This is a genomic window from Glycomyces algeriensis (genome assembly GCF_027622855.1).
GTDB classification, from domain to species: Bacteria; Actinomycetota; Actinomycetes; order Mycobacteriales; family Micromonosporaceae; genus Glycomyces; species Glycomyces algeriensis.
The window spans coordinates 215,405-272,163 of sequence record NZ_JAPZVR010000003.1 but is presented as its reverse complement, the minus strand read 5'-3'; the positions used below and the strand labels follow the sequence as shown (position 1 = coordinate 272,163).

Below are 56,759 nucleotides of genomic sequence, written 5' to 3'. Positions count from 1 at the left end.
CCCCGCCTCCCCCGCCCTCACGCGCCCGCCCCGCCGGGGCCGCCGTCCCCCCGGCCCCCCCCGGCCACTGCCTTCGGCAGCCGTTCAGGCGACGTCGAGGACCGTCTTCAGCCAGCCGTCCTCGCGGCGGTCGAACGTCTCGTACGCCTCGATGGCGTCGACGGGCGGCTCGTGCCGCGTGATGAACGCGGTCGGATCGACCGTGCCCTCGACGACCAGGTCGAGCAGGCCGGGCAAATACCGGCGGTGGTTGCAGTTGCCCATCTTGACGGTGAGGTTCTTGTTCATCGCCGCGCCGATCGGGAAGCTGCGGAAGCCCGCCGGGTAGACCCCGATGACGCCGATGCTGCCCGCCTTTGCCGCCGCGTCGACGGCCCACTGCAGCGCGAGGCTCGGCGCGTCGCCGGGCACCCACTGCCCGCCCCCGGGATCGCCGCTCGGCGCGGCTGCGGTCCGCTCCTGCTCGAACCGCTCGGCGTCCTGCTCGATCGCCTCGACGGCCGGGCCGGCCTTGGGCCGCTCGGCGTCCACGCCGACCGCTTCGATGACGCGGTCGACGCCGATCCCGCCGGTGAGCTCCTTGACCACGGCGACCGGGTCTTCGCGGTTGAAGTCGATCGTCTCGGCGTTCTGCTCGCGCGCCTTGTCGAGCCTGGAGGCGATGCCGTCCACGACCAGCACGCGTCCGGCGCCCTGCCGCTTGGCCGCGGCGACGGCGAACTGGCCCACCGCCCCCGCGCCCAGCACCAGGACGCTGTCGCCGGGCCCGACTTCGGCGAGTTCCGCACCGAACCAGGCGGTGGGGAACATGTCGGACAAGAGGATCGCCTGGTCGTCGCTCACCGCGTCCGGGATGCGGACCAGGCTCGTCGCCGCATACGGCACGCGCGCGTACTCGGCCTGCAGCCCGTCCACCGGCCCGGTGGACTTCGGACCCCCGAAGAAGCACGTGCCCGCCGAAGGGCCGTTCGGGTTGGCGGTGTCGCACTGGGCGTAGTAGCCGGCCCTGCAGTAGGAACAGGTGCCGCACCCGATCGTGGAGGTCACCACGACCCGGTCACCGGGGCTGAAACCGCGCACGTCGGGCCCGGTCTCCTCAACCACGCCGACGGCTTCGTGCCCGAGAACGGTGCCCTCGGCCATGTCCGGGATCGTTCCGCGGACCATGTGCAGGTCCGTGCCGCAGATCGCGCTGCGGGTGATTCGGACGGTCGCGTCGGTCGGTTCCTGAATGCTGGGATCGGGCACCTCGTCGAGCCGGATGTCACCGGTCCCGTGCCATACCACGGCCTTCATCGCGTTCCCCCTCGCGGAATTGCGCCGCATCGCCAAGGCCCGGCTAGGTGCAGCCGGACCGTGCGGCAAGCGGCTTTGATCAGTGGCCAGGGGGAGTACCCGCCGCCTCCGGCGCGACACGTCGCGTGAGGCGGCGGCTCGGCAAGAGACCGCGAGAGGCCTGCACCGGCCTCGCGGTCTCACGCCGGTCGCCGTCGGCGCCGTAACCGCAGGTCTGCAGTCCTCTGTGTCCCGTCTGGTGGACGGCGCCGAGAATCTGAGCCGCTCGGGCGCGCCGGTGATAGCATCCTCTCCACGGCGGATCGGCCCGCGCCCCGCAAGGGTCCGACCTCGGATGGAATCTGTTTTGATCGACCTCATCACTGCTTCGCGAGAGGTGGACCATGTGGCGAGCGCGGAGCGGCGGCTCCCGTGAGATGCACCGGTTTGCAATGACCCCTTGGGAGGTGTCGTGACGGCGGAACCTGCGGATGGCAAGTCCGCCGAGTCGCATTCCTCGCCGAAGGCGAATCCGCGTGCACCGCTTACCGATCAGGACGATTCGTCCGGACAGCTCCAGATCGCCGACTGCGACTGCCACGAGGTCGGACTGCTGGTGGCCGGTGAGATAGATTTGAACGGGCACGACGACTGGGAAAAGGCGCTGCGTCGGGCCACGGGCGAGGGCGCTGAGGTCCATGTGCACCTCGCCGGACTCCGATTCATCGACGTCCGAGGAGTCACCTTGCTCGTGAACATCGCAGACGGCCTTGACGACGGACAGCTGATCGTCGCCCACGGAGCACCCCCTGGCTTCGACCGCGTCATGCGGGTGCTGTGGCCGGACTGCGCGGCCGGGATACTGATCGAGGGAGATCAATGACCGTCGCGACAACCCCAGACGCCCGCGATCAGGAGAACCCGGACGGGTTCGAGCACCCCGTCTTCTTCTACTCCTCGCCCGACGAGTTCCTCGCCGGCACCGTCCCGTTCATCGAAGCCGCCCTGAGCGCCGACGAACCCGCGGCCGCCGCCGTCCCCAGGCACAACCTGGACTCGCTCAGGAAGGCGCTGGGGGCCTCCGCCGAGCGCGTCATGCTCATCGACATGACCGACGCCGGCGCCAACCCCGGCCGGATCATCCCCGGCGTGCTGCGCTCGTTCGTCGACGCCCACAAGGGCCGCAACCGGGTGCGCATCATCGGCGAGCCGATCTGGCCCGGCCGCAGCGAACTGGAGTACCCGGCCTGCGTCCAGCACGAGGCGCTGCTCAACCTGGCCTTCAACGGCCGCCCGGTCACCAAGCTCTGCCCTTACGACGCCGAAGGGCTCAGCCCGCAGGCCATCGCGGACGCGCGCGCCACCCACCCGCTGGTCATCGACAGCACCGGCCGGCACCCGAGCGAGCATTACGATCCGGGCCGCATCCTGACCGACTACAACCAGCCGCTGGCCCCCGCCCCGCGGACGGCCATCGAGCGCGTCGCCGACAAGCCGACGCTCGACAACGCGCGCTGGTTCGTCACCTCGTTCGGGCGCTCGGCCGGCCTGTCCAGCATGCAGCTCGTCGACCTCGAGATCGCCGTCACCGAACTGCTGACCAACAGCATCCAGCACGGCGGCGGCACCGGCACCTTCCGCGTCTGGACCGAGGGCGCGCACTTCGTCTGCGAGGTCAGCGACGTCGGGCACATCACCGACCCCCTCGCCGGACGCATGCCGAAGGACGAGTCCCAGGCGCACGGACGGGGACTGGTGCTCGTCAACCAGGTCGTCGACCTGTTCCTCGCGCACACCAGTCCCCGCGGGACGACCATCCGGATCTACCTTCGCCTGCCCGGCGCGTAGACCCGGGGCACCGGCTCAGGCGAGTTCCTCGCGGAGCTCGTTGAGCGTGCGGTTGAGCAGCCGGGAGACGTGCATCTGGGAGATGCCCACCTCCTCGGCGATCTGCGTCTGCGTCATGTCGCCGAAGTAGCGCAGGCCGAGGATCTTGCGCTCGCGCTCCGGCAGCTCCTGGAGCAGCGGGGCGAGCGTCTCGTGGTTCTCGACGAGCTCGAGCGCGCCGTCCTCGCCGCCGATCGTCTCGACCAGGGAGAGCCGGTTCTCGTCCTCGAACGGCGGCTCGTCGAGCGAGACCGCCCGGAAGGCCTGGCGGGCCTCGTAGCCCTCCTGGACCTCGCGCACGGTGATGCCGAGGTGCTCGGCGAGTTCTTCCTCGGTCGGCGGGCGGCCGAGGTCCTGGGCGAGCTCGGCGCCGGCCCGGTTGAGGGAGAGGCGCAGCTCCTGGAGCCGGCGGGGCACCCGCATCGGCCAGGTGGTGTCGCGGAAGTGGCGCCGCACCTCGCCCATGACGGTCGGGACGGCGAAGGAGAGGAAGTCCGCGCCCTTGCTGGAGTCGAACCGGTCGACCGCGTGGATCAGGCCGACCGAGGCGACCTGGACCAGGTCGTCCTTTGCGATGCCCTTGCCGGAGAACCGCTGCGCGATGTGCTCTGCCAGCGGCAGGTAGCCGGTGACCAGGCGGTCCCTGACCTCGGACCACTGGGGATCGTCCGGATCGAGCCGCTCCAGCTCGTCGAACAGCGGCTCGAGGTGGCCGTACTCGTCCGACTTGCGTCGCTGCTGCTGTCGTGTGTCGGTCATGATTGTCGCCTCCAGTCTCGGTTCAGGGGGGTGGTGCCTGGAGTTCCAGCGATTCCGCTCGTAGCAAGGCCATGGATGGCGGCCATCCGACCATTCTGGTCGGGAGTGGCAATGTCCTTGCGAGACATCATCGCTATGAACTCCCATCGACTGCTACGTTTTCATCAGCATACGAGAATGCCGTTGCGATGTCACCAGGAGACTCCCGCCGCAATTATTAAACGCGATTGCGATGGAGATCACAGGTTTCCGGCGACCTGATCATTTGGGCGGATAACCAGCAAATCAGCCGCCGCAGTCGCTGCGCACCTGCCCCTGCGGTGCACTCGCACCTCCCTGGAATCAGCGGTCGACCCGTTTCCCCTGCTTCTGGCGAACGAACGGCAGGCCATTGCGCGCACCGATCTGCGCAATTACGTTTGGTCGCTTCACGTATACTCAAGCGCAACTCGGCGAAAACATATCGGCGACCGTCTGCAGCGTTCGGCAGCACAGGCGCCGTTCCGGTCGAAGGAGGCGAGCGATGAGCTCAGTGCCCGAACACCGGGCCGAAGAGCCGTTCGAACATCCCGCCCTGCACTACCGCGGTCCCCAGGAGTACCTGGAGGGCACGATGCCGTTCATCGACGGGGCGCTCACCGCCGGCGAACCCGTCGCCGTCGCCGTGCCGCCCCGCAACCTGGATCTCCTGCAGGACGCGTTGGGCGCCTCGGCGGCACGCGTGCAGATGCTCGACATGACCCGGGCCGGCGCCAACCCCGGCCGCATCATCCCCGGCGTCCTGCGCGAGTTCGCGGACAGGCATCCCGACCGCCGCGTCAAGATCATCGGGGAGCCGATCTGGCCCGACCGCAGCGACCTGGAGTACCCGGCCTGCGCCCAGCACGAGGCACTGATCAACCCCGCCTTCGCGGGCAGGGACGTCGCGATCCTGTGCCCGTACGACATCGACGGCCTCGACCGGCGGGCGATCGCGGACTCGCTTGCGACGCATCCGGTCATCATCGACGGCAAGGGGCGCCGCACCAGCGCCGCGTTCGACCACGAGGACGTCGTCGCCCGCTACAACCGGCCGCTCCCGCCGCCGCCCAGGACGGCCATCGAACGCTCGGTCGACCGCGGCACCATCGACAACGCCCGCTGGTTCGTGACCTCCTTCGGGCGCAAGGTCGGCCTCCCCGCCGACCGGCTCATCGACCTCGAGATCGCCGTCACCGAACTGGCCACCAACAGCATCCGCCACGGCGGAGGGACGGGCACGCTGCGCGTCTGGACCGAGGGCGACCTGCTCGTCTGCGAACTGGCCGACGCCGGGCACCTCACCGATCCGCTCGCGGGCCGCCGCCCGAGCGACGGTGGCGAGGAGGGCCACGGCCTGCTGCTGGTCAACCATGTCGTGGACCTGCTCCGCACCCACACCGAACCGGCCGGCACCACCATGAGGATCTACATAGGACTGGATTAGGCCCGGGGCCGCGGTCGGAGCGATCGCTCCGGATCGGCTCAGCCGACCCAGAGGAGGAGCACGGCGAGACTCGCGGCGGCTCCTGCGAAGCAGGCCACCGCGGCCTTCGGGCTCGGCCCGGCGGTTCCAGAGGAGTGGCTGCTCAGCATCGATTGGAGCTGCTCGCGCAGCTTCTCGTTGAACGCGAGGCCGGCTGCGAGGATCAGTGCCGAAGGCAGCGCGTAGACCAGGGTGTAGCCGATCAGGACGACGACCGCCGTCGGGGACGCGACGTCGGCGTCGATGAGGCGTTCGACGGCCAGGACCATCGGGAACGCGTTGGGGAGGTCCCCGATGGTGGCGAGCACCCCGAACGGCAGCGCGCTCCAGGCGTTCACCCACGGCGGCAGCGTGTAACCCTTGCGCTCGCGGGGCTTGAGCCTGCGCACGCCCATCACGACCAGCGCCAGCGCGAGGCCGGCGAACAGCAGGCGGCGAAGCCACAGTGTGAACCCCTCCAGCACCGAGTCCGCGAATGTCAGTCCGAAGTAGAACATCAGGGCGAAGGCCAGGAACGACACCGCGACGCCGAGCATGAACGCCCAGCCGGTCGGCGCGGGGCGCTTGGCGCCCAGCAGGATCACGATGACGAGCCACGTCGTGGCGGCGTTGATCGAGTCGAGCAGTGCCAGCCCCGTCAGGCTCCACAGCAGTCCACCTGTCAACGGACACACTCCATTTCGCGGCTCACCCGACTAGGGCCCCTGGTTGTGGACCGTGCGTGATCCCGCTCGGCCCGCGGCACGACACGCGGGCCGCCCGACCGCACAGTACCCGCCCGGTCAGCCCTGACGACCCGGCGATCGGGCCTCGAGCGTCAGGCAGGGGTCTTCTGGCTGAAGGCGCACTTCCAGGTGTCGCCGCTGCGGATCCAGAGGTCGGTGATCCACTCGTCGGCCGTGTACGGGTCGCCTTCCCAGGCGCCGGTGCTCGTGCGCCGACAAGTCACCAGGAGGGCGTCTCGCGTGGTGACGGTGTGCTCGGGTCCGGGCGCCTCCATGGCGTGGTGGGCGAGGCGGCCCGTGGCGATCCATTCGATCAGGTCGGCCTTGGCGACCATGCCGTCGGGGCCGACGTACACCCAGTCGTCGGTGAAGTGCTCGGCGATCCGGGCCGCGTCGTTGGCGAGCAGCGCCCGGGTGAAGACCTCGGCCACGGCCTGGACTTCGCTTTGGATCGACATGCCGCCTCCAGCGGGTCGGGGACCACCCGAGTCTTGCACTGCCATGTGACAGCCGATGAACACCGGCGAGCGCCGGGCCGAGGGGCCGGTGAGCCCCAACCGTGCCCTGGTTCAGGTTCGCGATGCTCGAATGCGGCGGTTCGCCGCACGGCGCCGGCGGCTTCGGGAGGCATGGCCGATACGTGGTCGGCGGGCACGGGTTCGACTACGGTGGACCCCGACCAAGGGAGTCGCGGTGTTCGGTCTCGAGTTCGTGGTGGTGCTCGGCATCACGGTCGTGGCCTGCGGCGCCGCCTCCGGCCGGCTCCGCGTCGCCGCGCCGGTGCTGCTGCTGGCCGCGGGCCTCCTGCTCGGATTCGTGCCGGTCCTGCGCGAGGTGGAACTGCCCTCCGAGGTCATGCTCCTGCTGTTCCTGCCGCCACTGCTGTACTGGGAGAGCCTGACGACCTCGCTGCGGCAGATCCGCCGCGACTTCCGCAGCGTCATGCTCAACAGCACCGTCCTGGTCGTGGCGACCGCGGGCGCCGTCGCGGTCACCGCGCACTGGCTCGGCATGCCGTGGGGGCCGGCCTGGGTGCTCGGTGCGGCCGTCGCCCCGACCGACGCGACCGCTGTTGCGGCCCTGGCGAAGTCGCTGCCGCGCCGCACCATGACGATGCTGCGCGCGGAGAGCCTGATCAACGACGGCACCGCACTGGTGGTCTACGGTATCGCCGTCGCAGTCACCGTGGGCGAGCTCAATCTGAGCTTCGCCGCCGTCTCCGGACGCTTCCTGCTGTCCTATCTCGGCGGCGCCGCCGCCGGGGCCCTGGTCGCCTGGCTCGGTGTCCTGGTGCGCCGCCGCATCGACGACCCCGTCCTGGGAAACGTCGCCGCGCTCGTCATCCCCTTCACCGCATACCTGCTCGCCGAATTCATGGAGGCCTCGGGCGTGCTGGCGGTGGTCGTCTGCGGGCTCATCATGAGCCAGGTGTCGATCCGCCGGTCGAGCCCGACCGCCCGGATCCAGGGCGCCGCGTTCTGGACGATCGCCACGTTCGTGCTCAACAGCGCCCTGTTCGTCCTGGTCGGCATCCAGGCGCAGGACGCGGTCCGGTCTCTCGACGCCGGCGAGCTCGCCGTCTCGCTCTGGCGCGCATTGGTGGTGACCGGGGTCGTGGTGGCTGCGCGTTTCGCGTTCTTCTTCACCATGCCGTACCTGATCCGGCTGCTCGACCGTCGGCCCGAGCAGCGGGCGCGGCGCGTCGGCGCCCGGCCGCGGGTCCTTTCCTCGCTGTGCGGCTTCCGCGGCGCGGTCTCGATCGCCGCGGCTCTGGGCGTGCCGCTTCTCCTCGACAGCGGCGAGCCGTTCCCCGTCCGCGACCAGATCGTGTTCACGACCGCGGTCGTCGTCGTGCTGACCGTGGTCGTCCAGGGCCTCATGCTCCCCGGGGTGCTGCGCTGGGCGCGGCTGCCCGCCGACGCCGACGTGGAGGCCGAGCGCCGCCTGGCCCTGGTGACCACGACCGAGGCGGCGCTCGGTGTCCTCGACGCGACCGCCGAGCGGCTCGGCACCGATCCCGACGTCGCCGACCGGATGCGCCGCGACTACGAGCAGCACCTGGAAGTCCTGCTCGCCGAGCAGTCCGAGGCCGACGAGGAGCACCCGGCCCGTCGCTACGACCGGCACGACACGGAACTGCGCCTCGAACTCCTGGCGGTGAAGCGGACCGCAGTAGTGCGCCTGCGCGACGAGCAGCGCATCGACGACAACGTCCTGCGCTACATGCAGGGCCGCATCGACATTGAAGAGATCCGACTCACCGGACGCGACGACATGCCCGAATAGGCGGCCAACGCGGGCGCATCGGCGGCGCGGGTCGATGCAGACCGAGCCGGTGGACCATTCGACCGGCCGATGGCCGCTTGCCGGTGCGCTCCACGGCGTCCGCCTCGCTCAGGCTTCGGGGATGTCGCGGCCGAAGTCCTCGAGCGTGACGTCCGCCGGATCGGGCCCGCCGCGCACGCCCGTGTCCAGGCCGTCGATGGCCGCGGTCTGCTCGGCGGTGAGCGCGAAGTCGAAGACGTCGAAGTTCTCGGCGATCCGGTGCGGTTTGACGGACTTCGGGATCGCTGAGCGCCCGGCCTCGAGGTGCCAGCGGAGCATGACCTGCGCCGGGCTCTTGCCGTGCGCTTCGGCGATCTCGACGATGACCGGGTCCTCGAACACCGACCCGGTGCCGGTGTCGCGGTAGGCGGTGATGCCGCCGATCGGCGACCACGCCTGGGTGAGGATGGCGCGGTCGGCGTTCGCCCGCTGGACTTCGGGCTGGGCGAAGTAGGGGTGGACCTCGACCTGGTTCACGGCCGGCACGACGCTCGCGCGCTCCATGAGCCGGGCGAGGTGGTCGGGCATGAAGTTGGAGACGCCGATCGCGCGGACCTTCCCGTCCTCGAGCAACGTCTCCAGGGCCCGGTACGCGTCGATGGTCCGGGCGAAGGCGCTCGGCAGGGCCTGGTGGAGGATGAACAGGTCGATCACCTCGACGCCGAGCTTGCCGGCGGACTTGTCGAAGGCGTGGAGGGTGTCGTCGTACCCGTAGTCGGAGATCCAGACCTTCGTCTCGATGAACACCTCGTCCCGGCCGAGCCCGGAGCTCGCGAGGGCCTGGCCGACTTCGCGTTCGTTGCCGTACGCGGCGGCGGTGTCGATGAGCCGGTAGCCCGTCTCCAGTGCCTCGGTGACCGAGTCGCGGGTCTCCTCCGGCGGTGTCTGGAAGACGCCGAAGCCCAGCAGGGGCATCTTCACGCCGTTGTTCAACGCGGTATGCGTGTCGATCTCGCTCATGGCCTCGACGCTACGGGCGAATCGAGGCGTGCGGAAGGGACATGCGCGAATGGAGGCGCCGGCATTACCGGAAGCGCGCTCGCCGCCGCTGCCGAACTGTTTGAATTCCTCTTGTGACTGAACGCGACGACGGGGCCCTGTTCGGCAACCGGTTCTTGACCACGCCCGCTCCCTCGGAGAAATTCCCTGAGCGGGGCATGGCCGCGACCGACGCCATGCGGCTGCTGGACGTGGACCTCGCCATGGAGGGCGATCCGCAGCGCAACCTCGCCACGTTCGTCACCACGTGGATGGAGCCGGAGGCGCAGCGGATCATCGCCGAGAACCTCCACCGCAACTTCATCGACCACGCGGAGTACCCGATCTCCGCCGAGATCGAGCAGCGCTGCGTGCGCATGCTCGCCGACCTCTTCAACGCGCCGGGCAAGACGACCGGCTGCCGGACCCAGGGCTCGTCCGAGGCGATCATGCTCGGGGCGCTGTCGCTGAAGTGGAAGTGGCGCGAGCGCCGCCAGGCGGCCGGCCTGTCGGTCGAACGGCCCAACCTGGTCTTCGGCGGGGACGTCCACGTCGTCTGGGAGAAGTTCTGCCGCTATTTCGACGTCGAACCGCGGATCGTGCCGCTCGCCGAGGGCAAGTACACGATCGGCCCCGAGGACGTCGAACCCCACCTCGACGAGCACACGATCGGCGTCGTCGCCGTTCTCGGCACCACGTTCACCGGCCACAAGGACGACGTGGTCGGCATCGACGAGCTCCTGCGGGACATCCGCAAGAAGCGGGACCTCGACATCCCGATCCACGTTGACGGCGCCAGCGGCGCGTTCGTGTGGCCCTTCCTCTACCCGGACTCGAAGTGGGACTTCCGGCTCGAGCAGGTCCGCTCGATCAACGTCTCCGGGCACAAGTACGGCCTGGTCTACCCGGGCATCGGCTGGCTGGTCTTCCGCGAGGAGTCGGACCTGCCCGAGGACCTCGTGTTCTACGAGAACTACCTGGGCAAGACCGACGCGACGTTCACGCTGAACTTCTCCACCGGCGCCTCGATGGTGCTCGCGCAGTACTACAACTTCGTGCGGCTGGGCCGCCAGGGCTACACCTACGTCATGAAGATGATGCAGGAGAACGCGCGCGTGCTGGCGGACAACCTGCGCAGCGGCGGCCGCTTCGAGGTGATCGGGGGCGACGCCGAGCAGCTGCCGCTGGTCGCGTTCCGCCTCACCGGCGAGCAGGACTACGACGAGTCCGACGTCGCCTGGCAGCTCTCTGCCGAGCGCGGCTGGATGGTGCCCGCGTACACGCTCCCGCCCGACGCTCAGGGGATCAAGATCATGCGCGCCCTGGTCAAGGAGACCCTGAGCCGCGAGCAGATCGACCGCCTGAGCGAGGACATCGCCGACGCGTGCCGCACCCTGGACGCCAAGGGCGCGGCCCACGATGTCGAACGGGCCCAGGTCAAGCGCGGCACCGGCTACTGACGAGCCGCGGCCCGGTGCCGAGCCCGCCGGGGTCGGTCAGCCGAAGAGGTCGTCCCTGATGTGGACCGCGTGGCCGACGACGTCGGCGCCGAGCGTCAGGGCGTCCTTCCCGGCCGTGCGGAAGTGGATGCCGGTCAGCACGCGCGCCGAGACGGCCTCGGGCCCCAGCGCGGTCCAACCCGCGTAGGAGCGCGGCGTGTCGGGGAAGTCGGGGCTCGTGAGCCGGAATCCGCGGCCGGGCCCCTGCGGCACGAGCTCATGCAGCACCGCCTGGCCCACACCGGCATAGAGACTGGTCCCGCTGATGTAGTCGGGGTGGCTCGGGGTCGTCTCGAACGGCGTCCAGCCCGGCTCGGGGGCTTCCGGGTCCTCCCGGACGGCGCTGACCGGCCTCCAGTGCCAGTAGTGGTACTTCGTCTCGGCGCCGGCGATCTGGGAGTCGACCTGTCCGATGTAGAAGAGGGCGACGAGTTCCACGCGGTCGGCGAGGGCGTCCGTCCGCTCGAGGCCCCGCCGCAGCGACTGCTGGAGCAGCGGGACCGCCGAGGTGAACCAGAACTGCGCGATGAACGACTGCTCTGCGGTGCGTGCGGTGGAGTCGATCCGGCCCAGGGACCTGACCTCGTCGAGTTCGGCGCGGTAGGCCTCGCTGCCGACGGGGGGCGGGCCCGCGGGGCGGAACTGCTCGGCCGATTCGAGCGCGAACGGCCGGGCGTAGGCGATCCCGGCGGTCGTCGGGCGCGCAAGGGCCGGCGGGGTGGGCCGCCAGATTCCGGGTGCCGGTGCGGGCACTTCGATCTGGGGGCTGATCGAGGCCGGGTCGAGGCCGTCGCCCTCGCGATCGGCGAGCAGGGCCTGGGCCTCTCGGGTACCGGCGGCGACGCCGTCGGTCCTGGTTCTGCCCTTGGGGATCCGGGCGAGCGCGTCTGCCAGCGCTGCGTCGAGCGCCTCCTGCTGACCGCTGGTGAGCGCCGACAGGCCGGTGTGGAGCGCCGAAGCGAGGGCGGCTCGGGAGAACTGCTCGCGGCCTTTGCGCGGCGCCGTCCGCAGGGCCCGCGCGGCGGCGGTCCAGGAGATCGCCCAGGAGCGGTCGTTGATGACCCGGACGGACGAGCCGCCGGCGGCGGTGGCGGCGACCGTGGTGTCGAACCAGGTCAGGGCGTCGTCTGCGCTGCAGTCCGGTCTGGCCCCGGAGGCGGGGTCGGCGAGTCCCGCGCCGACGCCCGCGGCGACCGAGGCCGCGGCGATGGCGGCGAGGAGACTGCGGCGGCGGGGGTGCGAGAACTTGAAGTCGTGGTCGGGCCGGCTGAGCATGTGGCGTTCACTCTCCTGAGAAGGATGGTCCGATGGGGGATCGGGCGTGATGCTCGTGGTGGGGCGGTGAAGGGGCGACAAGGTCGCTTCTCGTTGCAGTGCAACGGGGTCGCTCGCATAGAGGCGACGGTTGTGGCGTCGCGGGCGGGGTGCTCCCCGCCTTCGGCGTTGCGGCGCTCGCTCGCGCCCATGGGTCCATGATGGCCCCTCGCGCGGCGCCGCACCTCCACTGAACGGCTGAGTTCTCGGGCGTCGCCAATTCACCGCCCTTGCGGTTAGGGTGGGCGCCATGGGTTCATGGGGAGTCAAGGCACTTCAGAGCGACGAGGGTCTTGAGGTGCTCGCGATGGTGGAGGCGATCGTTCGCGGTCGGGACCGGGTGACGGCCGATGAGCTGGTGAACGCCGCCCGTGATGAGGGCCTGCTTGGCGACGACCCCGCCGCTGACGAGTACTTGTACGACATGACCGCATTGGCGCTCGCCGAGATCATCACCGGTGACACCGCGCAGCTTGCGGACCCGGGCTTCGGCGGGACGGTCTTCGTTGCGACTCCCGAGGGCACCGCCGCGCTCCTCGCATGGGTGGCGCAGCTGCGCGACGGCGATCCGGACCGTGAGTTCCGGGACCTGCGGATGGATGATCCGCGTCAGGTCGAACACGTGACCTCAGTGCTCGAGATGTTGAGCCGCATGCAACTCGGCTCGTAGCGGTAGCGACCCTCCAGTAGTCGGCGAGATCCAGTGCGGACGTTCCTCAGCCTGCCGGCGGGATGTTCTGGTTGGCGTGGAAGAAGTTCTCGGGATCGTAGGCCTGCTTGACCGAAGTGAGCCGGTCGTAGTTGCCGCGGTACGTCGATTGGACGCGTTCCGGCCCTTCCTTGGCGCCCAGGAAGTTGACATAGGAACCGCCCATGGAGTGCGGGTGCAGGTCCGTGGAGTAGTCGACGCACCATTGGCGGATGAGATCGGCGTTGGCGGGGTCGGCGTCGATGCCGCCGATCACCGCGGACCATACGGCGTCCCGGTACGCCCAGGCGGTCTCGTCCGCGCCCACCCGGTGGGCGGCCCCGTCCACGGGGTAGAGGTGCATGGTCGACGACTCGGTCGGCAGGGCCTGGCCGTACCGCTCGTGCACTTCGATCGCCGCGTCGGAGATCGCGTCGAAGAAGGCGCCGCGCCAGTACCATTGCAGCCCTTTTGGAATCAGCCCGTCGAACATGCTCTGCAGCGCGGGGTACGGCATCGGCGCGGTGAAGTGGAACGCCGGCGGCGCCGGGTCGTTCGCGACGGCGAGGACCTCTTCGAGGCGGCCCTCTTCCAGGTCGCCGGTGTAGCACCAGACCACCGCGCACATCTTCTGGCCGTGGATCGGCTCGGGGAACGGCGGGCCGGGCGGCACCGTGAGGAGGGCGAAGAACCCGTTGAGGTCTTCCGGTGCGGAGGGGAGGAACTCCCGGTACCACCGCAGGATCTCGCCGGTGCGGTCGATGGGCCAGACGGTCAGGCCGACGCCGACGTTGCTGACCTTGTTCATCCGGAAGGTGAACGACGTGACGACGCCGAAGTTCCCGCCGCCGCCTCGCAGTGCCCAGAACAGGTCCGGATGGTCCTGCTCTGACGCCGTGACGAAGGTGCCGTCGGCGAGGACGACGTCGGCGGAGACCAGGCTGTCGATGGTGAGGCCGTACTTGCGGGTCAGGTGGCCGTGCCCGCCGCCCAGGGTGAGGCCGCCGATGCCGGTCGTGGACATGATGCCGGCGGGTATGCCGAGGCCGAAGGTGTGGGCGGCGTGGTCGAGAGCGCCGAGCTGCGCGCCACCGCCGACCTGCGCGATGCCCGCGCCGGGGTCCACCCGCACCCAGTCCATGGGGGAGAGGTCCAGCGTGAGCCCGTCGTCCACCAGGCACAGGCCCGGTCCGCTGTGGCCGCCGCCGCGGACTGCGAGTTCGATCCCGACCTCCTGCGCGAAGGCGATGGTGGCCCGCACGTCGGCGACGTCGGCGCACTGCGCGAACGCGGCAGGGTGCCGGTCGATCATGGCGTTGTAGATGCTGCGGGTGTCGTCGTAGCCGGGATCCCCTGGGGCGACGACAGGTCCGCGCAGACCCTCGCGCAGTTTCTCGAGATTCGTTCCGCTGATGCTGCCCATGGTCGAACGCCTCCATTGGGAGTCCAGATGACGAACGGCGGTCCGATTGCGCCGCGTACGCCTTGACTCAGGGCGGGGCGGGAACGTATTCGCTCCTCGAATGCGGGACCTGAACAGGTCGAGGCCCCCGGCCTGGCAATCTTGACGCTACTTCACGTTCGTGGGTCCGGTCGCGTTTCTGCGCAATGCGCAACCCGCGGGCACGCGATCGCGCACTCCGGGCTCGCTCGACGACAATCGAGGCCCGCGCCTGTCGGCGCGGGCCCTGGCTTCGATTCAGGCTTTTCTGGCGATACCGGCCATCTGGGTCCGCTCATACGGTTGCAGGTCCTCCGCCGCAGCGACCTCAGTGCGGCTTGGACTCCCGACATTTCGCGGGCGACTCGACGCAAGCGGGTCGGTGTCGGCGATGGTGACCTCGGCCCCGAACCCGCCCGGCGTTGCGCTCCCGTCCGGCGCCCCACGGGGCGGTGATCGGCCTCACGGCTGCGGATCGGCGTTCCGGCTTGACCCTCACGCGGCGTGAGGCCCGACGATCGGGACATGACCGAGTACATCAGCCCAGTGCCCATGCCGTCCCCGACCGCCGTCGCGCCCGAGATCTACAAGGGCGTCTACGGCATGCCCATGTTCGCCTCGATCCCCACGAACGACTTCGAGGCCTCGAAGCACTTCTGGACCGAGGGGCTCGGCTTCATCGACTTCTTCACGACCCCGGGCCAGGTGACCCACCTGCGGCGCTGGGCGTTCCAGGACGTCCTGCTCCTGCCGGGGGAGCCGGACGAGCAGACGCCCGGGATGACCGTCACCTTCACGTGCGTGCTCAGCCAGTTCGACGAGATCAAGGAGCGCTGCGAGGCGATCGTCCCCGGCTGCACGGAGGGGCCGATCGAGCGTCCCTGGAACATGGTCGACCTCATCGTCACCACGCCCGAGAACGTCAAGGTCGTCATGGCCAGCGGCAAGCCCCTCGACTTGAACGGACCGATCGCCGATTACCTGCGGGAGAGCGGATGGGACCTGCCGACCGAGTGATACTGGGTCGGTGAACGACCGACAACACCACCCGCACCGCGCCCCCGGCGGCCTCACCGTCGGGGGCGCGGCCGCGCTCGTCGGGGTCAGCGTGCGGACGCTGCACCACTGGGACGAGATCGGCCTGGCGCGCCCGAGCCACCGCACCGGCGCCGGGTACCGCCTCTACACCGACGACGACATCGCCCGGGTCCACCGCGTCCTGGTCTACCGCGAGATCGGCATGGCGCTGAGCGAGATCAAGCGGCTCCTCGACGACCCCGCCGTCGACGCCCGCGAGCACCTGCGCAGGCAGAAGGCGCAGCTCCAGGACGGCATCGCCCGCATGGAGCGCATGGCCGGCGCGGTCGATCGGATGCTCGACGCCCTGAGCGAAGGCATCCGGCTCACGGCCGAGGAGCAGGTGGCGATCTTCGGCGAATCCTGGGACCCCGACTGGCAGGCAGGGGCCGAGAAGCGTTGGGGCGACACACCGCAATGGCGGCAGTACGCCGAACGCGCCGCGCACCTGGATGCGGAGGGCTGGAAGGCGATCGCGGCGCGCACCGAGGCATTGAACGCCGATCTCGTCGACGCGAAGCGCGCGGGCGCCGTGCCCGGTTCGGCCGCGGCGAACGCGCTGGCGGAGCGGCACCGGGAGCTCATGTCCACATACTTCGACTGCTCCCACGCGATGCACGTGTGCATCGGCCGCACCTTCGTGGACGACGCCGCGTTCACCGCGAACGTGGACGCCGCCGAGCCGGGACTTGCGGCGTGGCTGCGCGAGGTCATCGACGCGAACGCCGAGGCGAACGGCACCGACCCCGAGACGGCGACCTGGAACTGATCTGCAAGGCCTGGGCGTCGGGCGGGGAAGGGGCGCGCGCAGGACCGGGCCGGTCGCGCGGGGTCGCCGCGTGACCGGCCCGGTCATTCTGGGTGGCAAGGCTCAGGAGAGGTAGGGCCCGTCGGCGCCGATCTGGCCGGGCGCGTCGGTGAGGGCGGTGTCGAGGACCCACACGGCCATGTCGCCCTTCCCGGAGACGGTGGCGGTCAGCGTCCCGTTCGTGACGGTCCTGACCTCGCCGGTGACGGCGTCCGTGTAGGTGCCGTTGGGGATCGAGGTGAACGTCGCCGAACTCGTGATCGCGACCAGGGCGAAGCTGTCGGTCGTGGCGTCGGTGTAGCGGCGTTTGAAGGCGATGCCGCCGCTGATGCCCTCGGTCGAGTACTGGCCCATGGTGAGTGCGGGGACGGCGCGGCGGATCTCGTTGAGGCGCTGGAGGTGCTGGACCAGCGGCTGCTCCATGGTGGTGGCGATGGCGCCGGTGGCGGATTCGACCTGGCTGAAATCGCTCACCTCCAGGGTGCCTTCGAGGTTGTCGCCGTAGTAGGCGCGGCCGGTCTCCGCGAGCGGGCAGGTGGGGCCGCAGTCGATCTTCACGCCGGCCTGGAACTCGACCTCCGATCCGTAGTAGAGGGTGGGAATGCCGCGGAAGGTCCACATGAGGTTCATGTTCTCGGCCCAGGCGTCGGTGCCGCCGGCGTAGCGGGTGCTCGACTTGTTGGGGCCGTAGTCGTGCGAGTCGACGTAGACGGCGTTGTACGTGGCGTCGTTCACCCACGCGTCGGAGTCCTTGCCGTTGTAGAACGCGTTGCCCGCCTCCCCGAAGTTCATGTGCATGCGCATGTCGATGATGTTCATGCCGGAGAACCGCGAGTGGTCGGGCTCGTGGTAGGCGTTGCCGTCGAGGAACGCGTTGTCGCTGGTGGGCTGGTTCTCGGTGCCCTGGGCGTTCTCCCAGTCGTACTGCTCGAGGGCGGCGGCGACGTCGTCCGCGGCGTATTCGCGGCGCTCCTGCCAGGTGTAGAACTGGGCGGAGTGGTTGACCGAGCCGCGGTTCCAGCGGTCGTGGACGAACGCGGCGACCTCGCCGAAGATGTAGAAGTCCTGCGCCTTCTCCTCGCCGTACTTGGCCACCAGGTGCTCCTGGAGGGCGGGCAGGAAGACGCGGTTCCAGGTGACGCGGGGGATGTGGACGGCGGTGTCGACGCGGAAGCCGTCAACGCCCATGTCGATGTACTGCTCGTACGCGCCGATCAGGTACTCCTGGACCGCTTCGTTCTCGGTGTTGAAGTCGGCGAGGTCCTCGTGGATCCAGCAGGAGCGGGCGTCCTCGCCCTCCCAGTTGCCGATCCAGCACTGGTGGAAGTGCTCGGCGGAGAACATGCCGGAGGTCGGACTGGGCCACTGGCAGTGGTAGACCTTCCAGCCCTCGGCGCTGTAGTTGCCGGTGAACCGGCCCCAGTTGCGGCAGGTGTTGCCGGCGGGCTCGGAAGTGGACCACAGGTCGCCGTTGTAGTGGGAGCGCCCGGAGTTCGGTTCGACCGCGAGGCCGTCGTAGGTGAAACCGGGGTTCGGCGTGTCGTAGAAGTCGCCCCACTGCGCGTCCTGGACGCCGTAGACCTTCGGGGTCTCCAGGCCGACCGCGCCCCAGCGGGAGGAGTGGTTGAGGACGACGTCCTGGTAGATCTTCATGCCCTTGGCGTGCGCGGTGTCGATGAGGTCCTGATAGGACGCGCCCTCGGACTCCAGGCGCGCGTCGATCTCGTAGAAGTCGTATCCGTGGTAACCGTGGTAGTCGTAGTCCGAGCGGTTGAGCACGACCGGGGTGATCCACACGGCCGAGAAGCCGAGGCCCTTGATGTAGTCGAGCCGCTCGATGAGCCCGGAGAAGTCGCCGCGGAACATCGGGTCGTCGTATTCGGCGTTCCCGGAGGTCTCGTGCTTGGCGCCGCCGCGGTTGTTCGACTCGTCGCCGTCGTAGAAGCGGGCGGTCATGGCGAAGTAGATCGGGTCCTGGCGGGGGTCGCCGCCGAGCATCTCGCCGCCGGCCGAGGTCGGCGGGGCCTCGCCGGTGGTGGCCGCGACCGAGGCGGAGGCCGCCGAGACGTTCCCGACCGCGTCGTAGGCCGTGACGGCGTAGGTGTACTCGGTCTCGGGGTCGAGGTTCGCGTCGGCGAACTGGGTGGCGGTCGTGGTGCGGGTGACGGTGCCTTCAGCGGAGGTGCGGGTCAGGCGGTACCCGGCGACGCCGACGTCGTCAGTGGACGCGGTCCAGCCCAGGATCACGGTGGTGGCGTTGACCGTTGCGGTCAGGTCCCGCGGCGCGGTCGGGGCGGCGGTGTCGGGTTCGGCGCTCGCGCATGGGTCGGGCGCGTTCGCCGTCGCCTCGCTGTCGGACACGACGGTGACGCCCGAGCCGATGGCGTAGTCGGCGGCGCCGTTGTTGTCCCAGATGCCGCCGCCGTTGTTGAACGCGGCGGTGAGACCGGTGGCGGTGCCGAGGTCGATGGTGCGGGCGTACCAGCCGGGGCAGGCGGCGGTCATGGGGACCCCGGGCACGGTGGTCCACGCGCCGCCGGTCAGTGCGTAGTGGATGTTGACGCTGCTCCAGGCCGAGGCGGCGCGGTAGTAGATCGTGGCGGTGCCGGCGGCCGCGGCGGAGGCGGGCACGGCCAGCAGCGCCAAGAGCACTGCCGCCGTGGCGAGGACGGCGGCGAGCAGCCGGGAACGGGGGCGGGGTCCGCGTGTCATGTTGAAGCTCCTGCGAGGGCATGGTGATTGATCGCGTTGCACCTTGCCGTTGCCCAGACTGTTCTTGCAGGTCTTGCAAGAAACAGTCAGACCATAGCACAGTATCCGTACATATAGCCATGTCTGGATGTCGCTTGACTGCGGCGCAGGAGAAGCTGACACCGGGTTTCCCTCGTTGGACCCAGGTCCGCGCCCCGCGAACCCGGGCAATGAATTGCCAAGATGTTGTAAGGAAATTTCATCAGTGGTATGTTCTTGCGCACACGGGGTGCGCGTCCCGCCACCGGACACGCCGCGCCCCGTACCCCCGTTCAACCCCGGAGGAAGAAGCGCAATGCCGCGTACCGCCCGCATCGCGGCGGGAGTGCTGGGCTCCGCCCTGGTACTGACCGCCTGCACCACCCCCGACCGGCCGCCCGGCGACGGCTCGTGGAGCGACGAGCCCACCGATGCCCAGCTGGCCGCGCTGGCCCAGGCCGGCTTCGACGACGCCGCCGAGCACGCCGAGCAGTTCTACTTCGTCATGACCGACCGCTTCGCCGACGGCGACCCGTCGAACAACACCGGCGGGCTCGAGGGCGACGCCCCCGCCCACGGCTACGACCCCACGAAGCGCATGTTCTACCAGGGCGGCGACCTCGCCGGGGTCGAGCAGCGGCTCGACTACATCGAAGGGCTCGGCACCACCGCGATCTGGCTGACCCCGGTCGTCGTGAACCAGCCCGTGCAGGTCACCGACAACTGGACCGGCGCCGGATACCACGGCTACTGGGGCACCGACTTCACCGCCGTGGACCCGCATCTGGGCGACGACGCCGAACTCCAGAGCCTCATCGGCGCCGCCCACGACCGCGGCATCGAGGTCTACCTGGACATCGTCGTGAACCACACCGCCGACGCGGTGGAGTACGCCGAGGGCTCGAACGCCTATGTGGAGAAGGCCGACTCGCCTTACGCCGACGCCGATGGGCGACCGTTCGAGGATGCCGACTACGCCGAGTCCGACGAGTTCCCCGCGGTCACGGCCGACTCCTCGGCCTACACCCCGGTGCTCGAGGACGACGAGGCCGAGCTGAAATCCCCGGCCTGGCTGAACGACCCGACGATGTACCACAACCGGGGCGACTCGACCTACACCGGCGAGTCCTCGACGTACGGCGACTTCTCGGGCCTGGACGACCTGTGGACCGAGCGCCCGGAGGTCGTGGACGGCTGGATCGACGTCTACTCGGACTGGATCGCCGAGTCCGGGGTCGACGGGTTCCGGCTCGACACCGTGAAGCACGTGAACCTCGAGTTCTGGCCGCAGTTCCTCACGGGGATCCGCGAGGCGGCCGACGCGAAGGGGATCGACTTCTTCGCGTTCGGCGAGGTCTACTCCGGCGACCCGAACCTGGCCAGCTCCTATGTGCGCCAAGGCGGGCTGGACGCCGTGCTCGACTTCGGGTTCCACGGCGCCGCAGGCGGTTTCGCGACCGGAGCCGCCGGGGCCGAAGGGCTCTCCCAGCTGTACGCCTCCGACGCGCTGTTCACTTCGGACGGCACTGACGCGCTGGCGATGCCCACGTTCGTCTCGAACCACGACATCGGCCGGGTCGGCCGCACCATCGTGGAGTCGACGGACGAGGCCACCTGGACCGACCGCGCGATCCTCGCGCAGCAGCTCATGTTCCTCACCCGCGGCCAGCCGGTCGTCTACTACGGCGACGAGCAGGGCTTCACCGGATCGGGCGGCGACGACTACTCGCGCCAGACCATGTTCGCCTCCCAGGTCGAGGAGTACCTGGACGACGAGCTCATCGGCACCGACGCGACCCACGCCGTCGACAACTTCGACACCGGGCACCCGATCTACCAGGCCATCGCGGAACTCTCCCAGCTGCGCGAAGCGCACCCGGCCCTCGCGAGCGGCGTCCAGGTGACCCGCGCGGCCGAGAACGGCGTCTTCGCCTTCTCGCGCATCGCCTCCGGCGCGGGCACCGAGTACCTGGTGGCCGTGTCGAACTCGACCGAAGCGCAGACCGTCGCGCTCGAAACCTACTCCGACACGTTCACTCCGGTGTACGGCGACGGCTCGATCGAGGCCGCCGACGGCGCCGCCCAGATCACCGTGCCGCCGCTCTCGGCCGTGGTCTTCAAGGCGGACAGCACGATCGACACCGGTGACGCGCCCTCGGTGAGCCTCACCGTGGAGGCCGAATCGGCCACCACCGCTTACGTCTCCGCAGGCGTCTCGGGCGATCCGCTCGCTCGCGTCGCCTTCGCGGCCTCCGTGGACGGCGGCGACTGGGTCTACGCCGGCACCTCGCCCGGCCCCGACCACCGCATCGCCTACGACCTCGCGGGCCTCGCCGGCGGCGCGTCAGTCGAGTTCAAGGCCGTGATCCTCGACCGCGAGGGCCGCACCGCCTCCGCCGAGGCGGCCACGACCGTCGCCACGCCCGAGCAGGCGGGCGGTTCGCTGAGCTGGGCCAACGTCCACTATGACGGCGACCCGGCCCAGTGGGGCCTGTACGCCTGGGGCGACATCGCCGAGGAGTCGCAGACCACCTGGCCCGAGTCGAACGCCTTCGCCGGCGAGGACTCCTACGGGTCGTTCGCGCCGCTCAAGCTCGCCGAGGACGCCGGCTCCGTCGGCTACCTCGTCATCGACGGGGCCGGCAACAAGGACTACGCCTCGGACCGGACCTTCGATCCGAGCGCCACGCCCGAGATCTGGCTCAGCGCCGGGTCCGGCGACGTCGCGCACTCGCTCGCCGAGGCCAACGGGTACGTCACCGTCCATGCTCCGGAGGACGGCACCGACTGGGGCCTGCACCTGTGGGGCGACGCGCTCGCCGACGGCGTTGCGACCGAATGGGACGCACCGCGCCCGCCCGACGGGACCGACGACTGGGGCCGCTACTGGCACGTGCCCGTCGACGACGTCGGCGCCGACCTCGGCATGATCGTCCACTCAGGGGACACGAAGCTCTACGGCTCCGACATCGTGCTGCGGCCCTCCGCGCTCGGCGAGACCTGGGTGACCGCGGCCGGGGCGCACGCCTCGCAGGCCGCCGCCGACGGCAAGGCCGTCATCCACTACCAGCGCCCCGATGGCGACCTCGACGGCTGGACCCTCCACACCTGGGAGGGCGCGGCCGACCCGACCGACTGGAACGCCGGGATCGAACCCGCGCGCATCGACTCGTTCGGTGCCGTGTACGAAGTGGACCTCGCCGAGGGCGCCGAGGCGCTCTCCTACATCCTCCACCGCGGCGACGAGAAGGACCTCCCCGCCGACCAGCGGCTCGACTTCGCCGAGTACGGCCAGGAAGTGTGGGTCACCGCCGCCACGGACGGATACGTCCGTCCGGCCGGTGCCTCGACCGGTCGTTCCCAGGACCTCGATCTCGCTGCGGAGCAGGCGATCTGGCTCGACGCCGACACGGTCGCGATGAACGTGGAGGCCACCGACGGCAGGATCTTCGAACTGCTGTCGAGCGCCGACGGCTCCATCGCGGCCGCGGACGGGGCGCTGACCGGGAACTTCGACACCCTCCCGCTCACCGCAGCGGGCGGCCTGACCGAGGCGCAGCGGCGGGCCTGGCCGCAGTACTGGGACTACCGGGCGTTCAAGGTCGACGCCGACGGCGACGCGATCCGGGAGGCCCTGCGGGGGCAGCTCGTCGCGGTCGAACGCGACCACACCGGGACGCCCTGGTACGCCACGGCGGTGCAGACCGCCGGAGCGATCGACGCGGTCTACGACGACGCGCTGAACGCCGACCTCGGCGTGAACTGGAAGGGCAAGAAGCCGACCCTCTCGCTCTGGGCCCCTTCGGCGCAGTCGGTCTCGCTCGAGCTGTTCGACTCGCCCGAGGACACCGAGCCGAGCGTGCACGAGATGGACTTCTCCGAGCGCACCGGGGTCTGGTCCGTCAAGGGCGCCAAGGGATGGGACCGCAAGTACTACCGGTTCGCCGTCGAGGTCTGGCACCCTGCGAGCCAGGCGGTCGAGTCGTACTCGGTGACCGACCCGTACTCGCTCTCGCTCGCGGCGGACTCGACGCACAGCCAGATCGTCGACCTCGACGCCGCGGACCTGCGGCCCGACGGCTGGAAGCAGGAGGAGGCGCCCGCCGAGGTCGACCCGACCGCGGCGCAGGTGTGGGAGCTGCACGTCAGGGACTTCTCGATCGCCGACGAGTCGATGGACGAGGAGGTGCGCGGCACTTATGCGGCGTTCACACAGGAGGATTCGACCTCGGTCCGGCACCTCGCCGAGCTGGCCGAGGCCGGGCTCACCCACGTGCACCTGCTGCCCACGTTCGACATCGCCTCGATCCCCGAGACGAACCAGGCCACTGCGGACTGCGACCTGGACCTGATGGCCGCGAACTCGACCGAGCAGCAGGCCTGCATCGGCGCCGTGCGCTCCGAGGACGCGTTCAACTGGGGCTACGACCCGCTGCACTTCAACACGCCCGAAGGCTCGTACGCGACCGAAGCCGATGGGGCGCAGCGGATCCTGGAGTACCGGGAGATGGTGCAGGCCATGCACGAGCTCGGTCTGCGCGTGGTGAACGACGTGGTCTACAACCACACGGCCGCCTCGGGCACCGCCGACAAGTCGGTGCTCGACCGGATCGTGCCCGGCTACTACCACCGGCTCGACGCGAACGGCGACGTGCAGACCTCGACGTGCTGCGCGAACACCGCCACCGAGCGGCCGATGTTCGACAAGTTCATCGTGGAGTCGACCGAGCTCTGGCAGGACGCCTACCATGTGGACGGCTTCCGCTTCGACCTCATGGGCCACCACCCGAAGTCGAACCTCCTCGCGGTGCAGGCCGCCCTGGACGACGACCTGCTCTTGTACGGCGAGGGGTGGAACTTCGGCGAGGTCGCGAACGACGCCCTCTTCGAGCAGGCCACGCAGGTCAACATGGCGGGCACCGGGATCGGCACGTTCAACGACCGGATGCGCGACGCCGTGCGCGGCGGCGGCCCGTTCGACGAGGACCCGACCACTCAGGGCTTCGGCTCCGGCGCCTGGACCGACGACAACGACGGCCAGGCCACGGACGAGGAGCTGGCGGCGCTCATGCACGCCCAGGACCTCACGAAGCTCGGCCTGGTCGGCAACCTCGCCGACTACGCGTTCACCGCCTCGGACGGCACCGCGACCACCGGCGCCGAACTCGACTACAACGGCACCGGTGCCGGGTACACCGCCCAGCCCGGCGAAGCGGTGAACTATGTGGACGCCCACGACAACGAGATCCTGTTCGACGCCTTGGCCTACAAGCTCGACGAGGTGACCGGGACCGAGCGGGCGCAGATGCAGGTCCTCTCGATGGCCGCGGCGGTGCTCAGCCAGGGCACCGGGTTCTCCACGGCCGGTTCGGAACTGCTCCGCTCGAAATCCCTCGACCGGGACTCGTACGACTCCGGCGACTGGTTCAACGTCATCCGCTGGAACTGCGAGGGCACCGCGGGCTTCGGTCCCACCAGCAACGGGTTCGGGGCGGGCCTGCCGCCGCAGTGGACCTCGGAGGCCAAGTGGCCGTACGCCGAGGACGCCATCGCATCGGTCCCGCAGCCGACCTGCGCCGACATCGAGCTCGCGAACCAGCGGTACCTCGAGCTGCTCCAGATCTCGGCCTCCACCAGCGCGTTCAACCTCGGTGACGCGGCCACGGTAGGCGAGCGGGTCTCCTTCCCGCTCTCGGGAACCGAGGCCGAGGCGCCCGGCGTGATCACCATGCGCATCGACCTCGACGGCCTCGACGACGCCTTCGACGCGGTCACCGTGGTGTTCAACGCCGGTCCTGAGGCGGTCACCCAGACCGTCGCGGACGCGGCAGGTTCCGGCTCGGCGCTCCACCCCGTCCTCCAGGACTCGGCGGACCCGGCCATGGCCGAAGCCGGATTCGACGACACGACCGGCACGTTCACCGTGCCGGGCCGAACCGTCGCGGTGTTCACGAGCTGAGGCATGACGGTGTGCCGCCGGGCAGCGCCCGGCGGCACACCGCCGTTCGATCAGGACTTCGCCGCCGCTTCTTCGGAGGCGCGTCGGGCCTTCAGGTGGTCGAGGCGTTCGGCCGCCAGAAAGGCGCGGGAGAGCTCGGTGCGCACGCGGGGCGCGTCGGAGCCGGCGCTCTTGAAGTAGTAGATCGACAGGTTGATCGCGGTCACGAAGCACGCGTAGACGAGGACGTCCTGCACCAGGCCGAGCATGATCAGCGTCCCCATGCCGAGCGCCCCGACGCAGTAGAGGATCAGCGTCGGCCGCCACCGCGCCAGCCGCCCCGGGGGGAACTCGAGCTCCGGCACCGTCGAGAGCCCTTCGGCCCTGGCTCTGCGGTGCGTGTCCCGTTCGAACGCGATGAAGACGCTGAACACGACCGCCGTCCAGATCAGCGACAGCTGCGTGGAGATCGTCCACCAGTCCCCTTGGAACAGCGTCGGCACGATGACGCTCAACGACGGCAGCACCGCCATGGACCGCAGGCCGACCTCGGTCGCGATCGTCAGGAGCCGCTGCCGGCCGGCCCTCGGCAGCTGCGAGAGCGGTGAGAGCTCCGCGAAGAGGTTCAAGTACAGCCGGGCGTTCACCAGCGCGAACGAGGCGCCGACGATCCGCGCGGGGAGGTTCCCCATCGGGTCCGGCATGTCGTAGCCGTGCAGGCGCATCGCCGTGAACGGCTTGACGTCCGTCCCGGCCTTGGCGAGCACGTTGTTGACCATCTCGATCCACTTCGCCTGCCAGCTGATGCCCAGGTCCTCGGCCCACCAGGTCACGACGAGCGCCGCGGTCGCCCACACCAGGACCGCGGCCACCCAGGCCCACCGCTGGAGGCGCTGGGCCTGGCGCAGATGCGGGGAGTCGCCGGACTGGCGCTTGCGCACCCGCATGATGCGGCCCTGGCGCGACACCGTCCCGGCGCCGGGGGAGTGGCTGCGGAGCTTCTCGAGCGCGCCCTCCGGCGCGAGGCGCGCCGACTCCCGGATGAGTTCCATCTCCCGGCGGAAGACCTCTGAGACCTGGTCGAGGCGGCTGCGGCCGGGGTCGATCGGGGTGACCAGGAGGCGGTAGCCGGGACGGGCGTCCACCAGGTCCTCGATCAGGCGCGCCATGCCGATCGAGAGCACGTAGGTGTGGTTGGGCAGGCTGCCGTCGGGCTGGAGCTCGGCGCCGCTGATCGCCAGCAGCAGCCGGCCCAGCGAGTACAGGTCCGCTTCGCCGTTGCCCCGGCCGACGCGGCGCACCTCGGGCGCCGCGTACTTCGCCTCGCCGAGCGGCTCCCCGGGCAGCGTCCTGGTGTAGAGGTGGTTCACGCCCAGGTCGATGAAGCGGATCTGGACGCGGTCGCCGCGGTCCTGGACGATGATGTTCGACGGCGCCAGGTCCTGGTGGCGGCAGCCCAGCTTCTCCATTTCGGACAGGGCGTACAGGAGCGCGCCGCCGAGCCGGTCGAGCTCTTCGATGTCGATCTGCCTGATGGTGACCTTGCGGGCCGAGGGCGGGACCTTCGGGCGGGACCGGAGGCGCTCGGCCAGCGTCTGCCCGGGGAGGAACGACATCAGGATCCAGCTCTCATGGCTGGCCCACACGCCGGCCATCGGCGAGTCGTCGGCGGTGAAGGCACTGTAATCGCTCGCGTAGGACCTGGTGGCCATGGCGATCGGTGCCTGCCGCTGGTACGGGTAGATGAGGCACTTGAACGCGATCTCGAGGCTCGGGCTGTCCTCGGGCCGCGCACTCCTCCCGCGCAGGATGATCGAGGTCGTGCCGTGCCGGTGGAACCGGAGCGAGCCGAAATCGATCTTCTGCCAGCCCTTGCGGGCCTGCTTGGCCTCGGAGCCGTCGCCGCTGCGCGCACGGCCGAATTTCGGGTCGTAGAGCTGCTCGATCGCGCGCCGCACCCAGTCGTCCTCGACGAGCTCGGCCGAGATCGCCGCCGCGGGGACCGGCCGGCCGCCGACGTCGACGACCACGTCCGAGTCGCCGTGGAACCGCGCCCGCTCGGAGCAGTGGATCGCGACCACCATGAGCAGGTAGAAGCCGAAGCAGCCCACAGTCTCCGGGCGCAACCGCGGGTCGTCCTCGCGCGCCTTGCCCCACCAGTCCCACAGTCGGGCTATCGCCGCGCGGTGGTCCACTTCGAACCGCTCGTAGTAGCCGCGTTCGTCGAGCGGCAGGTCCAGGAGCGCCCTCCGCCAGTCGACGGGCTTCCAGCCGTCGATCGCGGCCAGCGCGTCATCGGCTTCGGTTTCGGTGGCGAGGGCGGAGAGGGCGGCGGTGAGGAGTTCGGTCGGCTTGGGCACAAAGAACCTCCGAGGGGTGGACGGAGCCGAATCTTGCAACGAGGCTACGCACGCGGGCACAGATCCGTCATTCATGCGTCACGGCTCCGCGGTCCGGCGGCGTTTCAGAGGCCGGTGCGTCGCTGACATGCGAGGCTTGAGCGGGAACGTGACCGGAGCGGGACTTCAGCAGGGCGAAGGCAGAGGGCGGGCATGGGCGATTCGCGATCGGACGTGACGGCGCCGAGCGGCGCCGAGCCGCTCTATCGCCGGTCGCCGGACCGGGCCCCCGCCCCGCTCGTGCTGCTCCTCGGCGCCACCGGGTACATCGGCGGGCGCCTGCTGCCGCGGCTCCTGAACGCCGGGTACCGGGTGCGCGTGCTCACCAGGAGCCCGGAACGGGCACGCGGCTTCGCGAGGACGGACACCGTCGAGGTGGTGCAGGGCGACGCCGCCGACCCGGAGGCGATGCGCCGGGCGATGGACGGCGTCCAGTACGTGTACCACCTGGTCCACTCGATGACCGGCCACAGCGACTTCCAGCGCCTCGACCGCGCGATCGCCCGCAACGTCGCCCGCACCGCCAAGGCCGCCGGCGTACGGCGCCTGGTCTACCTCGGCGGCCTCTCCCCGCGATCGGGCGCCCTCTCCGCCCACCTGGCGTCGCGCCGCGAAGTGGGCGAGATCCTCGAGCGGTCCGGTGTGCCCGCAGTGGTCTTCCAGGCGGGAGTCGTCATCGGATCGGGGTCGGCGTCGTTCGAGATGATCCGGCACCTCACCGAGGTGCTGCCGGTCATGACCGCACCCCGCTGGGTCCGCAACCGCATCCAGCCCATAGCCATTCGCGACGTCCTTCACTACCTGCTGCGCGCACTGCAACTCGACGAGGACGTCACCGGCGCCTTCGACATCGGCGGACCCGACGTGCTGCGCTACGACGAGATGATGAACCGCTACGCCCGCATCGCCGGTCTGCCGCGCCGCCGGATCTGGGCCCTGCCGGTGCTCACCCCGCGCCTCGCGTCGCACTGGGTCGGCCTCGTGACCCCGGTGCCGAGCAGCCTCGCGCGCCCGCTCGTCGAGTCCCTCCAGCACGACTGCGTGATGCACGACCACCGCGTCGACGCGTTCATCCCGCCGCCGCCCGGCGGCCTCACCCCGTACGACGAGGCGCTGCGGCTCGCGCTCAGCAGAATCGAGCTCGACCGGGTCGAGACGAGCTGGGCCGATGCCACCGTGGCGCAGGCGCCGAGCGACCCGCTGCCCAGCGACCCCGAATGGGCCGGGCGGGTCGTCTACACGGATGCGCGCACCATCGAGACGACCGCGAGCCCCGAAGCCCTGTGGCGGGTCATCGCGGGCATCGGCGGCGAGAACGGCTGGTACTCGACGCCGGTCCTGTGGTCGCTCCGCGGCTGGGCCGACCGCGCGTTCGGCGGCGTCGGCCTCAGACGCGGGCGCCGCAGCCGCTCGGAGCCGCGGGTCGGCGACGCGATCGACTTCTGGCGGGTGGAAGTGTGCGACCCCGGCCGGCTGCTGCGCCTGCGGGCCGAGATGCGCCTGCCCGGCCTGGCCTGGCTCGACCTCTCCTGCGAAGCGAACGCCCGCACCCGGTACCGCCAGCGGGCCGTGTACTTCCCGCGCGGCCTCTCCGGACGCCTCTACTGGCTCGCGGTGCTGCCGTTCCACGGCCTGGTCTTCTCCGGCATGGCCCGGCGGATCGTCGCCCTGGCCGAGAGCGAGCGCGGCGGGCCCCCGCCCGCCGGGCGCTGACCGACCGACGCTCGGGCGGCGCTGTCGGTGGCTCCCAGTACCCTCACGGGCATGTCAGAACCATCCGAATTCACGCGCTTCCCCAACGTCACGTTCGTCGAGGGCGAGACCAGCGACTCGGTGATCTACAGCCCCGGCGGTCCGGCCGACACCCACCTGCGGGAAGTGTTCACCGCCCACGGCCTCGAGGGCTCCGGGTACGACTGGCAGTCGGCGGTGCACGCCGCGCTGCTCGAACGCGCCTCGCTCCTGGAGCGCTTCTCGTTCGACTGCGAGGCGGGCATGTTCTGCGCCTACGGCACCGACCGCGAGGCCCTCGGCGAGGTCGCGACCACCCTCGAATCACTGATCGAGCGCCCGGTGCAACTGGTCGAGGCGCTGGCCGTCGCCGCCGAGCACGACCTCTTCGACTGAGCCACTAGACGACTGAGCCATTGAACGACTGAGCTACTAAACGACTGAGCCATTGAACGACTGAGCCACTACACGACTGAGCTTTTGAAGAACTGAGCCACTTGAACGACCGAGCCATTGAACGTCTGAACCTTTGACCGTCTGAACGCAGTGCACCCCGGGGCCGCGGCCCCGGGGTGCACCTTGCGCTCTGCAGTGACTACCAGGCGTAGGCCTCGGGGGCCGCGCCGCCGGGGCCGGGGAACAGTTCGTCCAGGGTCTTCAGTTCGGTCTCGCTCAGTTCGACTTCGAGGGCCGCGACGGCGTCCTCGAGCTGCGAGAGGGTGCGCGGGCCGATGATCGGGCCGGTCACCCCCGGCTGGTGCAGGATCCAGGCCAGGCCGAGGATCGCCGGGGCGATGCCCTTCGACGCGGCGAGGGCCTCGTACTGCTCGAGTTCCGAGCGGTGCTTCTCGATCGCGGCGGCCATGTGCGGGCCCGCCCGGCGGCCGGATTCGGCGGCCTTGCCGAGAACGCCGCCGAGGAGTCCGCCCGCGAGCGGCGACCAGGGGATGACGCCGAGGCCGTAGTGCTGGGCCGCCGGGATCACCTCGAGCTCGATGTGGCGGTTGACGAGGCTGTAGATGGACTGCTCCGAGACCAGTCCGAGCCCGCCGCGCTTCGCCGCCTGCTCGTTGGCCTGCGCGATCGTCCAGCCCGCGAAGTTCGACGAGCCGGTGTAGACGACCTTGCCCTGGGCGACCAGGACGTCGATCGCCTGCCAGATCTCCTCCCACTGGACCGTGCGGTCGATGTGGTGGAACTGGTACAGGTCGATCCGGTCGGTCTGGAGGCGCCGCAGGGAGGCCTCGATCTGGGCGCGGATGTGGTACGCCGAGAGCCCGCGGGCGTTCGGGTCGTCCTTGAGCATCTCGCCGTAGACCTTGGTGGCCAGCACGATCCGGTCGCGGGCCTCGGGGCGGGCGGCGAGCCAGCGGCCGATGATCTCCTCGGTCCAGCCCTGGTTCGGCTTGTGGCCGTAGACGTTCGCGGTGTCGAAGAAGTTGACGCCGAGCTCGAGCGCCCGGTCCATGATCCGGTGCGCTTCGTCCTCGTCGGTGGCGGGGCCGAAGTTCATGGTGCCGAGGACGATCCTCGAGACCTTGACGCCGGCGCGGCCCAGCTGGGTGTACTCCATGCTTCCTCCAGGCGGTTCGGGCCTCATCCTAACGCCGCGCTGATGGCGCTTTCCGAGGGCGGCTCACGCTCCGGCCGCGGTGTCCGCCTACGAGTTCCCGCTCGCCTGAGGCCGCTCCGCCATGGCACCGCCCACGACCGACGCGACCGCGTTCCGCAGGGCCTCCCGGGTCGGGGGCGCCCCCGTGCGGTCGGCGAACAGCAGGTGCGCGGTGCCCACGAGCATCGGGGCAAGCCCTTCGGGTACGGCATCGGGTGCCAGGCGGCCCAGTTCACGCTCGGCCGCAAGGTAATCCGCGATCATCTCGACCGCGTCGGTCAGCACCGGCACGCCCGCGGGCCAGGTCTCCCGCAGTCGCGAGCGCAGGCCGTCCCGGAACGTCACGAGCGCGACGATCCCGACCGCGACCGACCCGAACAGGGCCGACAGGGTCTCGGTGAGGTTGTCGACGACGGTCCCGCCCCCGGCCGACTCCCGCAACGCCGCGGCGCGCTCGTCCATGCGGTGCGCCCGGTCGAGCACGAACTCCGCGAGGAAGTCGTCGAAGTCCGCGAAGTGCCGGTGCAGCACGCCTTTCGCGGTGCCTGCTTCGTCGGTGACGGCGCGGCTGGTCAGCGCACTCGGCCCGCCTTGGAGCAAAAGCCGGTCGGCGGCGTCGAAGAGCCGCTGCCGCGCATCGCCCATGGGCACTCCGGTGGGCATGGCGGTCCCGTCCTTTTCGCAGCGGTGGAACATTGACTAGTGGGCAAGCGCCCATTTATAGTGGGCGCATGGTCACTATACCGCCGCAGGGCGACGGGACTCCAGTCTCCGCCCGCACCAAGGCCTCCTCCTCCGACGACGAACGACGCTTCCGCGAGACCGAGCGCCAGCTCCGCGGCGCGGCAGGCTCCTTCGGGGCCGACGCCGAGCGCTACGACCGCGCGCGGCCCACGTACCCCGACGCGATGGTCGAGGCGATCGTCGCCGCCAGTCCCGGAACGGACGTGCTCGACGTCGGCATCGGCACCGGTATCGCCGCCCGGCTGTTCAAGGCCCGCGGATGCGACGTGCTCGGCGTCGACGTCGACGACCGGATGGCCCAGATCGCCCGCCGCAACGGCATCGACGTCGAGATCGCGAAGTTCGAGGACTGGAACCCCCGGGGCCGCGTCTTCGACACGGTCGTCGCCGCCCAGACCTGGCACTGGATCGACCCGGTGGCGGGGGCCGTGAAAGCGGCCGAAGTCTTGGCCGCGAACGGCCGGATCGCCCTGTGCTGGAACGTGTTCCAGCCGCCGCCCGCGATCGCGGCGATGTTCTCAGAAGTGTCCCGCGGGATCCTCCCGGACTCGATCCCCGATGTCTGGAAGCGCCCCGCGATGGAGGGCTACGGGATGCTCGCCCGGCGCGCCGAGGACGGCATCCGCGAATCGGGTGCCTTCACTGAGCCGGAGCAGTGGAGGTTCGACTGGCAGCGGACGTACACCACCGCCGGATGGCTCGACCAGCTCCCGACCTCCGGCGGCTTCGCCCGGATCCCGCCGGACCAGGTGGACCGTCTCCTCGCGAAGACCGGCGCCGCGATCGACGCGCTCGGCGGCGCATTCGTGATGGAATACTCCACAATGGTCGTCACGGCGGCGAAGGCGGCGGTCTAGGTTGCGTCAAGAGCATCGGTAGAAATCGTTATCTGTAGCGCGGCAGCCTGGTTCGAGCGAAGGACGTCGAGGCAAAGTCCAGGTTGCAGGCATATTGATGACAGACATCTGATGAATATCAGCGCAGGTATTGAAATGTGTGAGTATCTTGAGATACCGTTCTCTAAGCTGGACGACGCGAGAACGCGCCGCCCGGACTAGAGAACGCGGTGGCGTTTCCCCGGCGTCGCACACCGCATGGCGCAAAGGAGCACCATGCCCGACCAGCACCAGACCGATCCACGCCGCGGCCCGAACCTCGGGCGGCGGAACCTCCTCCGAGGGGCGCTCGTCGCGGGCGGCCTCGCCGCCGCCGGAGCCACCGGTCTCGGCACCGCCCAGGCCCAGTCCTTCTCGCACCCGGGGCTGCTGATCCAGGCGGACGACTTCGACCGGATGCGGACCGCCGTCCAGGGGAACCGGGAGCCGTGGCTCGCCGGCTGGAACCGGCTCGTCGCGAACTCGCACTCCGCCTCGACCTGGAACCCACGTCCGGTCGAGCGGATCATCCGCGGCGACAACGGCACCGACCCCGAGAACTACGCGCTGCTCATGAACGACATGCACGCGGCCTACCAGAACGGGCTGCGCTGGAAAATCGGCGGCGACACCGCCCACCGCGACGCGGCGGTCAGGATCCTCAACGCCTGGTCCGGGACCCTGAAGGAGATCGGCGGATGGACCGAGGCCTCCCTGGCGGCCGGGATCTACGGCTACCAGGCGGCCAACGCCGCCGAGCTCGTGCGCGGCGAATCCGGATTCGACCGGGCCCGGTTCCAGTCGATGCTCGCCAACGTCTTCTACCCGTTGAACAACGACTTCCTCGTCCGCCGCCACGGGACCTGCGACGGCCACTACTGGGCCAACTGGGACCTGTGCAACATGGCGGCGATCCTCGCCATCGGCATCTTCAACGACGACCGCGCCAAGGTCGACGAGGCGATCGAGTACTTCTGGAACGGCAAGGGCCAGGGCTCGATCGAGCACGTCATCCCCTTCATCCACGGCGACCTCGCCCAGTGGCAGGAGTCCGGCCGCGACCAGGCGCACACGATGATGGGCGTCGGCTTGATGGCCGAGTTCATGGAGATGGCCTGGAACCAAGGCGTCGACCTCTACTCCGCCCGCGACCACGCCTTCGCGAAGGCTGCCGAGTACGTGGCCCGGTACAACAACGGGCACAGTGTGCCCTACACGAAGTTCACCTGGTACAACGGCCACAACTGCGCCTACAACGAGCAGGCCGTGATCAGCGAGGGCGGCCGGGGCCAGGCGCGGCCGGTGTGGGAGCTGGTCTACTCCCACTACTACGGCAGGTTCGGCCGCGCGATGCCGAACGTGCGGGAGATGCTCGGCAAGATCCGGCCCGAAGGCGGCGGAGGCGACTACGGCCCCAACTCCGGGGGCTTCGACTCGCTCGGCTGGGGCACCCTCGCCTACGTCCAGGACCGGAAGCCGGTCGCGCTCAACCGGCTCCAGACCTACAACGCCACCGACCGGTACGTGCGGCACGTCAACTACGACGTCCGCCTGGACGCCTCGATCAGCCCGGCCGCGGACGCGCAGTTCCGGCTCGTGCCCGGCCTGGCCGACTCGGCCGGCGTCTCGTTCGAGGCGGCGAACGTCCCCGGCTACTACCTGCGCCACTACGACTACGACTTCCGGCTGGACCCGAACCACGGCTCCTCGAGGTTCGCCGCCGACGCCACCTTCCACCGGGTGGCCGGCCTGGCCGACGGCTCGTTGGCCTCGTTCCGGTCCCACAGCCACCCCGACCGGTACCTCCGCCACCACGACTACCTGCTGCGGCTCGACCCGATCGGCGACGCGACCGCCCGCGCCGACGCGACCTTCCGCATCACGAGCTGAACCGGCCGCGGTCGGGCCCGGTGAATTCGGGCCCGACCGCAGTGACATAGAAACCGTTATCTGCTAGCTTGGTTCCCGTTCGCACACCCTCACCCAATGCGGAGTAGACCAGTGACACCGACCGACACGCGGCAGGCCGAAACCGTCATCGAATGGACGGAAGGCGCGCTTCACCTGCGGTTCGACCACGGCGACGATCACCCCGTCCGGCTCGTCCACTGGGGAAGCGGCCCGGAAGCCGCATCGGTGGTGGCGCCCATGCCGATCGTGGACGTGAGCAGCGCCGGGGAGCGCCGCGCCCGCCACGACCAGAGCCTGCTCCACTGGGGCGCCGGACTGCGCCTGCGGTACACCGGCCACCATGTGGAGGGCGATGAACTGCTGATTCACCAGCGCGAACCCGAGAGCCGCCTCGAAGTGACCAGTGTCTTCCGAGCGGCCGGACCGGGCCTGCAGATCCGCCACACGGTTCGCAACAGCGCAGAAACCGATATCATGCTGCTCAACGTGAGCTCCGCGCTCATCGCGGTCCCCGAAGGCGCGCACGACCTCCTGTGGGGCGAAAGCGAATGGCTCGCCGAGGGGCGCTGGCACCAGCGGCCGCTCAAGGAGCTGCTGCCGAACGTCAACCCTGAGTTCCACCACCGCCGCAACCGCGGGAACTTCGGCGTGACCAGCCACGGCTCGTTCTCCAGCGGCGCGTTCCTGCCGACCGGAGTCCTCGCGCTCGAGGACGGGCCCTCGATCGCGTGGCAGGTGGAGACGAGCGCCGGCTGGCACTGGGAGGCCTCGCAGCACGAGGGCACCGTGACCGTGGGCGTGTACGGCCCGACCGACCTCTACCACCAGTTCGCCGCGCGCCTGGCGCCCGGCGAGGCGTTCACCACGGTGCCTGCGGGCTTCTGCATCGCCGAGGGCGGACGGGACGCGGCGTTCGGGGCGCTCACGGACTACCGCCGCGCCATCCGCGAGTCGCGACCGATCGATGCGCGACTTCCCTTGGTGTACAACGACTTCATGAACACCCTCATGGCCGGTCCCTCCACGGAGAAGGAGCTTCCGCTCATCGAGGCCGCCGCCGCGGCGGGCGCGGAGTACTACTGCATCGACGCCGGCTGGTACGGCACCGGGAACTGGTGGGCCGACTCGGGCGACTGGCACGAGGTCCCCGGCCTGTTCACCGGCGGGCTGGTCTCGGTCATCGAGGCGATCCGCGCCAAGGGGATGCGGCCGGGCATCTGGCTCGAACCCGAAGCGGTCGGCGAGCGCGCCGCGGCGGGCCGCGACCTCCCCGACGAGGCGTTCTTCCAGCGGTTCGGCCGGCGCGTCAGCGAGACCGGGCACTACCAGCTCGACTTCCGCCACCCGGCGGCACGCGCGCACCTGGACGAGGCGGTGGACCGGCTCGTCGCCGAGTTCGGCATCGAGTTCTTCAAGCTCGACTACAACGTGAACTCCGGCGTCGGGACCGATGTGGACGCCGCGGGGCCCGGGGCCGGGCTCCTGGGGCACACGATCGCGTTCCGGCAGTGGCTGAGCGACGCGCAGGCGCGGCACCCGGAGGTGCTGTTCGAGAACTGCGGTTCGGGCGGGATGCGCATGGACTACCACCTGCTCTCCGTGGCGCACCTCCAATCGACCTCGGACCAGCAGGACTTCCGGCTGTACGCGGCGATCGCGGCGGCGGCGCCCGCGAGCGTGACCCCGGAGCAGGCCGGGAACTGGGCCTACCCGGACAAGTCGATGAGCTTGGAGGAGACGGCGTTCGCGATGACGGCGGGCGTCATGGGCCGGCTCTACCTCTCAGGGTTCCTCGGCGGGCTCGGCGCCGAGCAGTTCGCGCTGGTGCGCGAGGCGATCGCGCTGCACAAGGACTGGCGGCAGCGGATCGCGCGGTCGCACCCGGTGTGGCCGCTCGGCCTGCCCGGCTGGGACGACGACGTGCTCGCGCTGCAGCTCGACGCCGGTGCGGAGTCGCTGCTGGCGGTCTGGTCGAGGGGCGGGGCCGCTGAGGTCGCGCTGCCGACGCTGCGCGGGCGGACGCTCCAACAGGTCTACCCGGTCGCACTGCCCGAGTGGAAGATCCGCACGGTCGAGGGCGCGACGCGCATCGAGGTGCAGGCGGGCCCCGCCGCCCGGATCTACACCATCCGGTAGCGGACGGCCCGCCCTCCTCCGACCAACCCGACGAAACCGAGGAAATCCATGCCCACCAAACCCGCATACGCCGGCTACCTCTACGTCCACTTCAAACGCGAGGACGAAGACGGCGAGCAGATCTACTTCGCCCTCAGCGACGGCGACGACCCCTTGCGCTTCGACGACCTCAACGGCGGCAGGCCGGTCCTGCGCGCCGCGCTGGGCGAGCGCGGGGTGCGCGACCCGCACATCGTCCGCTCGGTCGGAGGCGACCGGTTCTACCTGGTCGCCACCGACCTCTGCCTCTTCAAGAGCCTCGACTGGGACCGGCACCAGCGCTGGGGGAGCCGCTCGATCATGGTCTGGGAGTCCGAGGACCTCGTGGACTGGGGCGAGGGCCGACTCGTGGAGGTGGCGCCCCCGACCGCCGGCAACACGTGGGCGCCCGAGTCGGTGTGGGACCCCGAGCAGGAGGCCTACCTCGTGCACTGGTCCTCCAAGCTCTACGACGGCCCGGAGCACGAGGGCGAGAGCTACAACCGGATCATGTACGCGACCACCCGCGACTTCCGCGAGTTCTCCGAGCCGCAGGTGTGGATCGACCGGGGCTGGAACACGATCGACGCCACCGTCATCGAGCATGAGGGCGTCTACTACCGCTACTTGAAGGACGAGCGCAGCCGCACGTCGGGCGCGCCGCTGGGCAAGAGCATCTTCGCCGAGACCGCGACTTCCCTGACGGGCGAATGGAAGCCGCTGACCGAGGGCATCGGGTTGGGGCCGATAAGCCAGGGGGAGGGGCCGCTCGTGTACCGGTCGAACACCGAGGACCGGTGGTTCCTGTGGATCGACGAGTTCACCGCCGAGCGCCGCTACGTGCCCTTCGAGACCCGCGATCTCGCGGGCGGCAAGTGGACGCCTTCCGAGGGCTTCCGCCTCCCGAGCGACCCGTGCCACGGCGTCGTCCTCCCGGTGACCGCCGAAGAGTACGAGCGGCTCAGGGCCGCTTGGGGTTAGGCCGACCGATGCGGCACTGTGCTAGCTTCGATGGCCGCATCCCACCCCTGGAGGACGGCACGCATGGAAGCTGACCTGGACGGCCCGCTCGTCTTCGCCGTCTGCCTGCTCGGCCTGGCCGCGATCGTCATCTGGATCGCCGTCGCGGCGGTCAAGAGGGCCGAGCGCTCCCGGCGGCGCCGGAAACGGTCGGGCGGTGCCGGTCGCGGCCCGAGCCGCGCCACTTCGGTCCGACCGGGCCGCGCCGGACCTGCGGCGACCGCCTCAAGGCCAGCGCTCACCAGGCCGCCCACGGGCGGCCCGCAGCCGCGCGAGCGCTGGTGGGCCGATTTCCCGCACCAGGACGACCCGACCGCCTCCAAGGCCAGGCCCTGCCTGATCCTCGGCTACACCGGGAAGGGCTACTGGGTCCTCAAGTGCACCACCCAGGCGCCCAAGCAGGCCGAGTGGCGCGTCCGTGCCGACGCGGCCCGGTGGGCGCCCGCCTCCGACAAGGACGGCTACATCGACCTCGTCCCCTTCCACCTCCCGAAGAGGTCCCTCAAGCGCAAGCTCGGCGTCCTCGACAGCGCGAAGGTCGCCAGGGACGTCGAGCGCCGCGTCCGCTGGGAACGCGCCTGGGACTTCATCGGCTGACCGCACCGCACCTCGACAGCCCCGCAGGCCGAGGTTCGGGCCGCGGGCGCCCAAGAGGAGTGCCGATCGGCCGTTGCGCCCGGAACCGTCGGTGTCGTCGGGCAGAATCGAGGGGAGCCGAGGAGGAGCGCGCATGAACGTCAATGTGGACCGATCGAGCGTCGCCATGGGCGACGACGCCTACCCGCACGCCGAGACGATCGACCTGCCGGAGTCGAGCACGATCGCCGAGGCGGTCGCCTACCTGCGGCAGCGGCGGTTCCTCGCCACGATCGCCAGCGGGCGCGCGACCTGGCTCCTCGAGGTGAACGGCAGCCCCGTGGCAGTGATCGCCCAGCAGTGGGCGGAGCCGAAGTTCGTCACCGACCCTTCGGACACGCTGGGCTCCTTCGGGACCGAGGTCTCGCTCATGTTCCGCTACCGCGCGCAGATCGACCCCGACGACCTGTACGACACCCTTGAAGAGGGAGAGGCCTCGCACTCCGCATGACCGCCTAGGTCTTGACGGCCTGCGGCCACGTGCTCCGGGCAACGCGCGAGCGCCCCGGCTGTTCGCCTGTGCGGCCTTCTCGTTTCGCCTCCGGTCGCATGAACGTTCGCCTTCCGGCGCAGAAGTTGCGTCGGCGACGCAGCGTTGCGCCGATCGGTGCAATTCGCTCCGTGACGCTTGTGCCACGCAACGGTTGCTGCGACATTGGTGCGGGCCGGCCGTCGCGCGAGCGACGCCGCCGGACCAGGTCATCAGCCCCGGTCGCGAATGGGAGCCACGACATTGCAACGCCTCGTTGAAGACCATGCGGCACCCCCCGGTGCGGCGGACGCCGAGATCCTGGCGGTCCTCGAGCACCGGCGGGCCTGTGAGGGCCCGCCATGGGCGCACGCCGCGGACATGTCCTCTTTGACTTCCCGTGAATGCGAGATCATGCTCGCCCTCGGCGACTGCCTCTCGAACGCGAAGATCGCGTCGACCTTCTTCATCACCGAGCGCACGGCGCGAAAGCACATTGCGAGCATCTTCGCGAAGCTCGGCATCTCATCGCGTTCGGAAGCCGCCGTCATCGCTTCGCACCGCCAAGGCGCGCTCCGCTTGAAGAGTGGCGTTTCCGACACTTTCGAAGTCCTCTCGGATCCGCAATCATTAATAACGAGTTCGACACTCGAAAGGAGGAAGAAAATGTCTATCTCAACTATGGCGATCAAGCCGGTCGTCAAAGCCCAGGTCGGTGCCGCGCAGGCAGTCGAGACCATGAAGGAGAAGCTCGACAGCGCTCTCGTTCGGTACGACGCCTGGTACGTGGTGTTCCTCGCCGTGATCCTCGCCCTTGGTGTCACGATTCTCGCAGGTCTCTCGATCTGGTGCGTCGTCTACAAGGGGAAGCGATTCACCGGCAGCTGGAACTGGAGCTGGACCGGCGTCTCGATCAATGTCCAGTGTGTTTAATCGTTAAAGAAGCGACATCACCGGCAATGTGAACAGCGACGATCATGGTGGCCCGGGATGCCGCGTGCATTCCCGGGCCACCGTGCCATAGGGCACCGGTATCAAGGCGTCCATACAAAGGCACCGGGCAATAGGACACGCAGCGGGAAGGACACCATGGCGCTCCTGGAAATCGAGAGTCTCTCCTACTCATACGACAGCGTCGTCAAAGCCGTGGCGGACGTGTCGTTCGAAGTGGAGGCCGGGTCGATCGTCGGCCTCATCGGCCCGAACGGCTCCGGCAAGTCGACACTGATCAAGAACGTCTTCGACCTGCTGCGCCTGCAGTCGGGCCGCGTGCGCATCGGCGGGTACCGGCACGACCACCCGCACGCGCGGGCCCACGGCATGTACCTCTCCAGCAACGACTACCTCCCCGAGTTCCTCACCGCGCGCGAGTACGTCGCCATGACGGCGTCGCTCTACGGGGTCGCCGTCGACCACGAAGAGGCCGCCGACCTGTTCCGGCGGTTCGCCATGGCCGAGCGGTACGACCACCTCATCGAGGACTTCTCCCACGGCATGCGCAAGAAGACCCAGCTGGTCTCGGCCCTCGTCATGCGGCGCCCCCTCACCGTCATCGACGAGACGCTGAACGGCATCGACCTCGAGGCGCTGCGGCTCGCGGAGGCCGAGTTCGAGCGCGCCCGCGACGCCGGGCGGTCCATCCTGCTCTGCACCCACGACTTCGCCGTCCTGGAGCGACTGGCCGACCGGATCGTCCTCCTGGACTTCGGGCAGGTCATCTACGACGCCCCCGCCGGCGACCTCGTCGAGGAGCACGGTTCGCTGGCCGCGATGGTCTTCGACTACCTCGAGTCGGAAGCGCGGTAGCGATGCGCCTGCGACAATCACTCGTCCTCGCGAGGATGCTGCTGGTGTTCTTCCGGCGCCGCGTCCTCTCGGTCGGGGTCCTCAAATCCGTGCCGGTGCGCATCGGCGCGCTCGCCGCGGGCGTGCTCTTCGTCGCCGTCCTCACCGTCGCCGCCCACTTCTTCCTCAAGCAGCTGACCGAGCGGCGCGAGGTGTGGGACCTGCTGTTCGACACCACGACGGTCTCCGTGCTCCTCTGGGTCCAGATCGCGTTCCTCACCGTGAAGGTGCTCTTCGTGAACGCCGACGGGATGCTGCAGTTGAGCTTCCAGATGCCGGTGACCAACCGCGAGCGGTCGCTGGCGTTCCTCCTCTACGAGGCCGCCATGACGAGCGTCGTCGCTGCCGCGGGCGTGTTCGCGCTGGTGGCCAACGCGATCATGCTCCTGGGGCCGGCCTCGTTCGGCCCTATCACGGTCTCGGTCGTCCTGCCCGCGATCCTCGCCTACCTGGCGCTCTCGGTGCTTCACCAGCTCCTCACTCGAGTGTGGACGCTCGCGCGGCTCGAACGGGTCGCGAGCATCCTCAACATCCTGGTGCTCTTCGTGCTCGTGGCGGTCTACGCCTCCATGTCGGGCGCGATGATCACCCGCATCACCGGCGCGTTCCTCGACGAGGAGCCGTCCCGCCTGTGGGCCACGGTGATCGCGGGCGCGGCGGACGACTACGGCATCCTGCCGGTGCTCGCCGCCTCGACGGCCGCGGCGGCGGTCCTCGCCTTCCTCGCCGTCGCGCTCTCCCCGAACCGCCACATCAGGCAGTCGCGATACCTGAACGTGCGGGCCGGCTCGTGGGCCCGCAGGTTCCTCTCGCCCTACGACTGGTGCCTGATCCGCAGCTCCCACACCGCCACCGCCGCGGTCCTCGCCGTCGCACTCTTCATCTACCTGCTGCTCAGCGGTACCGCCAACCCGATCTGGGCACTCTCCCTGCTCACCGTCGGCGGCCTCTACCAGTTCACCGCCACCGCGGTACTGCGATCGATCCCCGGCACCCGAATCCCGGCCCGGCGGGTCTTCGCGCGACTGCTGCGCGCCCAATGCATCCTCATCGCCGCCTTCGCGGTCCCGTTCACGCTCATCGCGGCCGCCGTCGACCTCGACTGGGCCGCCGACGCATGGCAGACGGCGGCTGCCGCCGCCGCGAGCGCGGTCATCACCACCGGCATCGGCGTGATCTTCCCGGCGGAGAAGGACAACCCGCTCTCGGTGTTCCTCGGCCTCTCGGCCGTCGCCGTCGTCGCGGGCCTCGTCGTCATCGGCCTGGGCGTGCTCAGCCTCTCCCCGTGGACGACGGGCGCCGTCCTCGCCGGCGCCACCGCGCTCTTCGCCGCCTACGCAATCCAAGGCATCCACCTCGACGAATCAAGGAGGCGCAATGAAAAAGGCGCTGCTGGTCATCAACTCCGTAGCCGGAGCGGGACTGCTCACACTGGTGATAACGGCCGGCGCCATGCTGGTGCTGATGTTCACCGGTGACAACAGCGGCGACGTCCACCGGACCGGACTGTTCGGGGCCCTGGAGTTCGACGCCGTCGAACGCCCCGACGGGGTCGTCGACATCACCGCCGGCGTGGGGAACCCCGTCCCGATCCTCGTCATCTTCGCGATCCTGGTCCTCCAGTTCGCCCTGATCCAGATCGTGTTCCGGCGGCTGAAGCAGCGGCGCGAACACCTGCTCCAAGGCATGCGCGACCGTGGCGCGGACAACGTACCCGCCCGGTGAGCTGCGGATCCTCCGCGTCGCCTGGACCGTGGCCGCCTCGGTCTGGCCGCTCGCCGCGTTCCTCGGGCTGCTCACCCTCGCCGCGCTGGCATGGTGGGCGCGCTCGGGGGACTCCGGTCTCGTCCTGCTGGCACTCCTCTGCGGCAAGACCGGGATGCTCGGGCTGGTCGCCTCGTTCGCACTGCACGAGTCCGCCCACGCCGCGGTGCTCAAGACCCGCCCCGGCATCACCGCGATCACCGTGGAGGCCACCGCCTGGCGGATCTCGCTCATTCCAGAGGGGACGCTCACCCGCGGCGAGAACGCCCTCGTCGCCCTGGCGGGCCCGCTCGCCTGCGCGGCGGTCGGCGCCGGCCTCTGGCTGACCGGGATCGACCGCCTGCTGGCCTGGTGGTACCTGCTCCACCTGGCGTTCCTCCTCCCCGTCTTCGGTGACGGGCAGGCGCTCTGGCGCAGCTTCCGCGGCGCCCGCGCGGCACCGCACCCGCACCCCTGAAACCGACAGCGCCCCGCCGGGCGTGATCGCATCACGTCCGGCGGGGCTTCGCGCGTCCCCGGGCCGCCCACCTTCGGCCCGTCCGCGCCAGGAGCGGTTCAGATCCGCAGTGGACTCGCCTCGGCCGCGCCTCCGAACGACTCGCCTCCGAAGGAGTCGTCCCCGAAGCGCTCGCCTCCGAAGTGCCCGCGACCGAAGTGCTCCTCCACCAGGACCCCCGCGCGGTACGCGAGGGCGCCCAGCTCCTCGGGGGACGAGGCCCCGAGCGTGCGGATCATGACGCGGATGTCCCGGTTGACGGTGCTCCTGGAGAGGTAGAGGTCGTTGGCGATGCACTCTCTGGTCTTGCCGCGCAACAGGTGTATGAGGATCTGGCGCTGGCGCGGGGTGATGTGGTCGATCGGCTCGAGGTCGGGGTAGCGGCTGCCGGGCATAGAGTTACCCTCCCACCCCCCCGGCCCGCGTGGGGCGGGTGCCGCGGCGCCCGCGACGCCGAGGCCGGCGCGCGGACGCCGCGGCGGCGGGGAGCCTGGCGTGCCGTCCGGGACCGTGGACGGCGCGCCGGCGGGCCGGAGCTTTGACCCACTCATGATGCCGAAACCCGCTTACAGCTGCCTTACATGCGGCCTACACCCGGAAATATCAGCATTTTTGTCGCGGTAGCGCCAGTGCGGCTCCGTACTATCCTGTCCGAGACACGCACTCCTTGCGAGGCTGGTGAATCGTGCAGGCAATGTCGGATGCGCTCCAATTCAAAGTCCTCGGTCCCATGTCGATCGCCCGCGACGGCGATCCGTTACTCGTCCGCGCCCCGCTGCAGCGCCGGCTCCTCGCGGCGCTGCTGGCCAGCTCGGGCCGGGTGGTGACGCTCGAGGCACTGGCCGAAGAGGTCTGGGACGAGGCCGTACCCGACAACGCCCGCAACGCCCTCATGGTCTACCTGCACCGGTTGCGACGGGCCCTCGGATCGGACCGCCGCATCATCCGCGAATCGACCGGCTACCGCATGCTCGTGACCGCGGACGACTTCGACGCCAAGGCATTCGAGCAATGGTCGGCCGCCGCGAGGACCGCATGGAAGGACGGCCGCCTCGAACATGCCGCCGAGGAGTACTCGCGCGCCCTGGCGCTCTGGCACGGCGAACCGTACGCGGACGTGCCGTCGCCCGGCATGGTCGCCGCCGAAGCCCTCCGGTTGAGCGAGCGGCGTTCGCTCGTGCACCAGGAATCGCTCGAACTGCGGCTCGACCTCGGGTTGCACGCCACCGTGATCGGCGAGTTCGAGGCCCTCGCGCGCGACCACCCGTTCCGTGAGCGGCTCACCGCCCTGCGGGCCGTGGCGCTGTACCGGGCCGGACGCCAGGCCGAAGCGCTGCAGGTGTTCCGCGAGAGCCGCAAGGCGCTGCGCGAGGAGATGGGCATCGACCCCGGGCTGCTGCTCCAGCGCGTGCACGACGCGATCCTGCACGGCGACGAGCGGCTCGACACCGTCTCGACCGACAGCATCGAGGGCGAATGGGCCCCGCCCGCCGAAGCGCGGATCGAGGTCCGGCCGGCGGCCGCGGTGACACCCAGGGAACTGCCCGCCGACGTCGCCGCGTTCACGGGCCGGGCGAGCGAGCTGCGCGAACTCGAGGCCGCGCGCCTCGGCGACGAGGCCGAGGGCATCCCGCCCTCGCCGATCGTCGTGCTCTCCGGCATGGCAGGCGTCGGCAAGACCGCCTCCGCGGTGCACTGGTCGCGCCAGGTCGCGCCCGACTACCCCGACGGCCAGCTGTTCCTGGACCTCCGCGGCTACTCCGCGGTGCCGGCGCTCCGCCCGATCGAGGCGCTCGCGGCGATGCTGCGCTCGCTCGGACTCGCCGACGACCAGGTCCCGGTGGACGTGGACCAGGCGGCCGCGCGGCTGCGCACCGAGACCGCGGACCGCCGCATGCTCGTGCTCCTCGACAACGCGCGGTCCGCCGAGCAGGTCGCGCCGCTGCTGCCCGGCGGCCCCGGCTCCCTCGTGATCGTGACGAGCCGCAACCGCCTCGGCGACCTGCTCGCGCGCCACGGCGGCGTCAACCTCGCCCTCGCGCCGCTCGCGTCGGAAGAGGCGGTCTCACTGCTCAAGTCCCTGCTGCGGCTGCCGCGTTCGGCACTCGACCGCGACATCGACCAGCTCGCCCGGCGGTGCGGCTACCTGCCGCTCGCGCTGCGGATCGCGGCCGCGAACCTCGCGGACCGCCCGCACGGCGTCGGCGAGTACACCGACCGGCACTCGACCGGCGACTTCCTTGCGGCCCTGCAGATCGGCGACGGCCCCGAGACCGCGGTCAAGGCCACGTTCGAGCGCTCGTACGCCGCGCAGCCCGAGGAGGCCCGCCTCGTGTTCCGCATGTTCGGCCTCGCGCCGGTCGGCTCCCTCTCCGTCGATGCGCTCGCCGCGGTCGCGGGCACCGACTGGGCGGCGGCCGACCGCGCCGCCGCGCAACTCGTGAACGCCAACATGGCCAACCGGGACGAGCGCGGCCGACTCTCCCTGCACGACCTGGTGCGCGACTTCGCGAACGGCCTTGTCGGCGCCGACGACCCCCTGCGCGCCGAAGCCCTGGAACGGCTCTTCGCGTGGTACCTCGAGACCGCGGACGCGGCCAGCGCCAGCCGCTACCCGGCCAACGCCCGGCTGCTGGATCCCGTTCCGCCCCAAGGCCGGCCGCGGTTCGAGACCCCGGAGGCGGCCACGCGCTGGCTCGAGGAGGAGCGCGAGCAGCTCATCGCCATCGCCCGCTTCGCCGCCGAGCACGGCCACGGCTCGGTGGCCTGGCGGCTCGCGGACGCCCTCAGGGCCCACGCCTGGGCGTCGATGGACCGCGTCGACTTCCTGGCGCTCGCGGACGCGGCCCTCGACGGCGCCCGCCAGGAGCGGAGCGTTCCGGGCGAGGCGGTGGCCGAGCTGTGCCTCTCGACCGCGTACGCCAAGGCCCGCGAGTTCGGGAAGGTGGTCGAGCACGCCGGGAACGCCGCCGAGCTCTCGACCCGCATCGGCTGGGTCGCGGGCCAGGCTTCGGCGCACCACAACATGACGCTCGCGTGCTGGCTGATCGGGCGGCCCCGGGTCGCGCTCGAGCACGGGCAGGCGGCGCTCGCGATCAACCGGGCGCACGGGCGGCTGCGCGGCCAGAGCGTCAACCTCGGCGCCCTCAGCGCGGTCTACGGCATGCTCGGAGACCTGCGACGGAAGGTGCGGCTGCGCACCGAGGGGCTGCGCATCGCCGAGGAGATCGGCGACGTGCGGCTGCGCGAGTCGCACCTGTGCGGGCTCGTGTCCGCATCGGTCGAGTTGGGCGACATGGCGACTGCCGAGCGCCACATGGACGAGGTCATGAAGATCGAGACGGCGTCGGGGAGCGGCGAGCTCACGCCGCTGGCGACGGGCAGCCTCGCGGAGCTCTACTCAGGACTGGGCAAGCACGAGGACGCGCTGCCGTACGCCGAGGCGGTGGCGCGGGCCGGGATGATGGTCTGCGACCGGCGGCACGAGTCCGACGGGCTGGTGGCGGTCGCCTTCTCGCTCAACCGGCTCGAACGCCATGCGGAGGCGGTCGACGCCGCGGACCGGGCCCTGCGCTCGGTGAAGACCGACCTCAAGGGCACCGAGATGCTCGCGCTGATCGAACGCGCCATCGGCCGCCTCGGACTGCGGCAGACCGAGGCCGCGCGGCAGGACGCGGCGGCGGCGCTGGGCATGGCCCTTGAAGTGGGGGACCGCATCCGGGAGGGACTGGCCCTCAACGTCCTGGCGGAGGCGGCGCTGAGCCTGGGGGAGGCCGGCCCCGCCCGCGAACGCGCCGAGCGTGCCGGAGACCTCCTGGGTGCGATCGGCCACTTCGCCGGGGAGACCTGGTCGCTGTGGCTGCGGGGGGCGATCGCCCGCGCCGAGGGCGACGATGCCGGCGCGCGCCGGTTCCAGGTCAGAGTGGAGGACGCCTTCGCGAAGGCCGGGGTGCCCGTGCCGACCCGGTTCGACTTCGGACCGCAATGAGATCCTCCGCGACCGGGTTTCACTGCCGGGGCGGTGGCGAGGGGATGTCGTAGTCGTAGCAGAAGGTGTCGTCTTTGTTGTGGCGGTTGGGTTCGCAGCTCCGTTCGATCTCCGCGCCCAGTCCTTTGACGCCCCCGACGACGATCCAGGCCACGAGCGCGGCACCGACGAGGAGCAGCAGCAACGCCGAGAGCAGCACCACGAGAGAACGCATCCCGCAAGCGTAGGCGAGCATCGTTCGTGAACCGCTCCAGTGGGGGAGCGCGATGCCGGCACGAGCATGCGAGGAGCGGTCGGCGATAGTGGGAGGGTGACCGGTGCCTTCCTCCACCCCGATTTCGAGTCCGCCGTTGAGCGCGCCCTCGCCGATGAGACCGGCGGGCGGCTGACCGGCCTCTACGTGCCCGACGACCGGACGCTCACCGAGCTCTGGGCGATCGGCCGCGCTCCCGACGGCAGGGCCAGGGTCAACCCGTACCGCGACGTCGCCCGCCATCTTCGCCTCAAAGGCGAACGCGCGGTCTACACCGCGGCGGACGGCACGCGGACGCGACTGGCCGTGCCGCACGAGGGCATCGCCGCGCACCGCGAGCCGCTGGCGTCACGGTCGCTCGCGCCCGGCGTCTGGTCGCACTTCCCGGCGGCGGACACCCGCGTCTACGTGCCGGTCTCGGGCACCTTCGACCTCGGCGGGATGGCCGACATGGCCGTGGTCTCGGGCGGGGTCGTCTACCGGGTGACGGTCGACGCCGGACCCCGGATTCTCCGATCGTTCATTCCCGATGTCTCCCAAGGCTTCAGCGCCGGCCCACGCTGACCCCGCGAATCCGGCCGGATTTCGGGGCCGCTGACCGTGCGCGTTGATCCGCTCCCGGCGGAGTCTTTGCGCGGGGCGTCCGCGATGGTAGGGTCTCCACATACCGACCAGACGGTTTGGAGTCGTGCATGCAGAGGTTCGAGGGCAGCGTCGCCCTGATCACCGGGGCGAGCAGGGGCATCGGCCTCGCCATCGCCCACCGGCTCGTCAGCGAAGGCGCATCGGTGGTCATCACCGGCCGGGACGAGGACGCGCTGAAAGCCGCGGTCGCCGAACTCGGCGAGGAACGCGCCTCGGGCGTCGCCGGCAAGGCCGACGACCCCGACCACCAGGCCGCAGCGGTCGCGCACGCCGCCGAGCGCTTCGGCGGCCTCGACCACCTCGTCAACAACGCCGGCGTCAACCCCGCCTACGGGCCCCTCACCGGCATCGACCTCGACGCGGCCCGCAAGATCCTCGAAGTCAACGTGATCGCCGCACTGGGCTGGACCCGCCGGGCCGCCGCCGCGGGCCGCCTCAAGGCGGTCGTCAACATGGCCTCCATCGCCGGCACGGCCTCCAGCCCCGGCATCGGCTTCTACGGGGTCTCCAAGGCCGCCTTGATCAACCTGACCGAGCAGCTCGCGGAGGAGCTCGCCCCGGCCGTCCGCGTGAACGCGCTGGCGCCCGCGGTGATCAAGTCCCGCTTCTCGAAGGCGCTGTACGAGGGCCGCGAGGCGGAGGCCGCGGGCGCGTACCCGCTCGCCCGCCTCGGCGCCCCCGACGACGTGGCCGGGCCGGCCGCGTTCCTGCTCTCCGAGGACGCCGCCTGGGTCACCGGGCAGACGATCCTCGTGGACGGCGGCGCGAGCGCGCGCCGCTCCTGGTGAAGGATGGGATCCATGAAGACCAAGAACGTGGCCGACGAGGTCCTCAGAGCCGCATTGGAACTGTTCGCCGAGCAGGGGTACGCCAACACCAGCGTCCAGCAGATCGTGCAGGCCGCAGGCGTCACCAAGGGCGCGATGTACCACTACTTCACGTCGAAGGACGACCTGCTCTTCGCGATCTACGAGCGGATGCTCTCGCTCCAGAAGCGACGCCTCGACGAGATCACCGCCAAGGGCGGCGAGACCGAGGCGGTCCTGCGGGCGGTGTGCGAAGACGTGGTGGTGACCTCGATCGACTTCCTGCCCGAGGGCACGGTGTTCTTCCGCAGCCAGCACATGCTCACCCCCGAGCGGCAGGCGGAGGTGAAGCGCCGCAGGCGCGAGTACCACGACAAGTTCGCCGAGCTCATCGTGCGCGGCCAGGAGGAGGGGCGGTTCCGCGACGACGTGCCGGTCTCGGTGCTCATCGCGCACTTCTTCTCCGACATCCACTACCTGCCCCACTGGTACTCCCACGAGGGCCCCGAGAACGAGGCCGAACTGGCCGCCCAGATCACCGAGCTGTTCCTGCGAAGCCTGCGGAGGACCGATGGCTGAACCCATGATCGCGTGGCGGGTCGCCGCCCACGGCGAGCCCGCCGACGTCATGTCGGTCGAGGAGGTGCCGGTCCCCGAACCGGGCCCCGGCGAGGTCCTGGTGCGCAACCGGGCCGTGGCCGTGAACTTCCCCGACGTGCTGCTGGCCCGCGGCATGTACCAGGAGCGGCCGCCGCTGCCGTTCACGCCCGGCATCGAGCTGTGCGGCGAGGTCGCCGCGCTCGGGCCCGGCGTCGATGCGGTCACCGTGGGGCAGCGGGTGGTCGCGACCGCGATCGGCGTGATGGCCGAGTACGCGGTCGTCCCCGCCTTCTCGGTGCATCCGGCTCCCGAGTCGCTCGACGACGCGGCCGCTGCGGCCTTCCTCATCGCGTACCAGACCGCCTGGTTCGGGCTCCACCAGCGCGCTCGGCTCCAGAGTGGAGAGACGCTGCTCGTCCACGCCGCCGCGGGCGGCGTAGGCACGGCCGCGTGCCAGCTCGGTGCGGCCGCCGGGGCGAACGTGGTCGGCATCGTCGGCGACAAGGCCAAGATTCCGGTCGCCGAGGACTCCGGAGCCGCGCGGGTCCTGCTGCGCGGCGACGACTGGATCGGCGCGGTCAAGGCCGAGGGCGGCGTCGACGTCGTCTTCGACCCCGTGGGCGGCAAGGCGTTCGCGGGCTCGACGAAGGTGGTCGGCTTCGAGGGCCGCATCGTCGTGGTCGGTTTCGCCTCGGGCGAGGTCCCGCCCGTGCGCGCGGACCACGCCCTGGTCAAGAACTACAGCGTGCTCGGCCTCCACTGGGCCCTGTACCAGCGCAAGCGGCCGGACCTCGTGGCCGGGGCGCACGCCGCGCTGACCAGGCTCGCCGACGAGGGCGCGGTGCGCCCGGTCGTGTCCGAGACCGTTCCCTTCGAGGACGCGGCCGCGGCGGTCCAGCGGCTCGCCGACGGCACCACCACCGGGCGGCTGGTCGTGGCGGTGGGGGAGTGAGCGGGCTCGAGGGGCGCGTCGCGATCGTCACGGGCGGCGCGCGCGGCATCGGCGCGACCTACGTGCGCGCGCTCCACGCCGAGGGCGCGCACGTCGTGATCACCGACATCCTTGCGGACCAAGGGGAAGCGCTCGCGGAGGAACTCGGCGCGGACGCCGCGCCCGGTGCCGGGCGGGCCTCCTTCTGCGAACTCGACGTCACCGACGAGGAGGCCTGGGACCGTGCGGTGGCCGAGACGCTCGAGCGCTTCGGCGCGGTCGACGTGCTCGTCAACAACGCCGGGATGGCGAACGCGGCCCCGATCGAGCACTTCACCCTCGCGAAGTGGAACACGGTCCTGGCCGTGAACCTCACCGGGACCTTCCTCGGCTGCCGCGCGGTCGTGCCGGCCATGAAGGCCGCCGGGCGCGGTTCGATCGTCAACGTGTCCTCAGTTGAGGGACTGCGGGGGAGCGAGCGCCTCCACGGCTACACCGCGACCAAGTTCGGCGTCCGGGGCCTCACGAAGTCGCTCGCCGTCGAGCTCGGCCGCGACGGCATCCGCGTCAACTCGATCCACCCCGGCTTCATCGAGACCGAGATGACCACCCGCATCGACCCCGCGCGGCTCCTCATCCCGCTCGGGCGCCCCGGCGCCCCAGCGGATCTCGCGGGGGCCCTCGTGTTCCTCGCGGGGGACGCCTCCGCGTACGTCACCGGCGCCGAGATCGTGGTCGACGGCGGTATGACCACCGGCATCCCCCACACCTGACCGGCCGCAAGACCCGCAACATATCGAAATGGATTCACTGTCCACAGCACATACCGTCCGGTCGGTATCTGCGGTATGGTGAACGCACTCCGACACGAAGAGGTGCGAGTACGACGATGAACACCCCTCCCCCTCCCCGGCTCTCAGTGAGCGGCCTCGAGGTCGCCTTCGGCGGCCTCACCGCCCTCGACGGCGTCTCCTTCGAGGTGCGCGACGGCGAGACCGTCGCGCTCATCGGCCCCAACGGCGCCGGCAAGACGACGGTCTTCAACGCCGTCTGCGGACTCGTCAAGCCCCGCAAGGGGACCGTGCGCATCGGCGGGCGGCCCGCCCCTTCCAGGCCCACCGGCCTCCTCAAGGCCGGCGTCGCCCGGACCCTCCAGGGCCTCGGCCTGTTCGAGCGCATGACCGTCCTCGAAAACGTGCTCGTCCCGCTCACGGCCTTGCGCGTCCCCGACGCGGTCGCCAAGGCGCACAGCACCCTCGCGGAGCTCGGGCTCGCGGACCTCGCCGCCCGGCCCGCCGGGACCCTCCCGTACCCCGAGCGCAAGCGCGTCGCGCTCGCCCGAGCCCTCGCCGCCGACCCGAAGCTGCTCCTCCTCGACGAGCCCGCGGGCGGCCTGGGCACCGCCGACATCGACGCCCTCGCCGAGACCGTCGGCCGCGTGGCCGGCTCCGGCCGCGCCGTGCTCCTCGTCGAGCACCACGTCGACTTCGTCATGCGGGTCGCCGACCGGATCGTCGTGCTCGACTTCGGTCAGGTCATCGCCTCCGGCACTCCCGAAGCGGTGCAGGGCGACCCGGCGGTCGAGGCCGCCTACCTCGGACTGGAGGCCGCCGCATGAGCGCGCTCGCCTGCGAAGGCCTCACGGTCGGGTACGGCGACGGCGCGCCCGTCATCGACGGCCTCGACCTCGGCATCGCCGAAGGCGCGGTCGTCGCCCTCCTCGGAGCGAACGGCGCCGGCAAGACCACGCTGCTGCGGGCGCTCGCCGGACTCGAACCCGTCCGCACCGGACGGATCAGGCTCGGCGGCCGCGAGCTCACCGCACTGTCGACTGAGGACCGGGTCCGGTCGGGGCTCGCGCTCGTCCCCGAAGGGCGCAGCGTCGTCGTCGAGCTCACGGTGGACGAGAACCTCCACCTCGGCGGCCTCTGGCGCCACAAGCCGAAGGCCCGCAAGGCCGCCGTCGAGGAGATGTACGCCCTGTTCCCGCCGCTGGACCGGCGCCGCCGCGCGGCCGGGCACACCCTCTCGGGCGGGGAGCGGCAGATGCTGGCCCTCGCCCGCGCACTCCTCGCCCGGCCCGAGGTGCTGCTGCTGGACGAGCCCTCGCTCGGCCTGGCGCCCAAGGCGACCGCGCAGCTCCTCGGGGTGCTCCGCGAGACCGCGGCGCGCACCGGCCTCACGGTGCTCCTCGCCGAGCAGAACGTCACCGGCGCATTGTCGGTGGCCCAACGCGGCGTCGTGCTCTCCCTCGGCACGGTCGTCGCCGACCGCCCGGCGGCCGAGCTCGCCGCCGACCCCGCCCTCCGCCACGCCTACCTGGGGTTCTGATGGACCGACTCCTCGCCTTGCCCGCTCCCCGCCGAACCGGGGCACGACGCCGGCGGGCCTCCGGCACCGCAACGGCGCCTCGTGCGACGGCGGACTTCCCGTCGCACGCCCTCCTGAGCTCCGGCGCGGTCCCGCATAGCCGATCCGCGAACGTGTCGTGCTGGTGCGGCGCGTCCGCGACGCTGCGGATCGGAGCGGTGGTGCGCTTCCTGTCGCACGCCTCTCCGCCGCGCCTCTCCTCCGCCTGCGCCGCGGTGTCGCCGGATGGCCGATTCGCGGACCTGTCGCGCGGCGCGTCCGTGTCGCCGGAGCTCGAAGCGGTGGCGCGCTTCCTCTCGCACGCCTCGCTGGGCCGCGGCCCCGCGTCGCCGCCGCGCCCGTCCATCTCTTGCGCCGGGGCTTCACCGCACGACCGATCCGCGGACGTGTCGTGCCGGCTCGGAGCGGCGGTCCTCTCCGCACCCGGCCGCCCCGACCAGGGTCCGACGCCGATGCGTGCAGGCCGAGCCGCAAGCGGATCGGGGTCGTACTGATGGACCGGTTCGTCTTCCTCCTCTCCGCCGGGCTCGCCCGCGGGGCCGTGCTCGCGCTCTTCGCGCTGTCGCTGGTCATCGTGTGGCGCACCGCGCGGGTCGTGAACTTCGCGCAGGCCGCCATGGCCGTCGCGGCCGTCTACGCGGCCTTCGCCGTCACCGCCGCGACCGGCTCCTACTGGGCCGGCCTGCTCACCGGACTCGCCGCGGGCGCCCTCCTCGGCGCGATCGTGGAACGCGGCCTCATGCGCCGCCTCCCCGCGCACGCGCCCCTGCCGGGCATCATCGTCGCGATCGGGCTCGTCATGGTCCTTCAGGCCGGGCTCGCGATCGCGTTCGGCCCCGAGCACCGCCCGATGCAGCCGCCGTTCTCGCAGCGGCCCTTCATCATCGGCGGCATCCCCGTGCTCTCGCCTTACGACCTGTTCACCCTCGGGGCCGCCGCCGCGGTCATGGCCGCCCTCGCGCTCCTGTTCAACCGCTCCTCCCTCGGCCTCCGGCTGCGGGCCGCCGCGTTCGCCCCCGAGACCGCCCGGCTCCTCGGGGTCCGGGTGCCGCGCATGATCACCCTCGGCTGGGCGCTCTCGTGCGCCGCCGCCTCACTCGCCGCGCTCCTGCTGGTGCCCACCGAACTCGGGCTCAACCCGCACGCCGTCGACCTCCTCTTCGTGAACGCCTTCGCCGTCGCGGTCATCGGCGGCCTCGACTCGCCCGCCGGGGCGCTCGTCGCCGGGATCGGCGTCGGCCTGCTCGTCAGCCTCGTCACCGGGTACGCCTCGGCCTCGGCCGCGCCGCTCGCGGTACTCGCGCTCATGACCCTCGTCCTGCTCGTCCGACCCGGCGGCCTGTTCGCCCCGAAGGAGGCCAGGACCGCATGAAGACCCTCCTGCGCGCCTTGCTCATCACGCTCCTCGCCATCGGCGGGACGTTCGCCCTCGACCCGTTCCGCAACTACCAGCTCGCGCTCGCGGCGGCGTGCTTCGCCGCCGTCGCCGGACTCACCGTCCTGGTCGGACTCACCGGGCAGCTCTCGCTCGGCCACGCCGTGCTCATGGCCGCGGGCGGCTACGGCTTCGCCTTCGCAGCCTCGGCCGTCGACGGCCCGTGGCCGCTGGCCCTGCTCGCAGGCCTCGCCGCCGCAGCCGTCGTCTCGGGACTCCTCGGGCTGCTCCTCGGCGCGGCCGCGGCCCGGCTGCGCGGCCCCTACCTCGCCGGGCTCACGCTCGCACTCGTCATCGCCCTCCCCGCGGCCGCGAACACGCTGCCGCTCGGCGGCGACCAAGGCGCCCCCGCCCCGTTCTTCCCTGTGCCCGAAGCACTCGCGGCCCTCATCGCGGTCGAGCAGTGGCACGCCTGGCTCGCCATCGTCGTCGCCGCGATCGCCGTGACGCCCCTGGTGGTCCTGCGCTCGGGGAGCGCCGGACTGCGAATGCGGGCGGTCCTCGACGACGAGACCGCCTCCCGCCTGTCCGCAGTGGACCCGGGCGCGGTGAAGACCGGCGCGTTCGTCGCCAGCGCCGTCCCCGCCGGGCTCGGCGGCGCGGTCCTGGCGATCGCCACGCAGCAGGTCACGCCCGGCGGCTACGGCCTGGCGTTCTCGCTCCTGCTCGTCGTCGCCGCCGTCATCGGCGGCCTCGGCAGCATCGGAGGCGCGGCCATCGGATCCGTCCTCGTGACCGTCCTTCCCTGGCTCATCGACGAACTCGCGGCCCTCGCCCCCGACGACCTCGGCCGGCGCCTGGACGGCAACCTCGCCCTGCTCCTCTTCGGCGCGGGTCTCATCGCCTTGACCACCGCCTGGCCGGGCGGCGCCGCCCGCCTGCTCGACCGGCTCCGCGCCGCCCGGCCCCTCCGCTTCGCAACCCCTTCCACGACCACAGAGAGGTGATCGTCATGCGAACCCAGAAACCCTTCAAGAGCGCGGCCGCACTGGCCGCAGCGGCGGCACTCGGCCTCGCCGCGTGCAGCACGCCCGACAGCGACGAATCCGTACCGGGCGTCACCGACGACACGGTCACGATCGGCACCCACCAACCGCTGACGGGCCCGGCCGCGGCCGGCTACGCGACCATCTCGGCCGCCACGGCCGCCTACTTCGAGTACGTGAACGCCAACGGCGGCATCAACGGCCGCGAGATCGAGTACCTCGTCAAGGACGACGGCTACGACCCGTCCGCGACCCAGTCCGCGGTGCGCGAACTGGTGACCGAGGAGAAGGTCTTCGCGATCGTCAACGGGCTCGGCACGCCGACCCACTCGGCGGTCCTGGACTATCTCGACCAGCAGAGCGTCCCCGACCTGTTCGTCTCCTCCGGATCGCTCACCTGGAACCAGCCGGACGTCTACGAGAACACCTTCGCGTTCAACGCCGACTACGTGACCGAGGGCGCGGCCCTCGCGCAGTACGCCGTCGATCAGCAGCCCGACGCGAAGATCTGCGTGCTCGGCCAGGACGACGACTACGGCGACGGCATCATCGAGGGCGTCGAGACCGTCCTGGGCTCCAACGCGGTCACCGACGTCCAGGTCTACTCGACCTCGGCCGAGGACCTGACCGCGCAGATGGGCGCGATGATGGCCGCCGGCTGCGAGGTGAACGTCCTCGGCACCATCAACGGCTTCACGGCGATGGCCGTGGGCACCGCCGCGCAGATGGAGTGGTTCCCGAAGTGGTACGTCTCGTCCTCGGGCGCCGACTACCCGACCCTCGCGGGCTACCTCGGCGCGGACCTCGCCCCCCAGCTCCTGCAGGGCATGGTGAGCGTCAACTACCTGCCGTTCAGCCCTGACGGCGAGTGGGTGGCGCTGTTCGAGGAGATCAACGCCGAGTACAACGACGGCGCGCCGTTCACCGGGAACACGGTGTTCGGCATGAGCGTCGGCTACCTGTTCGCCGAGGCGCTGGCCGCGGCCGGGGACGACCCGACCCGCGAGTCCCTGGTGGCGGCGATCGAATCCGGCGACCTGGTCGGCAACGGGATCGTGCCGCTCTCCTTCGCGGAGGGCGACCACGCGGCCTACCGGTCCGTGGGGATCACCGTGGTGAACGAGGGCGTCCAGGACTACGTGGGCACCACGTACGAGGTCGGCGCGGGCAGCGTGTCCGCGGTCGAACCGAACCCCGTTCCGCTGGCGAACGAGGGCATCCCGGGCAGTTAGCCCGATTACGAGGCGAAGGAGACCGATGACCGACGTGGACGTGCCGGGGCTCGACACCGCGGGGCTGGCCCGCTGGCTGGCCCGGGAGCACCCCGGGCTGGCCGGGGAGGGCCCGCTGCGGGCCGCGCTCATCGACGGCGGCCGCTCGAACCTGACGTACCGGGTCGAGGGCGCGAAGACGCCGCTGGTGGTGCGCCGGCCCCCGCTGGGCCACGCGCTGCCGACCGCGCACGACATGCGGCGCGAGCACCGGGTGATCTCGGCGCTGCGCGGCACGGTCCCCGTGCCGGCCACAGTGGACGTAGTGGACGACACCGGGGCCGGCGAGGTCACCGGCACGGTCTTCTTCGTCATGGAGTTCGTCGACGGCGCCGTCCTGAACCATCCGCGGCGCAACGCGGACTGGACTCCCGAAGGGCTGCACCGCCTCGGCATCGAGGTCGCCGAGATCCTCGCCGACCTGCACGCCGCCGAGCCCGAGCCGCTCGGGCTCGGCGGCTTCGGCCGGCCGGACGGGTACCTCGGCCGGCAGATGCGCACCTGGCGGCGGCAGCTCGACGCGTCCCGCTCCCGCGAGGTGCCGGCGCTGGACTCGCTCGGCGAGCGCCTCGCGGCCGCCGTGCCGGACTCGGGCCGGTCGGGGATCGTGCACGGCGACTACCGGCTCGACAACATGCTCGTGGCCGGGGCGCCGGACGCGCCGCGCGTCGCGGCGGTCCTCGACTGGGAGATGGCCACACTGGGCGATCCGCTCGTGGACCTCGGAATGCTCGGCATGTACTGGCACATCAGGGAGCTGCCCGGCGGGGAGCGGGCCGCCGGCCCGATCGTCGCCGGCGCCGGCTACCCCACGTTCGACGAAGTCGCGGACGCGTACGCCGCCCGCGCCGGGACGCCCGTCCCGGACCT

Annotated in this window: 47 protein-coding genes (1 of these 47 cut by a window edge); 34 read left to right on the top strand and 13 right to left on the bottom strand. The window is 70.7% G+C overall.

Features of this window, described 5'->3' with window-relative positions:
- Nucleotides 1-84: 84 nt before the first annotated feature.
- Nucleotides 85-1,296 carry a zinc-dependent alcohol dehydrogenase gene (locus O2L52_RS07435; RefSeq protein ID WP_270114726.1) on the bottom strand — a complete coding sequence of 404 codons (1,212 nt, stop codon included), beginning with the start codon at nt 1,294-1,296 and terminating at the stop codon, nt 85-87.
- Between the two features lie 451 nt (nt 1,297-1,747).
- Between O2L52_RS07435 and O2L52_RS07430 the strand changes: the two genes are divergently transcribed.
- On the top strand, nt 1,748-2,158 hold the full coding sequence (locus tag O2L52_RS07430; protein ID WP_270114725.1) for an STAS domain-containing protein: 411 nt from the start codon (nt 1,748-1,750) through the stop codon (nt 2,156-2,158).
- Nucleotides 2,155-3,123, top strand: coding sequence for an anti-sigma factor RsbA family regulatory protein (locus tag O2L52_RS07425; RefSeq protein ID WP_270114724.1), 969 nt, complete (start codon nt 2,155-2,157; stop codon nt 3,121-3,123). The genes O2L52_RS07430 and O2L52_RS07425 overlap by 4 nt, the downstream gene beginning before the upstream one ends.
- A 15-nt stretch (nt 3,124-3,138) precedes the next feature.
- Here the strand turns inward: O2L52_RS07425 and O2L52_RS07420 are convergent, their stop codons facing one another.
- Nucleotides 3,139-3,921, bottom strand: a complete 783-nt coding sequence (locus O2L52_RS07420; protein WP_270114723.1) for a SigB/SigF/SigG family RNA polymerase sigma factor — start codon at nt 3,919-3,921, stop codon at nt 3,139-3,141.
- A gap of 523 nt (nt 3,922-4,444) precedes the next feature.
- Here O2L52_RS07420 and O2L52_RS07415 point away from each other — a divergent pair.
- A complete protein-coding gene (locus O2L52_RS07415; RefSeq protein WP_270114722.1) occupies nt 4,445-5,386 on the top strand; it encodes a sensor histidine kinase in 942 nt (313 codons plus the stop codon).
- 38 nt (nt 5,387-5,424) lie between these two features.
- Here the strand turns inward: O2L52_RS07415 and O2L52_RS07410 are convergent, their stop codons facing one another.
- The gene (locus O2L52_RS07410) at nt 5,425-6,090 is read right to left on the bottom strand and encodes a GAP family protein (RefSeq protein WP_270114721.1); all 666 of its coding nucleotides are present in this window, start codon (nt 6,088-6,090) and stop codon (nt 5,425-5,427) included.
- A 152-nt stretch (nt 6,091-6,242) separates the two neighbouring features.
- Entirely contained in the window at nt 6,243-6,608 is a 366-nt protein-coding gene (locus O2L52_RS07405; protein ID WP_270114720.1) for a nuclear transport factor 2 family protein, read from the bottom strand.
- A 235-nt stretch (nt 6,609-6,843) separates the two neighbouring features.
- Here O2L52_RS07405 and O2L52_RS07400 point away from each other — a divergent pair, with 235 nt between their 5' ends.
- Entirely contained in the window at nt 6,844-8,436 is a 1,593-nt protein-coding gene (locus O2L52_RS07400; RefSeq protein ID WP_270114719.1) for a Na+/H+ antiporter, read from the top strand.
- Nucleotides 8,437-8,544: 108 nt separating this feature from the next.
- Here the strand turns inward: O2L52_RS07400 and O2L52_RS07395 are convergent, their stop codons facing one another.
- Nucleotides 8,545-9,435 (bottom strand): aldo/keto reductase, encoded by an 891-nt coding sequence (locus tag O2L52_RS07395; protein WP_270114718.1) that lies wholly within the window; start codon nt 9,433-9,435, stop codon nt 8,545-8,547.
- Nucleotides 9,436-9,548: 113 nt separating this feature from the next.
- Between O2L52_RS07395 and O2L52_RS07390 the strand changes: the two genes are divergently transcribed.
- Nucleotides 9,549-10,913: a glutamate decarboxylase gene (locus tag O2L52_RS07390; RefSeq protein WP_270114717.1), complete on the top strand. Its 1,365-nt coding sequence runs from the start codon at nt 9,549-9,551 to the stop codon at nt 10,911-10,913.
- Nucleotides 10,914-10,949: 36 nt separating this feature from the next.
- Here the strand turns inward: O2L52_RS07390 and O2L52_RS07385 are convergent, their stop codons facing one another.
- Complete coding sequence (locus O2L52_RS07385) at nt 10,950-12,227, bottom strand: vanadium-dependent haloperoxidase (protein WP_270114716.1); 1,278 nt, start codon at nt 12,225-12,227, stop codon at nt 10,950-10,952.
- A gap of 289 nt (nt 12,228-12,516) precedes the next feature.
- Here O2L52_RS07385 and O2L52_RS07380 point away from each other — a divergent pair, with 289 nt between their 5' ends.
- The gene (locus tag O2L52_RS07380; RefSeq protein ID WP_270114715.1) at nt 12,517-12,936 is read left to right on the top strand and encodes a hypothetical protein; all 420 of its coding nucleotides are present in this window, start codon (nt 12,517-12,519) and stop codon (nt 12,934-12,936) included.
- A gap of 46 nt (nt 12,937-12,982) precedes the next feature.
- Here O2L52_RS07380 and O2L52_RS07375 read toward each other — a convergent pair whose 3' ends face one another.
- Nucleotides 12,983-14,377, bottom strand: a complete 1,395-nt coding sequence (locus O2L52_RS07375; protein ID WP_270114714.1) for an FAD-binding oxidoreductase — start codon at nt 14,375-14,377, stop codon at nt 12,983-12,985.
- Between the two features lie 543 nt (nt 14,378-14,920).
- On the opposite strand from O2L52_RS07375, the gene O2L52_RS07370 reads away from it, so the two are divergent.
- Both O2L52_RS07370 and O2L52_RS07365 read left to right on the top strand, forming a co-directional pair.
- Entirely contained in the window at nt 14,921-15,412 is a 492-nt protein-coding gene (locus O2L52_RS07370; protein ID WP_270114713.1) for a VOC family protein, read from the top strand.
- A 10-nt stretch (nt 15,413-15,422) separates the two neighbouring features.
- Nucleotides 15,423-16,241, top strand: a complete 819-nt coding sequence (locus O2L52_RS07365) for a MerR family transcriptional regulator (RefSeq protein WP_270114712.1) — start codon at nt 15,423-15,425, stop codon at nt 16,239-16,241.
- Nucleotides 16,242-16,343: 102 nt separating this feature from the next.
- On the opposite strand, the gene O2L52_RS07360 is transcribed toward O2L52_RS07365, so the two are convergent.
- A complete protein-coding gene (locus O2L52_RS07360) occupies nt 16,344-18,992 on the bottom strand; it encodes an alpha-amylase family glycosyl hydrolase (RefSeq protein ID WP_270114711.1) in 2,649 nt (882 codons plus the stop codon).
- A 334-nt stretch (nt 18,993-19,326) separates the two neighbouring features.
- On the opposite strand from O2L52_RS07360, the gene pulA reads away from it, so the two are divergent.
- Nucleotides 19,327-24,969 (top strand): pullulanase-type alpha-1,6-glucosidase, encoded by a 5,643-nt coding sequence (pulA, locus tag O2L52_RS07355; protein WP_270114710.1) that lies wholly within the window; start codon nt 19,327-19,329, stop codon nt 24,967-24,969.
- 50 nt (nt 24,970-25,019) lie between these two features.
- Here the strand turns inward: pulA and O2L52_RS07350 are convergent, their stop codons facing one another.
- Nucleotides 25,020-27,308 (bottom strand): protein kinase domain-containing protein, encoded by a 2,289-nt coding sequence (locus O2L52_RS07350; RefSeq protein ID WP_270114709.1) that lies wholly within the window; start codon nt 27,306-27,308, stop codon nt 25,020-25,022.
- A 192-nt stretch (nt 27,309-27,500) separates the two neighbouring features.
- On the opposite strand from O2L52_RS07350, the gene O2L52_RS07345 reads away from it, so the two are divergent.
- Both O2L52_RS07345 and O2L52_RS07340 read left to right on the top strand, forming a co-directional pair.
- Nucleotides 27,501-29,060 (top strand): SDR family oxidoreductase, encoded by a 1,560-nt coding sequence (locus O2L52_RS07345; protein ID WP_270114708.1) that lies wholly within the window; start codon nt 27,501-27,503, stop codon nt 29,058-29,060.
- A 51-nt stretch (nt 29,061-29,111) separates the two neighbouring features.
- On the top strand, nt 29,112-29,474 hold the full coding sequence (locus O2L52_RS07340; protein WP_270114707.1) for an Imm51 family immunity protein: 363 nt from the start codon (nt 29,112-29,114) through the stop codon (nt 29,472-29,474).
- 199 nt (nt 29,475-29,673) lie between these two features.
- Here O2L52_RS07340 and O2L52_RS07335 read toward each other — a convergent pair whose 3' ends face one another.
- Together O2L52_RS07335 and O2L52_RS07330 are read right to left on the bottom strand one after the other, a co-directional pair.
- Nucleotides 29,674-30,651 carry an aldo/keto reductase gene (locus tag O2L52_RS07335; RefSeq protein ID WP_270114706.1) on the bottom strand — a complete coding sequence of 326 codons (978 nt, stop codon included), beginning with the start codon at nt 30,649-30,651 and terminating at the stop codon, nt 29,674-29,676.
- A gap of 87 nt (nt 30,652-30,738) precedes the next feature.
- Nucleotides 30,739-31,353 carry a TetR/AcrR family transcriptional regulator gene (locus O2L52_RS07330; protein WP_270114705.1) on the bottom strand — a complete coding sequence of 205 codons (615 nt, stop codon included), beginning with the start codon at nt 31,351-31,353 and terminating at the stop codon, nt 30,739-30,741.
- Nucleotides 31,354-31,421: 68 nt separating this feature from the next.
- Between O2L52_RS07330 and O2L52_RS07325 the strand changes: the two genes are divergently transcribed.
- From O2L52_RS07325 to O2L52_RS07275, 11 genes are all read left to right on the top strand, one after another.
- Nucleotides 31,422-32,291, top strand: coding sequence for a class I SAM-dependent methyltransferase (locus O2L52_RS07325; RefSeq protein ID WP_270114704.1), 870 nt, complete (start codon nt 31,422-31,424; stop codon nt 32,289-32,291).
- Nucleotides 32,292-32,546: 255 nt separating this feature from the next.
- The gene (locus O2L52_RS07320) at nt 32,547-34,199 is read left to right on the top strand and encodes an AbfB domain-containing protein (RefSeq protein WP_270114703.1); all 1,653 of its coding nucleotides are present in this window, start codon (nt 32,547-32,549) and stop codon (nt 34,197-34,199) included.
- Nucleotides 34,200-34,310: 111 nt separating this feature from the next.
- Nucleotides 34,311-36,356, top strand: coding sequence for a glycoside hydrolase family 36 protein (locus tag O2L52_RS07315; protein ID WP_270114702.1), 2,046 nt, complete (start codon nt 34,311-34,313; stop codon nt 36,354-36,356).
- A 48-nt stretch (nt 36,357-36,404) separates the two neighbouring features.
- Entirely contained in the window at nt 36,405-37,355 is a 951-nt protein-coding gene (locus tag O2L52_RS07310) for a glycoside hydrolase family 43 protein (RefSeq protein WP_270114701.1), read from the top strand.
- 63 nt (nt 37,356-37,418) lie between these two features.
- Nucleotides 37,419-37,991, top strand: coding sequence for a hypothetical protein (locus tag O2L52_RS07305; RefSeq protein WP_270114700.1), 573 nt, complete (start codon nt 37,419-37,421; stop codon nt 37,989-37,991).
- A gap of 133 nt (nt 37,992-38,124) precedes the next feature.
- Complete coding sequence (locus O2L52_RS07300; protein WP_270114699.1) at nt 38,125-38,481, top strand: hypothetical protein; 357 nt, start codon at nt 38,125-38,127, stop codon at nt 38,479-38,481.
- A 282-nt stretch (nt 38,482-38,763) separates the two neighbouring features.
- Nucleotides 38,764-39,432, top strand: a complete 669-nt coding sequence (locus O2L52_RS07295) for a response regulator transcription factor (protein WP_270114698.1) — start codon at nt 38,764-38,766, stop codon at nt 39,430-39,432.
- Nucleotides 39,433-39,588: 156 nt separating this feature from the next.
- Nucleotides 39,589-40,305 (top strand): ABC transporter ATP-binding protein, encoded by a 717-nt coding sequence (locus O2L52_RS07290; RefSeq protein WP_270114697.1) that lies wholly within the window; start codon nt 39,589-39,591, stop codon nt 40,303-40,305.
- 2 nt (nt 40,306-40,307) lie between these two features.
- A complete protein-coding gene (locus O2L52_RS07285; RefSeq protein WP_270114696.1) occupies nt 40,308-41,822 on the top strand; it encodes a hypothetical protein in 1,515 nt (504 codons plus the stop codon).
- Nucleotides 41,809-42,069 (top strand): hypothetical protein, encoded by a 261-nt coding sequence (locus tag O2L52_RS07280; RefSeq protein ID WP_270114695.1) that lies wholly within the window; start codon nt 41,809-41,811, stop codon nt 42,067-42,069. Before O2L52_RS07285 ends, O2L52_RS07280 begins: the two co-directional genes overlap by 14 nt.
- The gene (locus O2L52_RS07275) at nt 42,041-42,565 is read left to right on the top strand and encodes a hypothetical protein (protein ID WP_270114694.1); all 525 of its coding nucleotides are present in this window, start codon (nt 42,041-42,043) and stop codon (nt 42,563-42,565) included. Before O2L52_RS07280 ends, O2L52_RS07275 begins: the two co-directional genes overlap by 29 nt.
- Nucleotides 42,566-42,663: 98 nt before the next feature.
- Here the strand turns inward: O2L52_RS07275 and O2L52_RS07270 are convergent, their stop codons facing one another.
- Nucleotides 42,664-42,999 carry a response regulator transcription factor gene (locus O2L52_RS07270; protein ID WP_270114693.1) on the bottom strand — a complete coding sequence of 112 codons (336 nt, stop codon included), beginning with the start codon at nt 42,997-42,999 and terminating at the stop codon, nt 42,664-42,666.
- 299 nt (nt 43,000-43,298) lie between these two features.
- Between O2L52_RS07270 and O2L52_RS07265 the strand changes: the two genes are divergently transcribed.
- Nucleotides 43,299-46,592 carry an AfsR/SARP family transcriptional regulator gene (locus tag O2L52_RS07265; RefSeq protein WP_270114692.1) on the top strand — a complete coding sequence of 1,098 codons (3,294 nt, stop codon included), beginning with the start codon at nt 43,299-43,301 and terminating at the stop codon, nt 46,590-46,592.
- A gap of 19 nt (nt 46,593-46,611) precedes the next feature.
- Here O2L52_RS07265 and O2L52_RS07260 read toward each other — a convergent pair whose 3' ends face one another.
- Nucleotides 46,612-46,806 (bottom strand): hypothetical protein, encoded by a 195-nt coding sequence (locus O2L52_RS07260; RefSeq protein WP_270114691.1) that lies wholly within the window; start codon nt 46,804-46,806, stop codon nt 46,612-46,614.
- Between the two features lie 96 nt (nt 46,807-46,902).
- Between O2L52_RS07260 and O2L52_RS07255 the strand changes: the two genes are divergently transcribed.
- The 11 genes from O2L52_RS07255 to O2L52_RS07205 all read left to right on the top strand — a co-directional run.
- Complete coding sequence (locus tag O2L52_RS07255) at nt 46,903-47,409, top strand: hypothetical protein (RefSeq protein WP_270114690.1); 507 nt, start codon at nt 46,903-46,905, stop codon at nt 47,407-47,409.
- Nucleotides 47,410-47,537: 128 nt separating this feature from the next.
- A complete protein-coding gene (locus O2L52_RS07250) occupies nt 47,538-48,278 on the top strand; it encodes an SDR family oxidoreductase (protein ID WP_270114689.1) in 741 nt (246 codons plus the stop codon).
- 12 nt (nt 48,279-48,290) lie between these two features.
- Nucleotides 48,291-48,875 (top strand): TetR/AcrR family transcriptional regulator, encoded by a 585-nt coding sequence (locus O2L52_RS07245; RefSeq protein WP_270114688.1) that lies wholly within the window; start codon nt 48,291-48,293, stop codon nt 48,873-48,875.
- A 4-nt stretch (nt 48,876-48,879) separates the two neighbouring features.
- A complete protein-coding gene (locus O2L52_RS07240; RefSeq protein WP_344473107.1) occupies nt 48,880-49,848 on the top strand; it encodes an NADPH:quinone oxidoreductase family protein in 969 nt (322 codons plus the stop codon).
- Nucleotides 49,845-50,600 carry an SDR family NAD(P)-dependent oxidoreductase gene (locus O2L52_RS07235; protein WP_270114686.1) on the top strand — a complete coding sequence of 252 codons (756 nt, stop codon included), beginning with the start codon at nt 49,845-49,847 and terminating at the stop codon, nt 50,598-50,600. The genes O2L52_RS07240 and O2L52_RS07235 overlap by 4 nt, the downstream gene beginning before the upstream one ends.
- Nucleotides 50,601-50,716: 116 nt before the next feature.
- Nucleotides 50,717-51,445, top strand: a complete 729-nt coding sequence (locus O2L52_RS07230; RefSeq protein ID WP_270114685.1) for an ABC transporter ATP-binding protein — start codon at nt 50,717-50,719, stop codon at nt 51,443-51,445.
- Entirely contained in the window at nt 51,442-52,158 is a 717-nt protein-coding gene (locus O2L52_RS07225) for an ABC transporter ATP-binding protein (protein WP_270114684.1), read from the top strand. Before O2L52_RS07230 ends, O2L52_RS07225 begins: the two co-directional genes overlap by 4 nt.
- A gap of 532 nt (nt 52,159-52,690) precedes the next feature.
- Nucleotides 52,691-53,569, top strand: coding sequence for a branched-chain amino acid ABC transporter permease (locus O2L52_RS07220; protein WP_270114683.1), 879 nt, complete (start codon nt 52,691-52,693; stop codon nt 53,567-53,569).
- Nucleotides 53,566-54,579 (top strand): branched-chain amino acid ABC transporter permease, encoded by a 1,014-nt coding sequence (locus O2L52_RS07215; protein WP_270114682.1) that lies wholly within the window; start codon nt 53,566-53,568, stop codon nt 54,577-54,579. The genes O2L52_RS07220 and O2L52_RS07215 overlap by 4 nt, the downstream gene beginning before the upstream one ends.
- 5 nt (nt 54,580-54,584) lie before the next feature.
- Nucleotides 54,585-55,850, top strand: coding sequence for an ABC transporter substrate-binding protein (locus tag O2L52_RS07210; protein ID WP_270114681.1), 1,266 nt, complete (start codon nt 54,585-54,587; stop codon nt 55,848-55,850).
- A gap of 25 nt (nt 55,851-55,875) precedes the next feature.
- A protein-coding gene (locus tag O2L52_RS07205) for a phosphotransferase family protein (RefSeq protein WP_270114680.1) crosses the window boundary here: on the top strand, nt 55,876-56,759 show its 5' portion. Its footprint extends 166 nt past the window's final position; the window shows 884 of its 1,050 coding nt (coding positions 1-884); it begins with the start codon at nt 55,876-55,878; its stop codon lies beyond the right edge, outside the window.

What these genes read in the sequence shown, in the direction of transcription:
- O2L52_RS07225 (WP_270114684.1), top strand. Translation starts at nt 51,442, where the DNA reads ATGAGCGCGCTCGCCTGCGAAGGCCTCACGGTCGGGTACGGCGACGGC.
- O2L52_RS07280 (WP_270114695.1), top strand. Translation starts at nt 41,809, where the DNA reads ATGTTCACCGGTGACAACAGCGGCGACGTCCACCGGACCGGACTGTTC.
- O2L52_RS07385 (WP_270114716.1), bottom strand. Translation starts at nt 12,227, where the DNA reads ATGCTCAGCCGGCCCGACCACGACTTCAAGTTCTCGCACCCCCGCCGC.
- O2L52_RS07230 (WP_270114685.1), top strand. Translation starts at nt 50,717, where the DNA reads ATGAACACCCCTCCCCCTCCCCGGCTCTCAGTGAGCGGCCTCGAGGTC.
- O2L52_RS07340 (WP_270114707.1), top strand. Translation starts at nt 29,112, where the DNA reads ATGTCAGAACCATCCGAATTCACGCGCTTCCCCAACGTCACGTTCGTC.
- O2L52_RS07325 (WP_270114704.1), top strand. Translation starts at nt 31,422, where the DNA reads ATGGTCACTATACCGCCGCAGGGCGACGGGACTCCAGTCTCCGCCCGC.
- O2L52_RS07310 (WP_270114701.1), top strand. Translation starts at nt 36,405, where the DNA reads ATGCCCACCAAACCCGCATACGCCGGCTACCTCTACGTCCACTTCAAA.
- O2L52_RS07420 (WP_270114723.1), bottom strand. Translation starts at nt 3,921, where the DNA reads ATGACCGACACACGACAGCAGCAGCGACGCAAGTCGGACGAGTACGGC.
- O2L52_RS07405 (WP_270114720.1), bottom strand. Translation starts at nt 6,608, where the DNA reads ATGTCGATCCAAAGCGAAGTCCAGGCCGTGGCCGAGGTCTTCACCCGG.
- O2L52_RS07395 (WP_270114718.1), bottom strand. Translation starts at nt 9,435, where the DNA reads ATGAGCGAGATCGACACGCATACCGCGTTGAACAACGGCGTGAAGATG.
- O2L52_RS07270 (WP_270114693.1), bottom strand. Translation starts at nt 42,999, where the DNA reads ATGCCCGGCAGCCGCTACCCCGACCTCGAGCCGATCGACCACATCACC.
- O2L52_RS07335 (WP_270114706.1), bottom strand. Translation starts at nt 30,651, where the DNA reads ATGGAGTACACCCAGCTGGGCCGCGCCGGCGTCAAGGTCTCGAGGATC.
- O2L52_RS07260 (WP_270114691.1), bottom strand. Translation starts at nt 46,806, where the DNA reads ATGCGTTCTCTCGTGGTGCTGCTCTCGGCGTTGCTGCTGCTCCTCGTC.
- O2L52_RS07240 (WP_344473107.1), top strand. Translation starts at nt 48,880, where the DNA reads ATGATCGCGTGGCGGGTCGCCGCCCACGGCGAGCCCGCCGACGTCATG.
- O2L52_RS07375 (WP_270114714.1), bottom strand. Translation starts at nt 14,377, where the DNA reads ATGGGCAGCATCAGCGGAACGAATCTCGAGAAACTGCGCGAGGGTCTG.
- O2L52_RS07345 (WP_270114708.1), top strand. Translation starts at nt 27,501, where the DNA reads ATGGGCGATTCGCGATCGGACGTGACGGCGCCGAGCGGCGCCGAGCCG.
- O2L52_RS07300 (WP_270114699.1), top strand. Translation starts at nt 38,125, where the DNA reads ATGAACGTCAATGTGGACCGATCGAGCGTCGCCATGGGCGACGACGCC.
- O2L52_RS07245 (WP_270114688.1), top strand. Translation starts at nt 48,291, where the DNA reads ATGAAGACCAAGAACGTGGCCGACGAGGTCCTCAGAGCCGCATTGGAA.
- pulA (WP_270114710.1), top strand. Translation starts at nt 19,327, where the DNA reads ATGCCGCGTACCGCCCGCATCGCGGCGGGAGTGCTGGGCTCCGCCCTG.
- O2L52_RS07215 (WP_270114682.1), top strand. Translation starts at nt 53,566, where the DNA reads ATGAAGACCCTCCTGCGCGCCTTGCTCATCACGCTCCTCGCCATCGGC.
- O2L52_RS07425 (WP_270114724.1), top strand. Translation starts at nt 2,155, where the DNA reads ATGACCGTCGCGACAACCCCAGACGCCCGCGATCAGGAGAACCCGGAC.
- O2L52_RS07435 (WP_270114726.1), bottom strand. Translation starts at nt 1,296, where the DNA reads ATGAAGGCCGTGGTATGGCACGGGACCGGTGACATCCGGCTCGACGAG.
- O2L52_RS07415 (WP_270114722.1), top strand. Translation starts at nt 4,445, where the DNA reads ATGAGCTCAGTGCCCGAACACCGGGCCGAAGAGCCGTTCGAACATCCC.
- O2L52_RS07220 (WP_270114683.1), top strand. Translation starts at nt 52,691, where the DNA reads ATGGACCGGTTCGTCTTCCTCCTCTCCGCCGGGCTCGCCCGCGGGGCC.
- O2L52_RS07305 (WP_270114700.1), top strand. Translation starts at nt 37,419, where the DNA reads ATGGAAGCTGACCTGGACGGCCCGCTCGTCTTCGCCGTCTGCCTGCTC.
- O2L52_RS07360 (WP_270114711.1), bottom strand. Translation starts at nt 18,992, where the DNA reads ATGACACGCGGACCCCGCCCCCGTTCCCGGCTGCTCGCCGCCGTCCTC.
- O2L52_RS07265 (WP_270114692.1), top strand. Translation starts at nt 43,299, where the DNA reads ATGTCGGATGCGCTCCAATTCAAAGTCCTCGGTCCCATGTCGATCGCC.
- O2L52_RS07370 (WP_270114713.1), top strand. Translation starts at nt 14,921, where the DNA reads ATGACCGAGTACATCAGCCCAGTGCCCATGCCGTCCCCGACCGCCGTC.
- O2L52_RS07250 (WP_270114689.1), top strand. Translation starts at nt 47,538, where the DNA reads ATGCAGAGGTTCGAGGGCAGCGTCGCCCTGATCACCGGGGCGAGCAGG.
- O2L52_RS07210 (WP_270114681.1), top strand. Translation starts at nt 54,585, where the DNA reads ATGCGAACCCAGAAACCCTTCAAGAGCGCGGCCGCACTGGCCGCAGCG.
- O2L52_RS07290 (WP_270114697.1), top strand. Translation starts at nt 39,589, where the DNA reads ATGGCGCTCCTGGAAATCGAGAGTCTCTCCTACTCATACGACAGCGTC.
- O2L52_RS07330 (WP_270114705.1), bottom strand. Translation starts at nt 31,353, where the DNA reads ATGCCCACCGGAGTGCCCATGGGCGATGCGCGGCAGCGGCTCTTCGAC.
- O2L52_RS07285 (WP_270114696.1), top strand. Translation starts at nt 40,308, where the DNA reads ATGCGCCTGCGACAATCACTCGTCCTCGCGAGGATGCTGCTGGTGTTC.
- O2L52_RS07320 (WP_270114703.1), top strand. Translation starts at nt 32,547, where the DNA reads ATGCCCGACCAGCACCAGACCGATCCACGCCGCGGCCCGAACCTCGGG.
- O2L52_RS07380 (WP_270114715.1), top strand. Translation starts at nt 12,517, where the DNA reads ATGGGTTCATGGGGAGTCAAGGCACTTCAGAGCGACGAGGGTCTTGAG.